A 57,671-nucleotide genomic window follows, 5' to 3' on the forward strand; every position below is an offset into this window, starting at 1 on the left:
ATTTATGGTATTTCTTAGTTTCAATTGCCATGCAGGCACTCATCAATGTCTCGTAAAGATCTGAACTGGAGGCTACGATATCCGCATTTTTATGCCATAATTTTTCATTGCGCTTATTGTCGCGGTAACGAGTATTGTTAGCCATGATACCCATCCGCTTTAGCGGTACGCCGTGCCATAATTGCACGTTGATCTGATGCTTGCGTACCTTAAACGGCTGGTGCGTCGTAATCACGTAGCGTGCTGCCCCAATTTTTTGCCAGGCCTCCCACTTCAAATGCGATGATGGCCAAGGTTCAACTAACGTAGCGTTATATTCGGGATGGTTAAGCAATAGCCATTTATAAAAAGCATAGCCATTAGAACCAGAGCGACCTGAACCATTTAGAATTACCACGTTATTGTTCTCCATCGTGGTAAAACGCGCTCTAAATTTCATGAATGCCAAATAAAGGCGAAATAAAAAACTTTTCATCAATTTACTTCCTCAAAATAATCTGAGTTAAGCATATAAAAAAAGCTTGAGTAAACCAAGCTTTTTTCTTTATTTTTGTTAAACTTTATTCTTTTTCAGCTTTTCTTTGGCAGAACTTGACGATTTCGACAATCAAAATCATGCAGATTCCAGCAATAAGAACGACTGCCCATTGACCGCCATCAAGCTCTGTCACATCGAAGAATCTGGTCATAAATGGCAGTTCAACTGCAGCCATCACTAAAGCTGAGATAATAATCGCACCGTTAAACCATTTATTCACAAAAGTACCCTTGCTGAAAATAGATTGCCGCAAGTGCTTCGAGTTAATCGCATGGAATAATTGAATTAGGCCCAAGGTCAGGAAAGCCATGGTTAAGGCATCCCCATGCTGCAAGGCTGGCTCATTAATATGCGGACCAACATGCAGACCTAATTGGTAAGCGCCTAATACCAAGACCCCTTCCAGGATCCCTTGATAAATAATTGAGCTAGCCACACCGCCACTGAAGAAGTTAGACTTCTTACCCCGCGGCTTGCGTTTCATAATTCCCTGCTCAACCGGTTCAACCCCTAAGGCAATCGCTGGCAAAGTATCCGTTACCAAGTTGATCCATAATAATTGCACTGGTTGCAAGATATCCCAACCTAACATCGTCATCATAAAGACGGTTAAAACCTCACCAACATTACAACTCATTAAGTACAAGATGGCTTTTTGAATATTGCTAAAGACCTTGCGCCCTTGCTTGACCGCTTCTACGATAGTTGCAAAATTATCATCGGCTAGGACCATATCACTGGCACCTTTTGAAACTTCAGTACCTGTGATCCCCATGCCAATACCGATGTTGGCTTGCTTCAGACTTGGGGCATCGTTAACACCGTCACCAGTCATGGCTACGATCTTATCATTGGCTTGCCAGGCCTTTACAATTCTCACCTTGTGCTCTGGTGAAACACGAGCGTAGACATTATAGTCTTGGACGTGCTTAACAAAGTAATCATCGCTTAATTCATCTAATTGTGCACCAGTTAAAACACGTTCGTCTTGACCTGGCTGTAAAATTCCTAATCTTTCCGCAATGGCTTGAGCCGTTGTTTGGTGGTCACCAGTAATCATGACAGTTCTAATCCCGGCACTATGTGCTTCCGCTACAGCAGCCTTAGCTTCAGGCCGTTCAGGGTCAATCATGCCCACTAGTCCAGCAAAAATCAAATCTTGTTCAACATTATCAGTTATTGGATTATCATACAGCTGGTCAACACGCTTATAAGCTAAGCCTAAGACACGTAGAGCTTTTTTAGCCATTGATCGGTTAGTAGCGAGAATTGCTTGTCGTTGCGTATCAGTAATTGGTGAAAGCTCTCCGTTTATTGCTACAGAGGTTACTCGCTTTAATAATTCATCAGGTGCACCCTTAACTGCAACGAAAAATCTATTTCCATCTTGATTAACGGTGGACATCAATTTTCTTTCTGAATCAAACGGTACTTCTTGAACCCGCTTATATTTGTTAAGCAATGCATCCACATCAATATCCTGATCGAAAGCATATTGAATCAACGAAGTTTCAGTTGGGTCACCTAATAAGTCACCGCCGTTTTCAATCTTCGTATCATTAGCCAAGATCATTGCCAGTAGCGCTGGGTTAGTATCCTCTATTTTTTCAGAATTATCATGAATATTTCCCTGGTAATAAAGTTTTTCCACGGTCATGCGGTTCTGTGTTAATGTCCCAGTTTTATCAGAACAAATGATATCCGTCGCACCCAACGTTTCTACGGCAGGCAATTTTCTAACTAAGGCTTTGTGCTTAGCCATGGTCTGTGTTCCCAGGGCCAAAATAATTGTGACAATTGCTGGCAAACCTTCTGGAATTGCAGCAACAGCCAAGGAAACGGCGACCAGAAACATTTCGATTACCAATTTATCCGTTGGCATCGTTCCTTGCTTGGTGAACATCCCTACGGCAAAGACAATCACACAGATTGCCAAGATCATAATAGTCAGAATCTTGCCTAAGTGGTTCAAATTCTGCTTAAGTGGCGTATCCGTTTCATCGGCATTGTTCAACATCGTCGCAATCTTACCGACTTCGGTGTTCATTCCAGTTTCAGTAACGATCCCTTCACCACGACCATAAGTAACATTGGTGTTGGAATATGCCATGTTGAGTCGATCAGCTAAAGCAATGTCGCCGTCTTGCAGAGTTTCATTGCTCTTTTCAACAGGAACCGATTCACCAGTTAAAGCTGATTCCTCAATCTTTAAACTGTGGGCTTTTACTAGTCGTAAATCAGCGGGGACAACGTCGCCGGCCTCAAGCAGTACAATATCGCCCGGTACCAATTCAGTACTTGGAACAGTGATAATTGCATCGCCGCGCCGAACATGCGCATCTGGCGTCGCCATCTCCTTCAATGCTTCAATTGCGGCTTCTGAACGTGACTCTTGAATCACTCCTAAGATTGCATTCAAGATAACCACGATCATAATAATTGCCGCATCGATCCACTCATGTGCGACCACGCCACTCAAAATTGCGGCAACGATCAGCACAATGATCATAAAATCTTTGAATTGATCGATAAAACGCATAAACATGCTCTCTTTTTTCTTGGATGTCAGCGCGTTTGGGCCATATTTAGCTAACCTATTTTTAGCTTCTTGGTCAGTTAAACCATTGGCAATAGAAGTAGTTAACTCTTTTTCCACATCGGGAATCGACTCAGTATAATATTTCTTAGCCATCATTTTCCCTCCTTAATTAAAAGAAAAAGAGACTTACATGCTTGTAGCACATAAGTCTCACAAATTAAGATAAATCCAGAAGTGTAAAATCTTCGGCTGTTGGATTTATCGCAAGCAAATTGCCGTTACTCCCTTATGAATAAGTTCATTATAAGAAAGTTTTCACCCATTAACAAGTTTTAGCGAATAATTACTTTTTGTAAAAATCGTCAAATACGGTTACAGGCAAGTGGCGCTTGTGTTTGCTCTTATTCCATAATTTTTCAATTTGTTCAGCTGCCTTGTCGGACACTTCTTTGCCTTCAAGGTAGTCGTCGATCTCTTGATAAGTTACACCCAATGCAACTTCATCTGGCAAATCTGGCTTTTCTTCTTCCAAGTCAGCAGTTGGAGCTTTTTCATAAAGGTGCTTAGGACAACCTAATTCTTTAAGCAAGGCTTTACCTTGACGCTTATCTAAGCGGAATAGTGGCGTCAGGTCAGCGGCACCATCGCCAAACTTAGTGTAAAAACCACTGAAGTTTTCGGCAGCGTGGTCAGTACCGACAACGGCACCCTTGTTAGCACCAGCAATAGCGTATTGAACCACCATTCTTTCACGGGCCTTGATGTTGCCCTTGTTAAAATCGGCAATCTTTTGACCAGTAGCTTCAACTGCCTTAACCATTGCGTCAACTGGTTCTTTGATGTTCACAATTAAATCTTGATCAGGATGTTGAAATTTAACTGCATCGGCCGCATCATCCGCATCGGCTTGGACGCCATACGGCAAACGAACAGCGATAAATTGGTAGGAATCATCGCTAGTTTCTTTGCGCATTTCTTCAATGGCCATTTGACATAATTTTCCAGTCAAAGTTGAATCTTGACCACCAGAAATACCCAAAACATAAGACTTCAAAAATGGGTTAGCCTTCAAATAATCCTTTAAGAAATCAATTGAACGTCTGATTTCCTTCTTAGGATCAATTTCTGGCAAAACATGTTCATAGGCAATAATTTCTCTTTGTAATTCTCTCATCGACCAATGCTTCTTTCTCTAATCTTACGACGAATATCTTGAATCAGATCCATCTTGCTTTCATACAAGTTTTGGGACAAATCAACCGGGTATTCTTGTGGATTCAAGCTACGCTTATATTCATCCCACAAGCCATCAAGATTTTGGACACAAAACTTTTTAATCTCGTCCAAACTTGGCTGTTGGTAAACCAATTTACCATCCTTAAAAATATCGTGTAAAAGCGGAATCGCAGTGTAATTCGTAACCACCTTATTAATATAGGTATATTGTGGGTGGAACATGAACAAGGCATCAAACTTACGTGGATCTTCATTATAGCGAGATACCCAATCGCCTTCATTCTTCTTAGCGGTGTTCGCGCTAATCCGCCATACTTGCTTCTTGCCTGGAGTTGAAACCTTAATGGCATTAGAAGAGATCTTCAAGGTATCACGCATGGCATGAACTTCATCTTCCATTGCGACTAGCTTGTAGACGGCTCCCAAAGCTGGCTGGTCATAAGCAGTAATATACTTGGTCCCAATGCCCCAGACATCAATCTTAGCACCCTGCATCTTCAAGTTAGTGATCGTGTTTTCATCCAAGTCATTAGAAGCAAAAATCTTAGCATTAGGATAACCAGCATCGTCTAGTTCTTTGCGAACCTGCTTAGACATATAGGCCATATCGCCAGAGTCGATCCGCACGCCTAAGAAATTAATCTTGTCGCCCATCTCATTAGCTACTCTGATTGCGTTAGGCACGCCGCTACGAACGGTATCATAGGTATCAACTAAAAAGACGCAGTCCTTGTGAGTTTCCGCATATGCCTTAAAGGCTTCATATTCGCTACCAAAAGCTTCAACTAGAGCATGCGCATGCGTACCAGAAATTGGAATGCCAAATAGCTTCCCAGCACGAACATTACTAGTCGAATCAAAGCCACCAATATAAGCACCCCGGGCACCCCAGATAGCAGCATCCGTTTCTTGTGCACGACGGGAGCCAAATTCCATTAGACTATCATCTTGAACGGCTAACTTGATTCGAGCAGCCTTAGTAGCCAGCAAAGTTTGGAAGTTAATAATGTTCAAAATTGCGGTTTCTACTAATTGACATTGAGCTAGTGGCCCTTCAACTTGCAGAATTGGTTCATTGGCAAAGACCAACTCCCCTTCCTTCATTGAGCAAATAGTTAATTTTAGTTTTAAATTGCGCAAATAGTCTATAAAGTCATCATCGTAGCCTTCCTGCTCTTTCAGATATTGCAGGTCGCTTTCTTTAAATTTTAAATTCTTTAAATATCTAATGACGTGCTCCAAGCCCGCATATACGGCATAACCATTGCCAAATGGCTCTTGGCGGTAAAACGTTTCAAACACAGCGTTGCGATCAGCAATCCCCTTCTTGAAATAGGTGTACATCATGTTGATTTCATATAAATCAGTGTGCAAAGCGAGTGAATCGTCTTTGTCTAATTCTGGGTAAAACATTGTTTCCCTTTCTGTAATTAAAAATTATCAATTTAGTTTTAATTATACAGCCATTATTATTGTATTGCTATTTTTGAAATCATCTTTATCAAACGATTTACACTAAAGTGTCATAAACTTTTTCAATTGAAGCTAGCTGATTTTTGACAGAAAAATGTTCCTCGGCATAGCGTTTCTCGCGTTCTGCCATAGCTCGCAAATCTTTAGGAGACTTATTCACAGCTGCCTTGATCGCCTCTGCGATTGAATCCACATCTCCTACCTTAGCAATAAAGCCATAGTCTAGACTAGGAATCATCTTACTGATATCGCCAATATTTGTGGATAAAATAGGGATTAAATTATCTGCTGCTTCCAGCAAAACCAGTGGGAAACTCTCCGAATAAGAAGTAAGCACGGCTAAATCAATTCTTTTGTATAAGCCGCTTAATTGATGATGCGTCATAAAACCATGAAAAGTTACTTGTGGGGCCATGTCCAGCTCGCGCATTAGGGCCTTTAGCGGCTCCAGCTGACTGCCATCACCCGCAATATGCAAACGAATATGTTGATCATCTAACTGCTTAACCGCCTTTAATAACAGATCTTGCCCTTTAACTTTCTCGGTACGTGCCACATTCACAATATTAAAGTATGTATGTTCATACTTGGCTGGGATTTCGCTATCGCTGTGGAAAAAAATGCCATTATAGATCACATGCACTTTAGTTTTATCCACATGTGCTTTATTTATTAATAAATTAGCAAAATGCTCAGTTACGGCAAAGATACAATCGGCCTTTCTTAGAGCACGAATATTTAATTTAGTAAAAATTTTGCCTAGTAAACCGCGCCCAGCAAAGTCTAAATAAGGATTAGAATGAACCGTGATGCACCATGTAGCGTGGATTTTTTTGTGAATCAAAGATAAAAACAAATTAGCCCGTGCTCCGTGAGTATGCACAATATCATAATGTCCATCATTAATAAACTTAGTCAGTCTCTTCAAACTGGCTAAGTCATAACGACTGCTTGCTCCCAAGACAGAAGTATTAATTCCCTCTCGCCGAGCTGCTTCAGCCACTGGTCCTTCGGCCAAAGTTAGCAAGTCAAAATCTTTATGTTCAATTTTTGCCTCTGTCAACAAGTTGACAATGTGCGACAAACCACCGCCATTTTCAAGACCAGCATTTACATGCAAAACCTTCATTAAATTATTTCTTCCCTCTCTTCGATTGCTCAACACGTACCACAAATTGTGGTAACACTAACATTCGTCTAAATCGTGATGGATTAGTTATCAACCGATAAAACCATTCCAAATGCGTCTTTTGAAAAGCCTCTGGTGCTCGCTTAACTATACCGGAAAAGACGTCAAAACTGCCACCGACGCCCATCATCAGAGCCGGCGTCTCATTTCTACGCAAAATTGCCAGTAATTTTTCCTGCTTGGGAAAACCTAAAGCCGCAAAAACCATATCTGGTTGAGCTTTCTGAATGCGTCTTGCTACCAGCTCTAGATCTGTCTTAAAGTAACCATCATCAGCACCAACTAGGTTGATATTCGGATATTCCTTAGCCACCTTAGCTTGAACGGCATGAATCACTTGCGGCTTGGCTCCAATTAAGTAAACGCGACTGCCGCGATCATTGGCTACGCTCATTAGCCAGGTAAACAGATCATAGCCTGTAACTCGCTCAGGAAGTGGCTTGCCTAGCATCTTAGCTGCCTTCACAATACCAATGCCATCAGCAGTAATATAGTCCGTATCCTGTTTAAGAATTTTCATAAATTCTGGATTTTCATTAGCAGCCATCACAATTTCCGGATTAGCCGTCACTACAAAAGTCGATAGATGATTGTTTAATCGTTCAATAAATTCATTTTGAAATTGATTAAAAGTCTTATTATCAAAATTAACGCCTAGCACATTAACCTTATCCATTTTTCCACACCTCATGCGTCTTCTAATCTAGTTTCTATTTTACCATTTCAAAAGGCAAGCATAAAAATGAAGCGTAAGTTTTAGCTTTTCTTCAAATATGGTAAGATTATTTGAAGAAAAAGGAGATATTATGAAAAAAGTAATTACTTATGGCACCTTTGACCTGCTTCATTACGGCCACGTGCGCCTGCTTAAGAGAGCTAAAGAATTAGGCGATTATCTAATCGTGGGGCTATCCACCGACGAATTCAACGAGTTCAAGAAGCACAAGGAAGCCTACAATACTTATCCTGAACGAAAATATATCCTAGAAGCTATTCGCTATGTCGACCAAGTGATTCCTGAAAAAGATTGGGATCAAAAAATCGACGACGTAAAAAAATACGACGTCGACACCTTCGTAATGGGAGATGATTGGAAAGGCAAGTTTGATTTTCTTAAACCATATTGCGATGTAATTTACCTGCCAAGAACGCCCGGCATTTCAACTACTAAGATCAAGGAAGATCTGAAATAATCAAAAAACTCCAACTTTTCATCATAGTTGGAGTCTTTTTATTTTGAAAAAGTAAATTCGAAGCGTTCAGCCACGTAGCGCGCACGCGTATATTCAAAAGGCTGACCATTAGCAAGTTCTGTTACCTGTCGTCTTGTAATAAGAGCTTCACCTTTTCTCGCCTTCAATAAGCGTGCATCCTGTTCATTGGCAATGGATGCTGAGATATGCTCGGTTACTCTACCGATATCAAAGCCGCCACGCTTTTCTAGCGTTTCATATAGATGAGTAGAAACATCTTCCTTGGTAAAATTCTTTACCAAACAATAGGGGACAGTAACCACTTCGTAACAGATTGGCGTGCTATCGGCATAACGGATTCTTTCCATCCGCAATACGTTTTCACCTTTTTTCAATGATAAGCGCTCTTTTTCAGATAAAGATGGATTGCCAATTTGATAAGAAATCAACTTGCTAGATGGGACCTGACCATTGGCCTTGGTAATCTCGGTAAAGGACATGATCCCCGACATTCTTTCTTGTACCTTCTGGCTGGCAACATAAGTACCGCTGCCTAGGCGTCGCTCTAATATTCCTTCTTCTTCCAATGTCTTAATTGCCTGGCGCAGAGTCATTCTCGACACGCCAAACTTTACAGACAGCTGCCGTTCAGCTGGAATACGATCTCCTACCCGATAAACGTGGTTTTCAATATCACGCTTAATTTGATTATGGATCTTGATATACATCGGTTCTTCCATGGTCCTACCTCCAAAGTCTAATGCTTAGTTTTATTATAAAATAAATTGGTCTAGATTGCATTTAATATGGAATTAGGATTTTAGCAGATTATTTTTTCTTAGCGGTCCAGTGCATCCCTAAAATATACACATTCGGTCTTTTATCGCATTCCACATTCAAATTATCATTCTTATGATCTGGCAAAATGTTGGCGTTCAACTTGGCATCGTCTTGAACAGCAAGTTCGGCGCCGTTGGGATGTAAAACAAGATCGTGCCCCTTTAACCTGACCGCACCATTTAAGGCTAAAAAGTACTCGTAATCCATGTTGCCCATGAAAGTTACACGAGTAGCCTCACAATCAGCCGTATCTTGAAAATCAGCGTGAGCAATCACTACGGAGTTATTCATTGTTACCTTAGCCTCATTAATCACGACCATGCGATTAATGACAGAATTTTGAATAATCGTATGCGTCTTTTTATCAATATAAATGCCACCATTAAATTTGCAATGAACAATATTGCTCCAGCTGTCATCACTGAGATAGAGGCAGGCGTCATCCTTGGCCTTCACTGTCGTATTAAGCATATTCATCCAAGTCTGACCATGCAATAAAACATAATCAACTTCAGAATTATTAAGATCTAACTCTGCATTGGTCTTGTCAAAAGTATTAATACTGCCATGAACGCGCGAATTATTAATAATTGCAGTGCCGTGACCTTCAAGTGCCAGGGCGCAAAACTTGTCTGAAGGATAATCAATCTCTGAATCATTCATCTCTAGCCGAAAATCGGCACTGGCATACATGGAAACTGAACCGCCAATTATCTTGGTTGAATACAGTTCAATCGTTGCCTTCCCATTAATGGCAATCGCGGCGGTGTCCGTATTGTATCCCTTAACCTGACAATTCCTCAAAGTTAAGTAACCATCGGTCTCAGCTGGCACCGAGAGACAGTTATTGTCTGTATTAGTATTAATACATAGATTTTCTAAAGTAACATAGCGACTATCTTCTGACACGCTAAGATAGCCATAGATTGTAGTTGCTTCTGGTACAGATCCTGTCCCCTTGATGGTAATATCTGTTAAAGTTAGACCTTGAGGCAGATAATAAAATCCGGGACCCAGCATCAAAACATCGTCAGCACGTAAGTCCTTCAAGACTTCATGCCAGCTAGTCTCGCTGCTTGAGCCACCAACTCTAATTATTCTAGGCATTCTATATCCCTTCCTATTGAAAAGTCAGGTACTATTGTACTTGTTTTTTAGTGTTTACGGGTAAAATTTGCATTAACACAAAAAAAGAAACGTCATAATGACGCTTCTTCTTCGGGTTGGGTGTTCTATTAGAACTATTGGGTTAGCTGGATTCGAACCAGCGCATGATAGTACCAAAAACTATTGCCTTACCACTTGGCTATAACCCAGTACCAGCTGAACTTTTTACTTGTCGTTCAACAATGGAGGAGGGTGGATTCGAACCGCCGAACTCAGAGAGAGCGGTTTTACAGACCGCCGCGTTTAGCCACTTCGCTACTCCTCCGTTAGCTGACTTAATTATAATAACGAAAAACACGAATAATTACAAGGGTATTTTTTCATTTTTTTGAATTAGTATGAAAAAAGTCGATGCTTCATGCATCAACTTCTTTATCTTTCAACAAATTATAATTCTTGTAAAACTTTACGTAATTCAGCTTCACTCAGCTCGTTGCCATAATCTTGTTGAACTCGGCTTAATGCTTCTTCATAAGTACCACCATAATCCAAAACAATTCGAGCTTCCTTCTTAGCTACTAACAAAGCATCTTCGTGTCTGGTTTCACGCCTAGTATCCTGCTCTCGCTCAAGCAATTTCGTTTCATAGTCCATGATTTGTTGCCTCAGTTCTTCATTATTGTTGATCTCAATGATCCGTTTTTGTGCATAAGCACAATGCTTATCGCCGGTAACCTTCTTACCTAACATCAGTTTAACTACGTTTTGCAATCTCTTATTTTCGCCTAATAAGTTGCCTTTTGCATTAATAATAACTTTAGTAGAATTTGTTGGCAATATTAATGACCTATCCTAAGAAGCATAAATTTCACTAGCTAATTAACTTAAAAATTATGATATTATTCATAAATCCGTTGACAAAGTTAAAAATAGCACTTACAATGAAGGCGAACAGATACAAGTGAAAAGAGGTTTTTTCTAATGGATGGTAAAGTAGCTGTTCTAAACAAATTAAAGAATATTGAAGTAAAAACATTACCAGTTCCAGAAATAACTGATGATGAAATGTTAGTTAAGGTTGAAGGCTGCGGCATTTGTGGTACTGACGTCTTCGAATATAAGGCTGACCCATTCAAATATATTCCAGTAAACTTAGGACACGAAGGTACTGGTGAAATCGTAAAGATGGGTAAGAACGTTAAAACCGATTGGACAGGAAAACCTCTTAAAGTCGGCGATAAAATCATATGTGGCCCGGCACCAAGTGGTGATATTTACGGCCTAATGGGTGGTGAAAAGCACTTCTTCAATGGTTGGTTAGCAAACTACATGGTAATCAATCCAAACAGTGTCGTATTCAATGTCAGCGACATGCCGCTTGATTTGAGAATCTTAATTGAACCTGCCGCTGTTTCATCACACGCTGTTGCTAAAGCTAAGGAGATCTACACTTTCAAGCATGGCTCAACTGTCTTAGTACAAGGTGTTGGCCCTATCGGTTTAATGGTTACCGCTCAAATGAAGACTTTAGGCATCCGTCATATCATTGCTGTCGACGGCAACCCAGATCGTTTGGCTTTGGCTAAAAAGATTGGTGCAACTGCCACAGTTAACATCCAAGATGGCGATCCTGTTGAAGCTGTCAAGAAGTTGACTAACGGCAAAGGCGTAAACTTCGCATTCCAGTGCACTGGTTCAACTAAGGGTGCAAGCACTATTTGGAACTTCTTAGGCGACCACGGTGGCATTTGTGAAGTTGGCTTCTTCGTTGACAACGGTAAAGCTAAATACAATCCACACTTCAACATTTGTATGCCAGAAACTAAGGTTACTGGTTCATGGGCTTATGTTCCAGAAGACTGGGTTGAAGCAACTGAATTCTTGCGTGAGACCCAAGCTGAAGGCATCGATATGACTCAATTAGTTACTAATGCATATCCTTTGGATCAATTGAACGAAGCTATGGTAAAATGCATGAGTGGCACTGGTGTCAAGGTTTGCTACAAGAACAATGAATAATGATTAAAGACATTCGAAGATTAAAAAAGGCCGATGCGCACAGCATCGACCTTTCTTTATTCTATTGTCATTGACTATCTTTCTTCTGTGACGCCCATTTGGAAGTTCACATTGGTTATGGCTTCTGCCATTACCCAATCATTTTTAGTACCTTTAATATGATAGAAAAGTGCGGGATCTGAAGTATCAAGTGACTTGATGTGTACTAACTTATCCACAATAAGTTTTTGATCACTCTTAAGCTTGATCTTAGTATCCTTGTACTTCTTACCATACAGATGTACTACATTATCATTGCCCATCATCTTAACGGTAATAGGAGCAGTAGTGTAAATATTTTGAGCGTTGGCACGATTTACGTTAACTGCCTTAACGTAACCGCCACCGCCTAAATTAAAGTAGACCTTACCCTTAATTGTTCTAGATGGAACAGTGTAGTTAGTGTCATTAACGGTGTAATAGAACTTACCCTTGCCTTCCTTATCGCTGACTGTCCGCTCCACAATATGATTCTTAAGCAACTTCTTTTGGCCACGGAAGTTTTTAATTCTCTTACCATTCTTATTGTAGATATAAGCATTGCTTGCCATCATCAAAGTATTGTTGCCATTCATGCGTGCAACAGTGTAAGAGTTGACATAGCCACCATAGCCGACACCTAAATATTGTCTACCTTGGAACATCATGGTCTCGCCGGTAAAGTTGATTGTCTTGCCTGGAATTGTAGTAACTACGCCAGCTTTGATTTCCCAGCCATCTTTATCAGGATTATCCCAAGAATATCTGATAAAATTGTGATCTTTGGTAATTACTTCATTAGCACGAGCAATGGTGATTGTACCCTTGCTATTCTTAGCTACTTGGCTAGAAGCTGCTTGTGCTGTTTGAGGTACAGTAGCAAGTACGGGACTTACTGCAAGCAAGGCTGTAGCAGCAACCGTAATAAATTTCATTTTTTTGTTCATAACCGTCTCTCCTTCGAACCATGTATAATGATCTTAATTATCATGATAGAACTTTAGGTAAAAAAGAGATAGTTATCTGACTTCGTATGTAAAGATTTAAGGTATTATTATAAAAATGATCTATAACTTACACTTTTTATAACGCTTATACAAAAAAAGCCGATGCTTTAGCATCGACTTTCTTCGGTTAAATTATTCTACTTTTTAATAGAAGTTTACAGCCTTGATGTAACGCTTATTGTTGTTTCTGCAGCCTTCAATTCTGTAGTATCTCTTACCATTCTTGAATCTGTATGAAGCACCATAAGTGGTTACAGTTTGGCCCTTGTACATCTTGCCAGTACCTGGGGTACGACGGTATGATGACCAGTAAATGTAAGCATTGTGACGCAACTTACGTTGAGTACCAGTAATATTGGTTACACGAACGTATTCGTCCTTGTTGGCTACCTTGTAGTAAGTCTTGCCGTTGATAGTTACAACAGTTGGAACGATGTCAATGTTAGTGTAAGTGTCATACATGTGACCCAAGAAGTTACCATTCTTGTCGTAAGCCTTTGAAGCTACCATTACAACGTGAGATTCACCTTTTTCAGTAGCAGCTGGTTTTACAAGTGATGACGTCTTTACCCAAATGTTGCTTGAGTTAGCATCTGACTTAGACTTGGTTGAAACCTGTGAATAAGATTCTTTATTATAAGTCTTAGTTTGATCAGCAACGTAAACTTGATCACCATCCTTGAAAGTAGTTGAACCACTCAAAGGATTATTACCATAGAAGTTATAGGTTGGAATTGAACTTGCTCCATTAGCATATAAAGTTTGCTTATGGCTGGAAGTAATCAATACAGTATAAGTAGCGGTAGTCTTCTTACCAGTATAACCGGTAGCGGTTATTGTTACATTATAATAACGCCCTGCTTCAGAAGTATTAACAGGATTTGACGTTGCTTCAACACTTGCAAACGTTGTATTAGCTGGACTTTGTTGAGCTGAAATAATAATACTTTCACCATTACTATTAGTAAAATTCAAAGGATTAAAGCTAGAGTTAACGGCCACTTGGAATACTTGTCCATTTAAAGACTGATCTTTTTGTGCTTGACCATTAAAGCTCCAATTGATCTGTGGATTTTGTGAGGTATCAACAGGAGTACTTACACCTTCAGGAACAATTGGAATTTGAACTGAAACTGTTTGATTATTAGCACTTGCACTTAAAGTAATATTGAATGAAGTATTTGGAACACTTTCAATCTCTTCGTATCTACTTTCTTTTTTATCAACTTTATTATTCTTAGTTGGCTTGCCATCCTTGTCAACATTAATAGTTTTTACAGATACATGGTTAGCCTTTAATTGAGTAATAAAGTTATCTTTGTTAATAGTGATTTTTTGACCAGCATCTTGATTTGCTTCATGGAACAAAACAGCTTTAGAAATTGTATCAATTAAAGATGATACTTTATCACCTTTTTTGATACTTACAGTTGTACGAGCCACGTTACCTAAAGGATTACTTTGACTAGCTTCACCAATAATTTCATTATTGTAAGTAAAGTAAGGTTTATTAACAGGTTTTTGAGTTGATGTATTAGTTGTATTTACAGCAGTACCAGCAGCAGAACCAATATTTACAGCAACATCAGCATTAACAGGCACAGTTGAAGCTACAACTGGAGCAAAAGCCAACAAAGCAGCGGCAGCCACGCCTAACATTTTTCTATTCTTTTTCATAAATGTGGTCTCCTTTTTTGTATAAAAATACATATAAGTAAGCAGTAATATCTCTTGTTCACTTGTGAATATATTATACCATCACGCCTTATCGATTCAAAAGAATCGGCTTTTAGACGAGTACACAATATAAAGATACATGCCTTTATATTGCATATAGTAGGTTAACTCTCTACTATTAAGCTGTAGTTACCGTACTGTTACAAAACAAAATCAAAGCTTTACAATTCTGTGAATTTTCCCACAAAGTGTTGACTTTCACCCAAAATCAGTCTACACATTTTACTTATCTTCAATAACAAGATCCTCTTCACGAACAAATTGTAACTTTTGAATGAAGATATATCTCATGGCAAATCCTAACAAAATTGGCATCCCCACAAATAACAACATAATGAATCCAATTGCAAGCGGTCCACCAGCCATCTCTTGATATGCTGCCATCGGACCAATCAATCCTGCAGAACCAAATCCTGCGGAATTAGCTGTACCGCTGATTTCAAAGATTGCACCAACTAATCCAGCAATACCCGCAGATGTAATCACCGGCAAGAACAAGCGCGGATTTTTCAACATATTAGCCATCTGAATCTTAGGAGTTCCAATGAAGTGAGCAATTGTCGTACCAAAGCCGTTCACCTTGCTGCTCATAATAGCCAAAGTGAATGCACATGCAGTAATACCCAAGTTGGCACTACCAGAAGCGATGCCTTCAACACCAATTGCCATGGCAATTCCTACTGAAGAAATTGGTGACACAATCAATGCTGCAAAGGCAATTCCCATGAGCATGCCCATCACGAGCGGTTGGAAGTTAGTCAAAGTGCCGATTGTTTGTCCTACAGCTCCAGTTACCATCTTTGTGTAAGGAAGCATGAATTGGCCCACGCCACCAGCAACTACTGCCACGATCAATGGCAACAAAAGCACAGTATAACTGCCCAATTTTGGTGTCAAAAACTTCACCAAGAATGCCGCAAAGAAAATAGTCAATGCAATATTAATTACATCTCCAGAACCCGACAAGATAATCTGACCATTTTTCACCTGAAATGCGCCACTTGCAATCATCGCAGCCGCTGTAATTGAACCTAACTGAATCAAGTTGAACTTAAGCAAATATGACACGCACAATCCCGCAAATACAGCTAGCAAGCTGCCCATCAACGATGTCATTGTCAAAATATTCTGTGCATCAGACCAAGAGTGTGCGATATTCTTCATCAATTCATTAACTAACGCACCAGGCACCAAGGCGATCACTACGCCAGTACTTACACCATTCAATATGTTCAAAAGGTTTTCTTTGAAATCTTTTCGCATATAACTTCCCTCAATTCATTTTAATGAAAAAAGCCCCAGGGACTTACGTCTCTGGAGCTTCACTTGTACTTGAAAAACTAGTCGAGAACGCAGACTCTCTCTGCAATAATATTAAATTCTCATCCTAATTTTTCCCCTGATAAATATTATACTGTACTTTTTATTTTTAATATAGTTAAGATTATTTTAAGGTTAGTTTTTATTTAGGCACAAAAAAAGATCAGGCTTACTACCTGATCTTACTTATTGGGTTAGCTGGATTCGAACCAGCGCATGATGGTACCAAAAACCATTGCCTTACCACTTGGCTATAACCCAATCTTCAAACCTTTTTACTTGATTGGTTCTATTTGAATAACCTCTCAATCACTCAACAGATATTAGTATAGGAGAATCAGGCAAAAAGGTCAAGGGAAAATTTAAATTTTTTCAGTCCTGAATTGTCAATTTACCACAACCTGAAGGACCGACAAAAACGATAAATTCCTTATCCTTGATGTGCAAATCAAAGTCATTTACAGAATACTTGTCATTGCCATCATATTTTTTATAAATATGGTTTAAATCTACTTCTGTCATTTTTCATTTCCTTGCTAATTTATCTCTTTAAGCATTGCTTGTTTTATTCCAGCAACAAAAGTAACAATACTTAAAGTCTTACTTTGACCAAAGAGTTCCAAGCTCGAATTATCAATGACTATTGTCAAATGATGATTATCTGGATGCCATGAAACAGTCTTAATAAATACAGGTGAATGAATTTCAATTACATATTGATCTTCTTTGATACGGTTAATATGAACTTCACCGTTATCACCTTTCAATATCAGGCTATCATCAACAGGGATTTCTTCTGTCAACTTATAACTGACCAAACCAATCTTTTCATTATCAGTCAATGATAAATCATTGATTGATCCAATTGGCTTTTGAATTAATTGACCATCATTTGTTGTTAATCTTCTTGGAATGCCCATCATTCCATTCCAAAGGTGACCTGATTCTTCAAGATAGTTAACATGATCAGCACTTCTCAACCAGGGAATAATAATTCGATTGTCTTTTTCATCTACAAAGCTTTGAGAAGCATAGAAGTCATCGCTATCATCTAAACGATGTTGTTCTTCTAACTTAAACTTAAAGTTTTGCCAATCCATATGCCCCTTAGCAAGATAAACAACACTATTTCTGCCATCACCTAAAATCACACTAAAGGCTAAATAATCTTGACCATTAAGATTAAAGTAATCAGGGCATTCAGTCATAATTCCATATTCTTCGCCTTGAAGCAGAACAGATTTAAATGACCAGTGAAGTAAATCATCTGATTCAAATAAAACTAAGCTACCATGCTTTTCCAGTGCAGCGGCAACTACACAATAGTACTTGTCGCCGTGCTTAAAGACCTTAGGATCACGGAAGTTGCTTTCGTCTGTTTCTTCAGGCAAATCTGCTACCGTCATTACTGGGTTATTTTCATACTTCTTAAAATCAACACCATCATCCGAAACAGCTACACATTGAGTTTCCGTGATTTGATCATTTTCATCCACATGTCCCGTGTAAAGGACATATAACTTACCGTCTTTTTCAATTGCGGAACCTGAAAATACGCCAGTCTTGTCATATTCGTGATCAGGCTTCATTGCAATTGGCATGTCTTCCCAATGAAGGCCATCTTTGCTACGAGCATGACCCCAATGCATGTTATCCCAATGAGGTGCATAAGGATTATATTGATAATATAGTTGATAGTAATTCTTATAATGAATCAATCCATTAGGATCATTGATCCAACCCACTGGAGCAGTGAAATGGAAAAGTGGTCGCAATTCATCATTATCAATTTTTCTTATTTTTTCATATAAGTAAGAATTTTCTTTCATTATTTATCACCATTACCTGCAGAACCCATTCCTTGAGTAAGGTACTTTTGGAAGAAGATATAAACTAAAACCAAAGGAACAGTAGAAATGGTCAAAATAGCCATAACTTGATTCATGTAAACTGGGTTCGTGCTGTTAATATTCGTAATAGCCACTTGTAGTGGGAATTGATCAGAATTGGTCAAAACCATTAATGGCCATACATAGTCGTTCCAACTACCTATGAATGATAACGTTCCAACTGTCGCAACTGTAGGAAGCGTCATTGGCAAAAGGATATTCCAGAAAATTCTTAGATTACTTGCCCCATCTAGTTCAGCAGCTTCTGTAATACTATCTGGAATTGCTGCGAAAGCATTTCTAAACATGTAAATATAGAATGGACTAGACATACCTGGCAAAATAACTGCCAAAGGCGTATTCAAAATACCAATAGTTTTAGCAATTTGGAATTGCTGAATCAAAAGCGTAGTACCTGGAATAACCAGTAAAGCAATCAATAAACCGAAAAGTAATTTACGTCCTGTAAAATTAAATTTAGCAAAACCATATCCAGCGAGCGCATTTATTACAATTGAACCTACCGTTACACTTGTTGCATAAAATACACTGTTCAAAATATATCTCATTACTGGGAATCTATGGAAGATGCTTACATAAGCTTTACCCCAATCAGAGATATTGCCTGAAGGTAAGAACGCCTTAAAGTTACTAATGTTGGCATAAATTTGAGATTCAGGTTTCATTGAAGAAACGATCATCCAAACCAATGGGAACAAGAAGAATAAAGCTAAAATTGTAATTAACACCGTGGTCCAAATTATATGAAACCTTCTACGTGTCATAAATTTATGCATTCTCGTCACCTCCGGCGTTTGTGATCTTTCTTTGAATAATAGTAAAGATAATAATGATAATGCCGTAGATTACACTCATAGCACTTGCATAACCTAATTGACGGTCAGTAAAACCAGTACGATAAATGTAGTAGATTGGTGTCATTGTGGCGTTTTGTGGTCCACCTTGCGTCATGATCATTGGCTGAATCATCAAGTTGAATGCACTGATGAAAGTAGTCGTTAAAATCATGATTGAAGTTGGTTTAAGCATTGGCAATGTGATGTGTAAAAATCTTTGCCAACCATTAGCGCCATCCAGTTCAGCTGCTTCATAAAGTGAATCTGGAATATTTTGTAATCCTGCTAAGAAGATTAGCATCTGATAACCAGCACCTTGCCAAGCAGATACCCCAATGATGGCAAACATAGCTTGTTTAGGTGAAGTCAAAAATGGTTGAGGTTTAATATGGAAAATACCTAAAATACCATTTAACAAACCTTGATCTGGATTAAGAATGTACATCCAAAGAATAGAAACAACAGTTAATGAAACAACTTGTGGTGCAAAGAATGAAATCTTAAAAAATGTATTTCCAGGTCTCTTTTTATTAACAATTAAAGCTAATCCTAAAGCTGCACCAACCTGAATTGGCATAATAAAGATGACGAATTGTGCAATGTTTTTTAAACTTTGTAGAAATACGGGATCTTTAAAAGTATTAATGTAATTTGTAAAACCTACATATTGTTTAGCCCATGGTGTCAAAATGTTGTAGTTCGTAAAAGAATAGCTAAATGACATCAGGAACGGAATGATTAAAAACGTTAACAGAATCAGAATTGCTGGGAAAACGTACAGCCATCCGATCTGTCTCTTTATACCTTTAGCTTACATAAAGATTCCCCTTTACTTCTCTATTTCTGAAGGTACTTTTGAATAACTTTAGCTTGTTCGTTCATTACCTTTTGAACATTAGGATTCTTCTTGTACAAAGTTACGTTTTGAACAGTATCAGCAAATGTTCTAGTTACTTGTGGATAGTTTACTAAGACTGGACGAGCGTGACCTGTAGTTTGGTTTTGCTTAATGAAGAATTTCATTTGAGCATTAACCTTAGGAATCATCATCTTTGATACACTCTTACGTGCTGGCAAAACAGTGTTAGCCATGTCACTGCGGTACATGCACTTCTTGCTCATTAAGAAGTTAATCAAAGCACCAGCTGCCTTCTTGTTCTTAGCTGCAGAAGACATTGCGTATTGCCATGAACCAGTTGGTGAAACTTCCTTATGAGTAGCTGGAGATACAGGATATGGCATTACACCCCATTGCAAATGCTTATATTGATTTTGCAAGGTTTGGACTTCCCAAGTACCAGTCATCATCATTGCGTACTTACCAGTTTCAAAGCCTTTATCCTTTGGTGAAATAGTAGTGTAACCATTCTTAACCATGTCTTGAATTAATTGGAATGCTGAAGTGGTTTGCTTTGAGTTAAAGTAACCAACTGCTTTAGTACCTGCGGGGTTAGTAATGCTACCGCCAGCTGACCAAACAAATGGTGCAAATGAGTAAAGAGCCATTTCTGAGTGATCGTTTAAGTTCATATTAATTGCTGGTTCATGGAAGTGATTCTTAAGTCTCTTACAAATACTTTCAAATTGAGTCCAAGTCCATGGATGCTTCAATGTAGCGACCTCTGAATCTTTAATGCCAGCTTCTCTAAACATCTTCTTATTGTAGTAGAAACCAATACTTGATTCTGAATAACCAGCTGCATATAACTTACCTTTATAAGTACCTTGCTTAATAATTGTTGGTAAAATATCACTCTTATTAGTAATGTACTTATCAATAGGTTGAATAATCTTTGAATGAGCATAAGCAGCAGTATTAGGACCATCCAAAGTCAAAACATCTGGTAAACTTCCGGAGTTCAAAGCGGCATTTACTTTATCTTCATAACCACCACCTGAACCGGAACGAGGAATAAATTGAACCTTGGCTTTATAACCATGTTTGTTTTCCTTGTTAAAGTCATTAATGTTTTTTTGAAGAGCCTTACCTTCAGGGTCAGTATTTGAAACGTGTACCCACATTGTCACGTTCTTAGTATTGCTGCTCCCTTGGTTATTGCTACATCCTGCTAAACCTAGTGCTGCAATAGCGGCAACTGTTGCAACTCCTAATTTCCACTTTTTCATAGTCTCTCTCCTTTGAAACGTTTCAATTCTATTCAAAAAAATAAAACGCTTCTTATCTCTAACACAACTCTAATTAATTGAAACGTTTCTATTTTGTCTTAAAAAAATAATTATTAGCACAAAACTATTTTCATTTCCTTTTGGAAGCGCTTCAATTTACACTTAAATAATAATACCGCTTTCATAACTTGTCAACAGTTATTTTGTGGTATTTCCATCAACATATTTTACCGGATACATTTTTGCTTCATTTTTCAAACTAGGATCAGCAATTTTACGCAAAACCAAATCAACTGCACCATTAGCTAGTTGTTCAACAGGTTGCGCAATTGTGGAAATTCCTAAAGGAAGATCAGAGGATAAATTCATGCCATCAAACCCTATCAATTGAATATCTTCTGGGACTTTATATCCATGTTGGGTAAGGATTTTTCTTAATTTCAATAATAGTGAATCTGTATGACAAAAAATCCCATCAATTTCCGGATGAGCTTTTAACATTTCTAAAATATAAGGTGTGAAATCATTAACAGGTTCCTGTAAAAAAATCTCTTTATAATCAATTCCCATATCCTCAAGATAATCTCTAAAACCATCTCTTCTTAACAGAGTCCCGTTAGGATATTTACTGTGACTACCAACATAGGCAAGGTTTCTGGCACCATGCTCTAACAATTTTTTAGCTGCTAGTTTTCCACCCTCATAATTATCTGAAGTAACGTAAGATACTTTTTTATCAAAATAACGATCTAAACTGATAAAAGGAATATTTGAATAAATATACTGTTCAATATCACTATAAGTAATCGCAATAATTGCATCAATTTTATTTTGCTTAAGCATCTTAATATATTTTGCTTCTTCTGCTGGAATACCATTAGAATTACATAATAATAGTTTATAGTCTTCTTTATCTAATCTTTTTTCTACGTAATAAGCAAATTCTGAGAAAAATGGATACCAAACTGAAGGCAAAATAAGAGCTATAGTTCTTGAGGAATTAGTTTTTAATCCTCGGGCATACTCATCCGGAATATAATTCAATTCCTTAATCGCTTGATTAACCTTAATTAAGGTACTTTCCTTAACTCCTGGAACACGATTAATCACACGAGAAACTGTACCAACTCCTACTCCTGCTCTTTGTGCAACATCTTTCATTGTTGCCATTTTTTATCACCTCTTCTGAGTCATCTTTTTCATTATACTTCTAGAATTAAGAATATTAAGCAAAAACATCTTTTAATAATCTATTATTCCATCTTCTTAACTAAAATAAGACCTGTGTATACGACGATTATTTTAGCAGGAAAATATTTTGGCTTTCATGCTATAATGACGCCGAACAAAAAAGCGTGTTGTGGAGACAACACGCCAGGGTATACCGACCATAATAAAGCGGAGAACCTAAATTATATTTTTGGTTTTTAAAATTATATCAAACATAAAATAGCAGGTCATTAACGTCCCGCTATTTTGTATTAACAAACATCTTTCTCTTCACTCTATTCATCAATTCAAAATTATTAGTAAAAATGCCCGCTACGCCCCGCTTAAAATATCGCTTAGCTAATTTAGGATTATCCACAGTCCAAATGCGCTGAGTAATTTTACTTGGCAAATACCAATGTGGATGAATCGCCGCAAAATGATTTTTTCTAACGAATCTTTGTGGAAAAAGAATCGGAATTTTGGTTAAAAAGCAATATTGCTGATGTGGATCAACACGCTGGCAATTTTTCAACGTCTGATAATTGAAAGACGAAAAGATAATAGGATGCGCGAAGTGATACTCTTTTGCCAGTGCCAAAACAATAGCTTCAATGCCCTTATCATGAACCTTATTAGTTTTGAATTCTAAGTTAATGTACAAGTCTTTATCTTGCAAAACTTCAAAAAGTTCTCTCAACATAGGCACAGGTTCGCCATTTTTTAAATGGAACTTTCTGATTTCACTCAACGTATAATCCTTGATATAGCCGCTGCCATCAGTAGTACGATCAATTTCTTCATCGTGCATTACCACAGGCACCTTGTCTTTAGTCAAATGCACATCAAATTCGACGCCTTCAGCCCCATGCGTTGCCGCATAGCGAAAGCCTTCTAATGAATTTTCAGCGAATTTCACCGGCAATCCCCGGTGAGCAAAAATAATTGTTTCTGTCATATTTTATCCCACAAAAAAATGCCGCCTCCCGGCAGCATCCCTTTTTCAAAATTAATCTAATACAATTGCACCTTGAGTTGCCAATGCATCGCGTACAAGAGTCTTAACGTCTCTTCTAATAACCATTCCGTCAGTTTCCTCAATGTATTCCTTATAGTGAGGAGTTTGAACATGGGAATCATATGCTTCATTGTTTGCATAAACTTCAACAAAGTACCATTCGTTAGGATCATCTTTGTTAGTACCCGACATCATAATTTCCATGCCTGGTTCAGATGCAATACTGGTAGTCATTTCCTTCTTAACTGAATGTGAGAACTTTTCAGCATCTTTCTCTTTAACTTCGACAGTTACCAGACGCATAACAAAATTATCTGCATAGCTGTTCAAAGCCTTTTGTGCATGAGTTGTGATTACTTCTGGCTTTAAGTTGACAATCTTCTTATCTGTGCTAATGCTATCCACAGTTTCTTCGAAATCTACTGCTGACATTGATGCAATATGCACATCTTCTGCTTCCTTATTGCGGAACAATTCAATCTTGTAATTATCTTCGCCCTTAGCATCATCATGAGCACTACCGATAACCAAAGTTCCTTCTTCGGCTGGAATAGAATCATGCATATATTTTTCAGCTTTGCGAATATATTCATCGCGATCATTTTCTGCAATATTTAATTTAGTAATTTTAAAAATTGGTGTTTCATCCATTTTTCTTGCCTCGTTTTTATATTATTTACATACTTAATTATAAGCTAACGCTGAAAAATGAACCCTTTATTTTTCAGTTAATTGTTCAATTTTCACTTTTTTTGCAGGCCAATAGCTTTTCACATATTCGACTTCATGACCATTGCTCTTCAGTTGAACGCATTCAGCATTACGAAAGCCATGGAATTTGCGATTACCCGCCTTTTCACGAATGTATTGTCCCATGCTATCGCCGTGACCGACTATTAAAATATTCTCGCCATCTTTAGCATCCCACAAAATCAAATTAATTCCGCGTTCCATCCGCTCAACTACTTCGCGATTATCTTCCATTGAACCTGATCTAAACTTCATTAGTGGCCACCAAAAGTTTTTCTTAGCCTCAAATGGCCCATAATTTTTCTCTTTTAAATCTTTCAAGCGCTCGTAATCCATTTCAGGACCAGCAATAATCTCTAACGTATCACTGGCACGCTCCTGCGTTGAACAATACGCCTTATCAAAGACTATTCGCTTTTTCTTAAAATAATCTCGCAAAGCCTCAGCCTGCTTAATACCTAACTTAGTTAAAGCAGAGTCACAGCTGCCTTGCATTCTTTGTTGAGCATTGAATAATGTCTGTCCATGTCGTACTAAATATAAATTTATCGCCATTTAAATTTGTTTCAAACCCTCCGCAGGCCATACATAAGTATCCAAATGAACATTTTTGCCATCAACTGACAACTTAACAATAGAAGCATTGGCAAAACCAGCAAAGTTAGGATCGGCAACATCTCTAACATATTTAGCTAAAATATCACCGTGACCAACAACTAATGCAGTTTCACCATCATTTACACCCTTCAAGATTTGCGTAATAGCGCGATGCATTCTACCCACAACATCTTCATCTTTTTCCATAGTTGGATCAACATTGGGATTATTGTAGTTCCAAGGAAGCAAAAATTCATCTCGACCTTCAAAAATGCCGTAACATTTTTCACGCAAGTCCTTTAGTCGCTTATATGGCATCTTATGATCTGTAATAATTTCTAAAGTGTCACAGGCACGTTCTTGGGTTGATGAAAAAGCCTTGTCAAAATGAACATCATGCTTTGGGAAATAGTCACGTGCCATCTCTACTTGACGAATTCCCATCTCATTTAATGGAGAATCACATCTTCCTTGCACCTTGTGATAATAATTAAAATATGTTTGTCCGTGCCGCACTAAATATAAAGTTTTTGTCATATCTCTCTCCGTAGTATTTTTTATCTATCATATCAAAAAAGCACGCCTATTACGTGCTTAATTTAATTTTTACGGCCTAAAATTTGTGTTATACTTCTCGCTTTCCACAATGAAATTCGGGACACTAATAAAGTGCATTGAGTAAATCTTGCCCGTCTTAGAAATACTAAAGCCATAATAATTATGATCGCCATCATGGCTTGATCCTTGAGTATTAAACAAATCGCCAGCATGTTCCCATTCACGGTACAAAGACTTGTTTTTACGCTCATCTTCACCAGATCCAGCGAAGCCAAAAATCATTTGTTTCAAGCCAAAGTAGACATTGCGCTTCATTTCACCCATTGGCATAGTGGTTTTATTAATAGTAAAACCAGCCATATCTTCAACATAATTATCATCTAATTCAAGGCCATGCTTTTGACAAGCTTTGACAATACCTTCTACATAATGTCCTTGATCTTTAATGCTACGTCCATGTTCTTCATATTCTTTGGCAATATCATCTGCCAATTCTTGCGTACCAGTACTATAAATCCAAGGTTCAAGTCCTAATTGTTCACGAGCACTATTAATTACTCTTAATGAAAAATCGGCTAATTCATGTTGTTCACTCGCAGAAAGCTTATCCGGATTAATTAGCTTTTTATCGCTTGCACTTTCACCAGTTGCAACCCGTGAGAAATTATTTTCTTCCATGCCTTTCATTGAAGCTGCAATAAATTCTTCACTTGGATGGCCCTTATATGCTTCTAAAAGTGCAGAACGCGTATAGCCACTTGGCAATTTAATGACAGCTTGACTATATCTATCCACTGTCTTCTTCACCAATTTAGCATTTTTAGCTAAAATCCAATGTGAATTATTACCAATTTTATAAGCCAAATGCTTTTTCTTGCCAATTTTTAGATATTTCTTAGCAGAATAGGAATATGTTCTGCTTGTATAAGCGTAATACTTAGATTTTTTACCGCGATTTGTATAAAGACGTACTTTTTTATTTCCTTTTACTCGCAGTTTACCTTTGCTGGCCGCTTGTACTACTTGAGGATGAGTTTGCGTAAGCATGCTAACAGGTCCCATTAAACAGACACTAGTGAGCAATGTCACCATCATTTTCTTTCTCATAATTGTCCTCACTTTCTAGCACTGTCATAGCTATAGTTTAATTATATCGTACTATTTTGAATTACAAAAAAGACACCTCTCCGAATTTGGAAAAAGTGCCCTTTCTTATTATTCAATTGTTATTTAGTTTTTAACTGATTAATACCAGCCGTTTGCTTGCCAGAATGACTTAGCAGCAGTCCATGAACCGTAACGGCTTTGTACGTATTGGTCAGCAACTCTTTCTTGGTTGGCAGCTGAGTAGTCACCGTTCAAGTATGATGCTGAAAGTTGGTACTTACCTACGTATTGACCATTTGAAGCACTGTATGAGCCACCTGATTCTTGACCAGCAATCCATGCCTTGGCACTAGCTTCTGAACCAGTTGCGTTTGAAGTGTATGAAGTACTCTTAGCAGCTGAAGCATAGTTAGTAGTTTGAGTTTGAGCCTTTGGTGCTACTGCAGCTGAAGCTTGTGAATGAGCTTGAGTGTTAGTAGTAGTCTTAGGAGCTGCTTGAGTGGTTGCATTTGTTGCAGCATGGTGACCGCTGGTTACGTACTTAGCACGAACCCATTGATTCTTGCCTAAGTCGTACCACTTGTGACCCTTTGAATCGTAAGCTGTCTTAATAACTTTCCATGAAGTGTTACTTGCTAAAGTTTGACCAGTTGCTACTGGGTTTTCGTAATTGTTGTAAACAGTAATTGAGTTATCTGAAACGTAGTTTACAGTTACTACGCTTGCATCGTTTTGAACTGTAGCAGCGTCTGCTGTTTGAGCAGTAGCTTCAGCTGCTACTAAACCTGTAACTGACAAAGCAGCTACTGCAATTGACTTAACTAAGATAGATTTGATTTTCAAAAAAATTCTCTCCTTAAAGTTTAGAAATGTTATTTGGGTAACGAATTTTCACTTATTCGTCTGTCTTGATTCAATTGACAGCTTATATATTACAAGGCTTTCGTTTCAGAATCATAACAGGAATATCACTCCCTGGTTAAGAAAGTATTACTGAATATGTCATTTTTGTAACATTTGTAACATTTATGTAAATTATTTTAGATAATACAAAACGTTGATAGATCAATGGTTTGCGCCATTTATTTATGATATTTGGTATGTACAAAAGCACGTTCGTATTTAACATCATGACATAAAAATGCAAAAAAATAGGAAGGTCGAAACCTTCCCATTACTGTTTAACGATTAATTGAACGCGCCATTCTCGCAATTGTATGTCTTAATCCGCGAATGGCATTACTTAATTCAAAGATTGTCTCGGTTGGCGGCACTACGCCCCAGCCAGCATCCCCAATATGTTGGATGTCTACACCACAGATCTTGTTTTTCAGTGCAATCTCACGAATAACGTCTCTGCCTGCACCTTCTTGACTGGTACCAATCGTACTCATTACCAAGCCATTGTGCGCATGAACTAACTTAACAATTTTGATTAATTCATCGCTAGTAAAACCTGGAACGGTCCCAACAGCTGGGGTCAAAATTACATCTGCACCAGCGTCAATCATGGCCTTAACTGATTCTTCATCAGTCACCGGTTCATCGACGCCAGCGCCATGCATCTTGCCAGCAATAATCATGCCAGAGAAGTTGGCCTTAGCTGTCTTCACGGCCTCGACAATCATCCTATTAGTCACGCCACTACCTGGATTGCCGGTAAAGCAGACAAAACTAAAACCTAATTCTTCCGCTTTTTTCATCGACTTAGCCGTCGCAATTCTGCCTTCAGGGAGTTTAAACTTAGTCGACTCCATCTTAGCATCGGAATCAACTGGCTCTAAATTGACGCCAATTGGTCGTCCAGTTAATTCTTGCAGTCGCTTAACTGTATCATCAGGATCGTTAACGTCCAAACCACATACTTGCGGATCGAAGACGTTAAATAAATTTAATAGTAGTAAATCAGCACCAAAAGCTGCTGCAATTTCAGACATTGTCAGTCCATCTGGTGCAGGCTGCACTACCACGTTTTCGCTTAAAACCGTCCGGCCTTCGCTAGCTTTGATACTTTGAGCTAATTCTTTCCCGTTCATTTTTAATAGTTCACTAGAACTAGCACTTAATAATCTTTTGACCATTTACTTTACCTTCTCTTCTTGGATCTTTTGTCTCTTATTCAATGCGGACATAAATGGTAAGTAAATTAATACGTCTAAAATAATATTGACTAATTGCAAGATTGACCCGGCAATGCTACCAGTAGCTAAAAAGCCTGAAATAATTGGCGGCATTGTCCAAGCAATAACTGTACCATTACACAATGGTACAATACCAGTCTTCATCGCAATGTAAGTAACAATGGCGTTAACCATTGGTGCCAAAATGAATGGAATAATCAAGCTAACGTTTAAAACAACCGGCAAACCAAACATAGTTGGTTCGTTAATGTTGAATAAACCTGGCACAATCGTAATTGGTGCTAAAACTTCATTTTGCTTACTTGCACGCTTGCGCCATACTAAATAACCGATACATAATACCAAACCGATAGTGGCACCACCACCACCCATGTAAACGAAGTTGTCGATGAATGGTTGCGTAATAATGTGGCCGCCGTGTTCTAAGTCTAGATTGCCTGCTTGGCTTAAGACACGGTTAGCATCAGTCTGCATTAACCAAATTGGTGACATCGCAGTGTTAACCTCGTTACCACCGTGGATACCAACGAACCAGAATAAACTTACCAATATAATTGAAACTAAAGTCCCAATTAAAGTATTACCTAAAGCACCTAATGGCTTAGCCAAAATATGCATAATTACGTCGTGGATATTGCCCCAGCCAGTCCAAGCAAAGAGCTAGTATACTAAACCAGCAATAGCAAGAATAACTGCACCTGGAATTAAAGCTGAGAAACTCTTGGAAACTGCAGGCGAAACTGTGGCTGGCATCTTAATTTGAATATTATGGTTAATGAACCATTGGAAGATCCAAGCTGACAAAAGGCCAAAGATAATGGCTACGAATAAACCTCTACTACCTAAGTAAGTGTAAGGGAAACCTTCTACGGGCACTTTGTCGCCACTCATAATACTTGGAGTTAAAATAAAGAATACTGATGCAGAAATAATCCCTGCAGAAACGCCATCTGTTTTGTGTTGGTTAGCATAACTCCAAGCGATTCCAAAAGCTGCAATTAAACCCATGATTCCGAATGAACCATTGGTAATTTTAGCCAAGATTTGTGCAATGCTGGTACCATTAACAGCAGTCTTAGCAAGCCAGTCGGACCAGCCATGAACCGGGAATGAGTTGATGATCATGAATAATGATCCAACGATAATTAATGGCATCGCCATTGCAATACCATCACGCACAGCAATTAATGGTTTAAAACCACCTATCTTGGCAGCGACAGGCATAACATGCTTGTTAACCCAAGCATTTAAGCCCCACCTGATTTTTTATTAGTCATAGTAATTCCCTCTTCAATCTACAAAAAATTAAGCCCTTTCATTTTGGTATATACCTTTATGACAATATAGTACCATGAAAGCGATTTAATAACTAGCATTTTTTCAAAATTTAATGAAAAATATTTCCCTAATAAATCAAAATAGTTTAACCTTTGCAGCTCCCCACTGAAGTGCTATAGTTAAACTGTATTTTTAAATAAAAGCGAGGAATAAAACTATGAGTAAATATGTTATTAAGTTGAGTGAAGAAGATTTACAAATGATTAAGGACTGCCATTCAAAGAACCCTTCAATCATGAAGGCCATGAACGAAGCTAAGAAAGTGGAAGACTAATTAAATTTTTGGATCTCTAAATCAAAAGGCATCCCGCGTGGGGATGTCTTTTTTACATTTGCTCAAAAGTAATCAGATGACAATTTACTTCCTGGGCCAGCTGTTTACATGAATCTGTAAAACTTACTTTAGAAAATAAGTAATAATATTTTTTAGGATAATTAAAGAGGTTGCTCCTACTAATCAATGTTTCTAAAATTGAACGACTAATTGGTTCATTCTTCCATTTACACTCGCCAAAAAAACCGGCGGAATCATCCATTGAAATTCCCACAACGTCCATTTCAACTTTCTGTTTTATTCTCTGATCCGTGCCCCACCAATAGCCTAAACGCCGAAAGTATTCAGGAACAATTTCCTTATCCATCATATGGTCCCAAAGATATTCTTGACTAAGTTCTTCAAAAGACGGACCTAAAAAGACCGATAGCTGCTGTTTAATTTGTTCAATTACCGGTTCAGAATAGCCCATCTCAATTAAACTAATATTTTTACTAATGAAAGTATACCAAAAACGGAACATCCCATCTTTAATGTAATAAAGTGTCTTTTTAGAATTAGGTTTGTCCTGCTCCGTTACCGGGATTTTTTTAGCAATAATTCCTAAAGAAATTAAATTTTGTAAATATGTCGAAATGGCACCAGAAGCTAAATGGGCTTTAGTTGCAATTTTACTTAATTTAGAAGCTCCAGCTGCAATAGCATTAATTATTGAATTATACGTAGCGGGATCGCGCAACTCTTGCTTTAATAAATTATTAGGCTCTTCAAACAGAATAGAATCAGTATTTAAGAAAGTATTCTTAACATTAGTCATCACATCAACTTGATCAGAAACTAAGCTTAAATATTTAGGAATACCGCCCATAATTGAGTTGATCTCAAAAGCGTCTATTTTACTGTAATTAGGCAAAAGTTCTTGCGTTTCTTTTAGAGTAAAGGGATGCAACTTATATTGCACAGTTCTTCTACCATAAAGAGGACTTTTATAGCCTAAAACTTGATATTCCATAAATGACATTGATGAACCACACAAAATCAAAAACATATTAGTCTCAGAATATACATGATCAATATAAGATTGAAGCATCGAACTAACTGCTGGATATGCTTGTGCCAAATAAGGATATTCATCAATGACTAAAACTACCCGTTCTTTTTTAGCTACCTCGCCAATTTCCTGAAAAGCTTGCTCAAATGAAGCAAAGGATGAATCATCGTTGATTTGTGGATTGATAAAATGTCGAATTGCTTTAGAAAAACGTTGCAAATTATCATTAGCATTTTCCTCAATTGCCGTAAAATAAATCACTTTTTTATCTTGGACAAATTTATTAATCAATGCTGTTTTTCCAATTCGACGTCTACCGTAAATAACTGCAAATTGAAACTTATTCGTTTGATAATGCTCTGTTAAACTTGTTAATTCTTTTTCTCTGCCCACAAACATCCAATCACCTCAAATTTACAAGATTATCATTTACAATATTATAATATTGTAGTTTATGATTTACAAGATTACGATATTGTAAATTAGCAACAAAAAATAATGCTCCTCCTCAGAAGCATTTTCATTATTTATTCTTAAATTCCGTGCCTTGTGGATTATCCCAATTATAAACCCGGACAATCTTTCCTTCACTATCTAATACCACTACATTGCCATCATTATGGGGATAAATCAGTGGATTCGAGTGTGAACCACCATCAGTAAAGATTCTCGCTGGTTCACCTGGATACTGCAGTGACCGCACGACACAATGATCAACAGACAAATTGTTGAGTATCCGGCCATCATCAAATTTACCCTCTAATCCAGCGGTTGGCGTATGTCCCGTCACAATTGTCTTTCCTGTTAAATTATGGGCGATTATTTCATGTTCTCGATTAGAGTACCAATACCGTTCGCGTGCCCAAATACGGAAGAAATCATAATCATACTTTAAGCCATAAGTTGTCTCAGTATAAGTTGCCGGATCATTATATTTTTTATCAGGTCGCACCCCAGCATGAACAAAAATCAAATGTGGCGTTTCATACATAATCGGACAGCCGTTTAAGAAGCGATAATACTTGCTATCATGCAAGTCAGTGGCAGAAGCTGTTGGTCCTAATAAATTGGCTAATGTTTTATTGCCACCGTTATAAAACCAAATCCCATCTTGGTGTTCATTTTGATCGGCATAATTAAGCAGCATCTGCTCATGATTGCCGCGTAAAATGATCGCCCCTTCAGCTTTTTGTTCAATTAGATAGTCCAAAACTTCCTTAACGTGACTACGACCATCAACGTAATCGCCACCTGCCACCAATTTAGCTTTAGGGTAATCTTTTTGAGCCTGCTCAATTAAAGTCAATGTCTCCAAATTACCATGAATATCTGAAATAAAGATATAACCATTTTGTTCACGGTCACTGATTAACGTATTATTGATAATTCTCTGGGTCAATTTTATGCCCCTTTCTCTTGACTGGAAAAGAAAATACTCTATTGCATGCGCGCTTCATTCCAAGCCTCCTGCAAAAATGAGGTGAAATGTTCTAACTCTTCTTTGTCAAACACAATTAGTAGCCCATTGCGAACAACGTCTAATTTTTCTTCGTTTTGTTTGCTAATTTCCAAACTAGAAACAAATAATTGCTCCTCATCTGGGGCCTTCATCATTACATATTTGGCTTCGTATTGAGCAGCAACATATTTCAAGGTCACCCGATCAAGTAATTGCTGTGAAAAATCAAATGCTTGCACATGCTCTACCTGTTCCTCCTGGGTAATCCAGCCTTGATACTTGTCTGGTGTGATTTCATCCGGCATTTGCACTACTATGAACTGGTTTTGCTCATGATTAATAAATAATTGGCAAAGTGGCATAATTATTCCTTTCTTACCTAACGTTTTTTCTCTTACCTATATTATAAGCTTCTTTGAAACTGCTAGATGACAAATTGATTACAATGTAAGTGTCAATATTTTTGCGGTAGGCTATTAACCATTAGTCTGACCTTAATTTCTTAAATATTTATTTGATTTATTTTTCTGCTAAAATCGTTTAAATAGCTATGTCCTGCTGTTAAGCTTTCAATGGCGCCGTGATGAATGCCCAGATGAGCTTCATGCGTCTTTCTTAGGCTGGCACGAACCACTCCTTTCAGGTCTTTTTGATCATCAATGTTCAGCTGCCCACCTGCAAATTCACTGCTAAGCCAGTATTCCAGCTCTTTGTTTTTAATGCAAGTCAGCACACGCAGAATTCCTTCGGCACCATCTTCTGACCAGTATTTTCCTTGTCCTTTAACGCGATAAGTATACTTGCGGTGATTGCTTTCACAGCAACCAATTGCTTTAATTACGGACAAATGACGCATTTTGAATGGCTTAATATCAACCCAGCGACGATGACGATGAAGATAGCTGCGCAGGCGCCTTAAATTCTCATGATTTTCTGGCGTATTCAGCTCATCAATCAGATTGCTTTCAATCGTGTCTAAAATCACATCAGTTAAGTGACGGTCATATTTAAACTCAACTGCACTGATCAATTTGCTTGGCATAGCCGGCATAAAGCCTAAACGGTCCTTGATCTTTTTATTCAAGTGGAAGACGTCTAAGAAGTGTTCTTGCTGCCGGCAATAGCCAACTATTTCATCAAAGTCTTTCTTGGCATAACCAGCACCGCCATCGGCATTACTGATGATTAAAGTATCGCTTAAGTCATAGGTATTGGCTAAATAAGCTTTAATTTCTTGTAAAGCATCCAAGCGACTTAAAGAAACAAACTCTTTTCCTGCGCGTTTTGCTTAAATTAATAATATCCTCGCAGACCTGATAGCGATGAAACTCTAGCCGCTTCTTGGTGCCCTTGATCACAACGCCATCGCCTTCAAGATAAAGCACTGGCACCTTTTTCTTTTGGGTAATGCCATCGTATCTTTCCTCAGACTGCTGCTGTACTTTAATCTGTTTGCCTGCTTGCACAATCAGCTTGCCAACTTGACTATGGCTAATCTTGAAACAGGAGAGAGTATTAACAGCTAAAGCAGTATTGCGGTAAGTTGCCACGGCGCTAACCTGCAAAATATCCTTCACTGCCAAAACACTGTAACGCTTATATTTGTCATAGCCCATCAGCTTATCCAGTGGATATTTAGCCTTTTTGCCAGGACAAGCATATCTTCTGCGCCAATAGCTGATTTCACCAAAGGCAGTCACAACTGAGCGCTTATTTTTCTTTTCAATCTGATAGCCTTGCTTTTTAGTTTCTTCAACTAAGCCGGCATCAACTTCTTCTAGTGCTAATTTCATTAATTCTCTAATCAAATCAAAGAAGTAGCACATTAATGCCTTTTCACGGGCAATAACATTATTTTCAGACTTAATAATTTTTACGATATCAGCTATAATAGATTCCATAAAAGACCAGCTTCTAATGTGTTTTTTGTTCTTAACATCAGACTACTGGTCTTTTTGTTTGAGCTCAAGTCCAAATTCACAGGACTTGAGCTTTTTTAATTATTTATTCAACTTACCGCAAAAAATTATACACTTAGATCATTTTTTTACTCAATTACTTCCTCAACTTCAACTGATTAGTCAATTCCTGCGTAGCCTTCATCTTCTTATTAAGTAGATTCAAATCCGGTGAAATCATACTCAAATATAGCAGACTGGAAACAAATATTTCTGAAAACAGTGAATTAGTTGCACCAAAGCGGAGCAATTTTTCATTGGCTGGCAATGAGATAATTACATCGGAAATATCCGTTAATGGAGAAGTTTCGCCTCTGGTAATCGCAATTATTTTTGCCTGCTTTTTATGAGCCTGTCTCGCAATAATCATTGGCTCTTGTGTGATGCCACTATAAGAAAAGACCACCAAAACATCACTAGCAGTGATATTTGAAGCTAATTCAAGGGCAATGTGTGAGCTTTCAACATAATTTGCTCGTTTACCGCTACGAATCAACTTGTAAAACAGGTCAGATGCTGCTAAGCCTGATGCACCTTCACCAGCGATATATATTTGTTCCGCTGTTCGAATCAACTTAACAGCTTGATTTAGCTGCTATTCATCAATTGACTTGCCTAAATCATCAATATCTTTCTTAAAACTCACCTGTAATTTATACAGTACGCTATCATTTTCAGTAATAATTGCGTCTACAGCATTAGTAGGCTTAGTTGGAGCTTCTTTAGCACAATTGATTTGAAAATCCTTGAAGCCTTGAAAGCCTAAATCTTTGCAAAAACGTAATACCGATGCACCACTGGTCTTGGTTATTGAGCCTAATTCCTTAAGATTTTTGTTTAAAAAAACAGCTGGATCTTTCAAATAAGCATCTGCAATTAACTTAGCCGTTTTATTAAAACTGGGATAAGCATTTGCAATCTTCGCCGCCAATTCAGCCATCAGATCACCCTCTAACTACATCATCTTTCTTAATCTTTCTTAAAATAATTTTAGTATCTGCATCTATATAATTTAACAGATCGACAAACTCTAGGGCAATAAAACCGATCACATTGCTTCTAGCTTCAAAAGGCAAATCTACTTTAGTTAAACTTAATTCACCACTATAACGCTGGGCTAATTTATTTTGCATCACAATCGTTCCTTTCTTGCGGGTCAATGTATGATCGATAGCAGTATCTGGCACACGTTTATGATTCAATCTGATAATCTTTTCAGGAATATCCTTTCTAACTTCAATTACCTGATCATAAAGATCTTGATAAGCTGGCAATAAATGACATTCCAGATTCATCGTCTTATCTTTTTGATAATCAACGATGTATTTAAGCTGCTTGATAGAAGCTTCGCTATCGCCAATAAAGACATCATCAACGTTCGCTTCATGGATTAATTCCACAGCCGCAACGTATGGCAATAACCCCCGATGTTGTTCAACGGTTGGCAAGCCTTCATATAATGGAAAACGTTTGAGCACATCCCCTGGAACAAAGGCCTGTGTCTTCAAACCTAAATCTTTAAACAACCAATTCTTGCGCTTAAAGGCATCCCAACCCATACCAGTATCAGTATGTGGATAGAAATTATAGGTCAAAACAATTTGATTAATATCTACCCCAGCTTCTCTAGCTTCATCCAAATATTTTGGCGTCACTACACTAGCATTAAGTAAAATTGTAAAATCTTGTTGTAATTTTTTAACTAAATCAAAATCATCAAAACCATCATCTAGTCTTAAAGCAGTGAATCCTTCCTCCTTTAACGCTTGGAAGTCACCTTCCTTTATTCCTAGCATTTGCCAAGTAACTGGCGAAATGTCAGGAATTAATTCTAGACCCAAGGTTTGACATTGATTAACTAATTTAGGTAATTTTTGCTTAAACTGTGAGTGATCCTCTTCTGGAATCTGTAAGGAAGTGAAAACATATTTAGCTCCCGCTTTGGCAGCATTAGTTAAATAATCTTCATTTAGATCTCTAAAATAAACTAAAATTCCTAGCATAGCTTTCCCTCTTTCAAATAATAAAAGCCATTCACTATGAATGGCCTTTATGTTTTATCTATTCAAATTCTTTCAATACATCACTTACATTGTTTTGATGTTTCTTTAGCAAATCGCTAGCTTGATCTCTATTTAAATTAGCCTTAGCCATCACGATTGCTAAACCAACATTTTTATCTGCTTTTTCCAAAACAGCTTTTGCTTGTTCTGGTGAAACATCAGTAACCGTACTAATAATTCTAATCGCTCTCGCAACTAGCTTTTCATTAGTAGGCAAAACATCAATCATCACGTTTTGATAAACTTTCCCTTGCCTAATCATGATTCCAGTAGAGATAGTATTCAAAATCATCTTCTGAGCCGTACCAGCCTTCATTCGCGTTGAACCAGTAATTACTTCTGGACCAGTTACAGCTTCAATTGCAACTTCAGCATGTTGGCCAATCAAGCTATTCTTAACGCAAGCAATTGCGATGGTGGCAGCACCAACTTTTTTAGCATAGTCAAGCCCGCCGATTACATACGGGGTACGTCCACTAGCTGCTAGACCTAAAACAGTATCTTTTTCAGTTAAATTCAAGTTTTTTAAATCTTTAGCAGCTAATTCAGGATCATCTTCTGCTCCTTCAACGGCTAAATACATTGCGCCTTTACCGCCGGCAATTAAACCAACAGCTCTTTCTGGCTTGATTCCATAGGTTGGTACTAGTTCTACCGCATCTAAGACGCCGAGGCGACCACTCGTACCAGCACCAATATAAATTAATCTTCCGCCATCATGATAGCGCTTGGAACCAATATCAATTGCTCTCGCAATCGCTTCATTCTGGGATTCGACCGCAGCGGCAATTCTTTCGTTTTCCTCATTAATGGTCTTCACCATCTCAAGAGTGGACATCGTATCAATGTGCATCGAATTGTGATTGCGCTGTTCTGTCGTCAGATTTTCCAATGACATTTATATCATTCTTTCCAATTTACTTAGTTATTGCCTTAAATACGACCTGTCCAGCTTCAACTGCCGTATCATCGCTCTTAGATACATGATCAACCCGATCCATATTAGCAATAATCGTCAAAACTACTGGATCTTTGCCAGCTTTTTTAATAGCGTCAAGATCCATTGTGCCAATTACTGAACCAGCTTTTACTTCATCGCCTGGTTTAACGTTAATGGTAAATGGAGCACCTTTTAATTCAACAGTATCAAGACCAAGGTGCATTAAGATATCTAAATGACCTTTTTTAGTTTTCAAAGTAAGGGCATGTTTAGTATCCATTATTAATTCGACTTTAGCATTAACTGGAGCAACAATCTTGCCATCAATTGGTTCAATTGCAAAACCGTCACCTAACATCTTTTGCGAAAAAACATCATCCTTAACTTCTTCAATCTTTTGTAAATTACCTGATACAGGAGCAGCAAAATCAACTTCAATATTTTCACTAGGCATCTTCAACTTCGCCGTGAACAGCAGTCTTAGGAACACCCCAGAAGTAGGTAGCAATGAAACCACCAGCATAGGCGGAAAGCAAACCGATAACATAAGCCCACCACATGTTGTTAGCAATTAATGGGATCAAAGCAATACCAGAAGGACCGATCGCAATGGCACCAACATGGCCAAAGGAAGCAACTACGGCACCACCGATACCACCACCAACACAGGCAGTGATGAATGGACGACCTAATGGAAGAGTAACACCATAAATTAATGGCTCACCAACACCTAAGATACCTACAGGTAAGGCACCTTTAATCAATCTAACTAACTTTTTATTCTTACGACATTTTACCCAAAGGGCAATTGCGGCACCAACTTGACCAGCACCGGCCATGGCTAAGATTGGTAGTAATGGAGTGTAACCCATCTTTTGGATCATTTCCAAGTGAATTGGCGTAAGGATTTGGTGTAAACCAAGCATAACCATTGGTAGGAAGAATAGACCGAGAATGAAACCAGCAACCGGTCCACCAACGTTTAACACCCAGTTGATTCCACCAACTAATGAGTTAGAAATCCAACCAGCGATTGGCATAACTACAAAGACAGTGAACAGACCCATAATTAAAATGGTTAAGAATGGGGTAAAGATAATGTCCACTGAATCGGCAATATGTTCATGGAACCACTTTTCTACATATGATAGAACCCAGACAGCCAGCAAGACACCGATAATACCACCTTGTCCAGCAGCTAATGGCTTACCATCCAAGAAGTTAGGAATGGTTACTGGTGCAACGACACCTGGTAGTAAAACAACACCACCGATGATCCCACCTAAAGCTGGCGTAGCACCGAACTCTTTAGCAGTGTTAGTACCAACATAGATATTCAGGTAGGCAAATAAAGCACTGGCAATCATGCTTAAAATAGTAACGCCTAAGTTCCAGTTAGCTGGAAGCATTTTAGCCGTTAACATGTTTCTTAAAATACCAGCAACACCAGAAATTAAACCGGCACCAATGAATGCTGGAATAAGTGGAATGAAGATTGCTGAAATGTGACCTAAAGCTTTACGCCACCATGTTTGCTTCAATTGTGCTTTATGTTGAGCATGAACTTCAGCAGCTTTTGCTTGGACTTCAGATTTTTCTGCTTGATAGTTGCTTACATTAGTTGGAAATTCTTCATTTTCTTTAACTCCAACTTGGCTGACCATGCTTTGGGCTACCTTAGCATTTACACCTGAACCTAAAACGATTTCTAAAGTATCGGCACTAACTACGCCTAATACTCCATCAATTGCCTTTAAGCCAGCAATGTCGACCTTAGAATCATCACGAATCTTAATTCGTAAACGGGTCATACAGTGATACAACGATTCAACATTATTAGGTCCACCGATATTAGCGTAAATATCCTGACCTAATCTAGAATACTTATCATTCATCATTATTCCCCCTCAATGCTTTGAATAATGCGAAGCTTATAATTGTGTAAGCCCTTACATCTCTTATAGTATACTGTTTGAATTTAAAATTCAATATCTATTTAAAATAAGTGATTTTTACTATTTTATGAATTTTTATATCATTTTTGAATAAAGAAAAGACCTGCATGAATACTCAATCTTTACAATTGGGCTTCATTACAGGTCTTTTTAGTAAATACTCTGATGCCGAATGGCAGAATCGAACTGCCGACCTCTTCTTTACGAGGGAAGCGCTCTACCAACTGAGCTAATTCGGCAACGTTTATAACACTTGAATTATACCAAAACTCAGAATCACATGCAATCAGAATGGAAAAATGAATCAAAAAATAGCAACGATCTAAAAAGAATGTTGCTACTCATTTGTACAAATTATGCTTGTTTCATGAAATCTTTTAGTTCTTTTTTAGTGAATTGATCACCATAATCTTGTTCTAAACGCTTTAAAATTTGAGCATTAGTAGCCCCAAAATCTCTTAAGGCTGCAATTAATTTTTGGATTCCTTGCCTAATTCCCTCTTCTTTTCCGTCCTGCTCACGTTCAAGCAACTTTGTTTCATAGTCCATAATTTCATCCCTCCGCTTTGGATCATTGTTAATGTCCACAATTTTCTTTTGAATCTTGTCAAAAATTCTATTCAAATGAACCTGTTTATTATTTGCTAAATTAACTAGGGCTGCTAATTCAGGCCCAATGCCATCCTGTTTCCCTTTTGTGTTAATTATAATTTTTTTGATCCCATCGTTCAATTGATCAGACTTATCAACTTTTTCAAAGCTTTCATACTCATAGCGAACTTTCCCTTTCTTTTGTGGATCAAAAGTACATATGAAGATGATCGTTACTTTTCTTAGATCTCGATAGGTCTTACCAACCGGTAAAGTATATCTTTGATCAATCTTAGATGCATAATATCGCATGCGCCAACCAAGATCGCCCTTATCACTTGTCTGCACTTCTAAATCATACAAGTTATGCTTTTCATCTTCGACAAGTACATCCAGCCTGACATCCTTTTGCTTACGATATCCAGGGTCTTTTACTTCCCGTTGCTTGTTTGGCGGATAAATATGCTTTATCTTCGCCTCTGGAGCAATGATTCGTAAAATATATTTACAAATTTCCGGATCAGACATAATTTCACCGAAAATTTGATCTTCCGTAAACCCATACCAAGGTTGCTTATTAGGTGTAATATTCCAATTCACACCAACTTTCTTTAGAGTAGGGCATTAATTGCCCTCTACTATTTATTACGCAAAAAAAGGCAATTATTTTTTTACAAAATCATTTTTATCAAATCCAATTTTTCATATCTTTACTGTTATTACGTTTTAATTAAATAAAACATAATTTTTAATAGGGTGTAAAAGATAATGCAAAATAATCTAACAGCCCAGGCTTATAGTATTTTGCTGAAAAAGATTATCACAGCTGAATTAAAGCCTGGCGAAAAAATATCTGAAAAACAAGTAGAGCAAGATTTAGGAATTGGAAGAACGCCAGTAAGAGAGGCTCTTCTTCACTTAAGACAAGAACATTTAATTTACGTAGTTCCGCAATCGGGAACTTATATTGCCCAAATTGATTTAGCTAGTGTTATCAATGCACGCTTTGTCAGAATCAGTGTTGAACAACAGATTATGCAAGAAGCTGCTCAGCATCCGCTAACCGAATTACAAAGAGCTCAGTTAAAAGACATTATTCAGCAGCAAAAATTATACTGCAGTGAAAAAGACTTCCATCAATTCTTTAAGTACGATGATCTCTTTCACCAGCTTTTTTATGAAATTACTGGTCACGATATTGTCTGGAACTGGTTAAAAAAATCAACATTCAATTCGACCGTTTTCGTTTCTTAAGTTTGAATTTGGGTAATGCTTCTTGGAACAATTTGATTCAAGATCACCAAACACTTTTAGACACGGTACTTGCAGGTAAAAGTGATGAAGTTAAATCGATAGTTACTAAGCATTTACAACTAGTAATTGATGAAAAAAATACATTAGTTAACAAATATCCAGATTATTTTAAGAATACGAATATTTATTAACTAAAACATCAAAAACTTGAGTCCAAATTAAATGGAATCAAGCTTTTTTATTAGAAAAAATTCGCATTACTGATAATTTTTACTCACCCACTTGTTCGCGCAAACAAATGTTTTATAATGGCATTAATAGCTCATTTGTTCGGCTAACTAAAAAAGGTGGTTGATAATTATGTATGATTTCAAATATGAACCGCATCGCATTGTCTTGATGATTGATAATAAGAGTTTTTTTGCTTCCTGTGAGGCCCTCCGGCTAGGACTAAATCCGATGAAAGCTTGTCTAGCGGTAATTTCTCGCCAGCAAGGAGCCAATTGGGGCTCTGGTTTAATTATGGCAGCATCTCCACTAGCTAAGAAAAAATATGGCCTACACAACGTCATGCGAGCGCGCGACTTACCCTCAAAAAAAGAGGCACCCGATTTGATGCTAGTCGATCCGCACATGAATCTTTATATCAAACGCAGTATGCAAGTTTTAGACATTTTTAGAAAATATGCCGCTGATGAAGATATTCAGATGTATTGATCGACATGACTGACTCCTGGAAGCTTTTCGGTGATGATCTCTACTATGTTGCCCACAAAATACAAAAAGATATTCATGATACTTTAGGTTTATACACCACCTGCGGCATTGGTGAAAATCCAATTTTAGCCAAATTAGCAATGGATATTGAAGCCAAGCACAACAAATCGATGATCGCCTTTTGGCACTATCTTGATGTTCCTGATACAATTTGGCGCATCCCCAAACTAGAAGATGTCTGGGGTATCAATACCAGAACCGCTAATCATTTGCGCAGGATCGGCATTAACAATATGTATCAATTGGCTCACACCGATCCCGCTGTGCTCAAAAAGGAGTTTGGTATTATTGGCGAACAGCTTTTTGCCGAGAGCTGGGGCGTCGACCGCAGCATCATCCGTAAAAAATATCATCCCCGTGCTAAAAGTTATGGCAACTCGCAAGTTTTACAACGCGATTATTATAACCAGCGTCAAATTGAAATCGTCATTCGCGAGATCGGTGAACAAGTTGCAGCTAGAATTAGGGCCCATAACTTGCAAATGACAAAAGTTAGCTTATACATTGGCTTTTCTCTAACTGAACTGACCTGCGCTGATGCTAGGGCTGGCTTCAATGTTCAACGATCAATTACGGCCACTAATGTTAGCCATGATTTAGTGCAAACACTGCTTGTTTTATTTAGAGAAAATTGGCAAGGCGAAGCGGTTCGCTGTATCGGCGTTAGCTATGGGCGGTTAATTCCTGATTGCAGCCTGCAGCTCAATATCTTGGAAGATCCCGAATTGCAAATTAAGCGTTACAAATTAGACCACGTGATTGATGCGGTCCGCAAAAAATATGGCTTTTCTGCTTTAGTTAAAGCATCTAGTTTAGCTAGGGGTGCAACCGCAATTCAGCGTAGCAAGCTAGTTGGCGGCCATAATGGTGGTAATGCTTATGAGTAAAAGCCCTTTTGATCAAAGGATTGAAGAGTTTTTTAGAAATTATCAAGATCGCGGGATGAAAAAATGGGTCGGTTTCTTTTTAAGTGATCACACAGCTAAGATTAATCAGAGTACGATGCAGAGAAAAATGGTTTATGCAAAAAACCGGAAATGTCGCAAATTGACATTAGTCAGACTTTGCTCACAGCTTTTTGTAAACATCAATTAGTCAACTTGCAATTAAAAGAACGCGATCAAGATGGCAACCTGCCCGCAGACATTGAAGACTTCGTTGAAGGATATACTGAACAAGAGATAATTATTATTTCAGGCATCCCTGTGCCATTTACTGAGATTAATCATGTTGAAATTAAGAGGATGTAACGAAAAATGGTAAAATTTAATTATCTGAAGAGATTAGAAAGCAAGTGATCAGATGAGTAAAAACTTAGGACTCGCAAACTTTATCGTTTCTTTTGGCAGTATGAATGACTATGGCAGTTCTGTCTTACAAACCAAACGTGCTTTAGACCTGCACGATTTATCTAAATTAGCTCATCAACACCATGACGGTGAAATATTGCAAGATGCTTTAGATGGGATAGCTGCCGCAGAAAAATTCGGCTTTTCTAGAGAAGGAATTATTGCGATCAACAAAAGCTTCATTCATAGTAAAGAAGAAGATCCTAATTTACCAGGGCATTTAAGACAAGCTAGCAGCAATCCTGATGATGCTGTCGTCATTATTACAAATTCTCGTGGCACTGCCGAAGGCGCATATTTTGCCCCTGAAAATGTCTATCCTGAAGATTTAGATACAATAGTAAATGAATATAATTCATCTAAACAGACTATCAGGGATGCTTGGCGCGTATTTGCACAGTTATCTAAATTGCAACCTTTTCAAGACGGCAATAAGCGGACAGCTTTAATTGCCGCAAATTTGGCTTACAATACTTGGAAAAGTGAAAATTATTTAACTTTACCTTTCGATGACATTGATCATGCCGAATTCATGCTTGGCTTAATGAGATTCTATCGTGCTCATACAAAAGAACAGGAAGAACAAGCTTTAAATCGAATGGTAGCAGTCTTGCCTAGTCCTAATGAAGTTGAATATCATCTAAGTCACTCGCTTGAACAAAGAGATGTAGATATTAATGATTTAAAAACCAAACGAATAAAGTCTTTTTATAAGAATAATTTTGACAATAAAAACGATTGATCTCTGTTGGATCAATCGTTTTCGTTTCTATTGCATAACAGTTTTTTACTGCTTATTTTCCAACTTAGTCATTGCCGTTTCAGCTAAAGCATAAGCTTGTTGAGCTTGGTTCTTGGCTTGAACATATTCATTCAAATTGTCATCGCCATTAGTCAAAACGCGGGCAAAAGAAATTTGTTCAGCCATCAAGAAGTTGAACAATGAATCCCATTCTTTGTTGGCGAACTTAATCTTCTTAGCAGAAATTCTGGGCATCAATTCACGAGTAGCGTTAAAAGCTCTTTCCAAAATTTGTTCATCCGCATCAGTCAAGTCACGCACGTTGTAAGCTTGATGAATTTGGTGAACTTTGATCAATTCTTTAAGTAGAGTTCTTGCTTGGGCATCTTTAGATGCAGTTTGATTTATTTTTAACATCATTATTCTCTTTTCTATCGTTTTTATTTATTATAACAAAAAATTATCTGCCATTTCTTTGACGCAACGCTTCATTTCTTTAATATCCAGAACGCTATAAGCAAACTCTTTTCTAAGCAATTCTTTAGGCAAATATTGATCATACTTATCAATTCCCGGAACCTCTTTGGAATAAACCAAATCTAGCGGATCGAATTCCTTTTCTGCCTCTTCTTTTAAGATACGCCAAAAATCTTGTTCATCCCCATCCATGGCGAAATACATGAAATATGGTCTGGATGAATTAAAACCACGCAGATTGAGCTGCTTACCACATTTAATTTTGATAAAACGCTCCAGTGCTAAAAAGGCATAAGTCCCCGTCCATGGGAATAAACACCACATGTTGCTGCCTAATTTAATTAAATTCTTTTTGGGTACATTAGCTAAAGCAGCAGTATCTCGCGCTTGGGTTAAACGCGCCTTCCCATTTTGCATCAAGTATGGATACATGGTCTTTTCAGTTAAAACCTTTTTCATCCGTTGTAAAATCTTCGGCTGGATATCACCAGGTACATCCCCAAAGAAGGCCGGAATTCTCCCCTTTACTTCATGACAATAAACCTGGTGACGCTTACGGTCGACATCTTCGACCACCCAGACCCGGCCAGCAATAGCGATTTTATCACCGACTGGTGGCGGCTTAACGATCGTACCTAATTCTTCGCTACCGGCATGAACACTGAATTCCTCATTTTCGGCAAAAACAGCATAAAACTTAAAGTTATTCACAACTTTTTCACCAGCTAAGCCAACAATCAAACCACCATTTTCGGTCCATTCAATGTGGTCAGTTTTAAGCAAATATTTTAATAAAACGCGAAAATCTTCCTGGCTCACATTACGGAAATACGACAAAGTCAGCACTCTGGAAGCCAGCTCTGCTGGTGTCATCTCGCCGCTAGAGGCTAGGATACTCATCGTCTGATGATAGAGCAAACTATAAGGTAAACGATTAGGTTCTGGTGGCTCGACCCATTTTTCTTCTGCATACAGCTGCACTAGAGCAATTCCCTGAAGTAGTGGCCATGGGATGAGTTCCGGCAGCATTACCCGGGACTCGGGATGCTCCTCGCGCATAACAAAATGCATCTCTGGCGGATTGCCACGTCGACCTGTCCGCCCCATTCTTTGTAAAAAGCCAGACACAGTAAACGGGGCATCAATTTGAAAAGCTGCTTCTAGTTGTCCAATATCAATCCCCAGCTCTAGGGTCGCCGTCGCACAGGTTGTCATGTAGACATCCTCATCCTTCATTGCAGCTTCTGCTGTCTCACGCAAAGCTGGTGACAAATTGCCATGGTGAATCATAAAGCGATCAGGCTCATGATTGTAGGCGCAATAAGCTCTAAGTTCCTGGCAGACCGCTTCACACTCTTCTCGACTATTGATGAAAACTAGACATTTTCTACCCCGCGTATGTTCAAAAATATAACCGATGCCAGGATCCGCTAATTCTGGTGCTTTGTCAGTCTTAGGTTCAATTTGACTAGGATCAAAGTCTTTGCTACTGGCTTGGGGATCAGTTTTATAAAAGTGCTCCATTGAAAGATGCCAGATTTGCGGCTGATTTTGCACTTTAGGTGCAACTGTTTTTCTGTTAGAACCGGCACCTAAAAATTTGCTGGCTGCTTCCAAGTTGCCAATAGTTGCTGACAGGCCAATGCACCGCGGATTAACATTAGCCAATTTAGACAAACGCTCAATCAAGCAAAAGGTCTGTCCACCGCGATCACTTCTTAAAAAAGAGTGCAATTCATCGACCACAATATACTTCAAACCGCCAAAAAGGTGCGGAATGTCCATATGTTTGTTGATCATAAAGCTTTCAAGCGATTCGGGTGTAATTTGCAAAATCCCTGAGGGATGCTTAAGCATTTTTCGCTTCTGCGTTTGAGCAACATCTCCATGCCAACGCCAAACTGGAATATCCACATCTGTGCATAAATCAGTTAAGCGATCATATTGGTCATTAATCAGTGCTTTCAGTGGCGCAATATACAGCACTTTAACCGAATCTTCCGGTTCATTATAAATATCTGACAAGATCGGAAAAAATGCGGCTTCAGTTTTACCTGAGGCAGTTGAAGCAGAAAGCAAAACATTATCTTCTGTTTCAAAAATCTCTTCCGCAGCAGCTACCTGAATAGGCCGCAGAGTTTGCCAACCATGTTCATAAATATAATCTTGGATGAATGGCGCATAATGTGAAAAAACGTCCATCTTTTTCTTCCTTAAATCTTAAATTCAGTGTAATCTTTTGTTTTATTATCTGAAACGGCTTCCGACTTGGTGTAATTAAACTTATCCGAATTAAGCAAATCTGTAATCTTAGTCTTAGGGTTTTGCCAAACAATATCAAGCAATTCGATAAAGTCACGAATAATCTCTCGCGGCGTGATATTCGTATCTGCACCTACACGAGCATACTCAATCTTGATAAACTGAGCTAAATCTGCATCAGTAATCGTCCGTTCATAACCATACAGATTGGCATGCATATCAGCCAGCTTTTCGGTTAAAACCAGCATCTCCTCAGCAGTCAATGGTTCCAATTTAATTACCGGTGCATACATGTCACGTGCTCCCGCTTGGGCAAATTTTCCTGTTGCCAATCGACTACGCAAGGCTTCGTATGAATAAACACCACGCCGTCGGTCTTCAATTGCTTGTGGCGTACCACACATGATGATGCCCAAGTACTTGGCCTTGCCTTGCAAAGTATCATTATACATAGTCAAAATCTTTTCATAGTTATATTGCCGACTGATGGCATTCGGGATTTTAAAAATATTGACCAGCTCATCAATCATGATCATTAAGCCAGCATAACCGGCTTGTCTAAAGAAACTAGCAAACAGCTTCAAATATTCATACCAGTCACTATCCGAAATAATGATATCTACGCCCAAGTCTTTTTTAGCTTCGGTTTTGTGACTATATTCGCCCCTAAACCATTTAAGAACTTTAGCCTTAGTTTCGTCATCGCCGCTCATATAAGCGTGATAATACATATTAAGCAATTTTGCAAAATCAAAACCATGAACTAGTTCGTTTAGTGAAGAAATCACGGCATAAATCTTTTTATCCACTGCTGCTTCAAATTGTGGACTATTACTGTCAACGCCGCTTTGTACTACCTGGTTTTGCACAGAATTTATCCACCGATCCAAAATCAAAGTCAAAGCACCACCTTCTGGCCGCGTTTTGGTGGATAAGTTCTGAATTAATTCGCGGTAGGTAGCTAAGCCTTGGCCTTTTGATCCTTGCAACCGTCTTTCCGGCGATAAATCGCCATCAACTACAACAAAGTTTTTATCCATGACATAATTGCGAATCGTCTGCAATAAAAAACTCTTACCAGAGCCATACCGACCAACAATAAACCGGAAACTGGCTCCACCTGCTTGAATAATTTCTACATCATGAAGCAGCGCCTGAATCTCTTCTTTTCTACCTACCGTGATATAGGGCAGACCGATTCGCGGCACTACCCCGCCTTTTAATGAATTGAGGACGGTTTGGGCAATTCTTTTAGGTACTCTTCTTTTTTCTGGCATCTTTTCTCATCCTTTTAAAAAAATTTCTTTTAGATCTTCTACATAATCAGTAATAATCTGCGGCTGATCATTTTCATCGAACTCGATTACGCTATCACCAATCTTGTCAAATAACTTTTCATTAATGCTATCAGCTAAGATCGAAGTCATCAAATGATGCTGCTTAACATAGGTTTGCCAAGACTGCTTTTTTAACAAAGATATCAACAGGAACATTTCGTCTGGGGATAAATCATAGTCATTTTGTGTAAGAACTTCCGCTGAATTTTGTTTTTCCACAGCCTTTTGCTCTTCTTGCTGCTCTAATTCTTTTTCTTCATCTGTTAACAAACTATCCCGCGTCACTGAAGCATTCGCTCGAATTTGTTTTAAATTAGCGAAATCAATTTTGACTTGATCAATTTTAGCTTGTTCTGCCTGTTCTTGATATGCTCTAATGCCTTGCTCAATCGCCTTTAAAACAGCTTGATCAATAACTCGTGGCTTAATAGCTCTACCCAATTTAAATTTCTCTCGAACTAAACGATCTAATTCATGTAAAAAAGTATTTAAGTTGGTCTTTTGCCTTTTAACTGGTTCTTCCAAATGGATAAACCACCGGCCTTTTTGATAATGATACTTTCTAATCGCATCAATTTGAATCGTGATTGGAGTCTTGCTTTTAGGGTAAAAAACAGCACTCTTAAAAACCGACTGTTCGATCACCTTCGGCCGAGCAACAAAGGTACTATAATATGCTAACTGATATTTTTTAGCATTTAATAATTCCAACCAAGCACATTTCAAAACCGCCGCAAACAATTCGGAATGTGTTTGAATTACTTTAGAAGCCTTCCAGTAAGAAGTCTTTTTAGCAAAAACCTCAGCTAATTCAGTTGCCGAATACTTTTGTGGCGAATGCAAAATTTCATTATCACGATCTTGCTCAAGTTCATTTTGAAAATAGGTCTTGATCTTTTCTTTACCTAAATCATAGTAAAGCACATAATCTTTTAACCAATCAGCAAGATACGGCTGCATCCCTGAATCAAATTTTTCAATATAATTTTGTTCAAATTCAACTAAACGCTGATAACCTTCTTCCGGACTATTTACTCCAATGTTATTAAGCAGTTCATAAACATAGACATAAGCATAGGAAGTACTCGTTCGATGGTAGTCGCCCCTGCGCCATTTAGTCCGCCAAGTAAAGTAACTTCTTAATTGCCCCACCGACATATCGTGATAACTAGGAAAGAAGCGCTTAAAAGCAAAGAACTTATCATAATGGTCTTCATAATCAGCCATAAATCTGCCTTGAATAAAAAAGTTCTTAGCTCGACCACGAATAGGCAAAATACTGTAATCATACAGCTTAATCATTTGCCTAATTTTATCGGGAACTAAGCTTTTTTCTTTGTGAATAATTTTCTTATCTCGCGGTTTAATCGGTTGTGTCTGATATTTTTGCTCCTCTTTTTCCGGTGGGATATAAAAATATTGGTCTTGAGCAACGTTAACTTTTTGGTCATTCATTGCCAATTTAAAAGCAAAATCCAGCGCTTTTTTGATTGCTTCATCATAATGATTATTGGTCAACGCAGCTCCTACCCAACCAGCACTTTTAATTCGAACAGGCTCCATAAAGCCAGGTAAATCGCGGATCGTACTGGCAAAATCGCCACATTTTAAATTCAAGACAGCCATACTGTTATTATTTCTATTTTTGATTCTTGAAAGCATAGCGAAATATTTATTTGTAACAGGTGATGTTAAAATATAAGTATCCGTGTTATTTGCGACAATTGGTTTAAACTTCAAACCATATTTAGCATAAACGTATTTAAATAATTGATTAGAGTCCATTTTTTATCCTTTATTTCGTACGTATGTTCAAATTATATCATATTCCGCTTAACTTGCTAAATCGCTGTATACAGCTCAAAATGTATATTTTTTCATTCTATAAAGCTTATATTTTTATATTTGTGTGGTCATGCACAAAGAAGTATGGTACTATAGTTACTGTAAAGTTATGAAAGCGTTTTAATCAATAGCTTCCTAGAGAGGACAAAATCTTATATGAGTACAAAAGAACGTTATTCAGATGATGAACTTAGAAAAGACAACCCAATGTTTAGCCGCACTCGTGCTACTATTGAGAGTGCATTTTACGGCAATAATGTACACGAAGTAACTAGTGTTGCTGAAGCCTACAATTTAGCCAAGAAACAATCAGGTGTGATTGTTACTGGCTTACCAATCCTTCACACCAAGGACTTAGGCTTACCACAAGGTGCAACCCAATTAGTTTACAACCACGGTAAGATTTTAGGTAGAACTGCTAGTGCTCGTCACTTTGTTGACAATCCTAATGAAGATCCAGAAGCCTTAGACGGCAATTTACGTGAAGATATTTATAAGGGCCACAACCAAAAGTATTTAAAGGCTACTGTTTTAGTAGGTCTTGACCCATCATTTACAATTAAGGCTCACATTATGATGCCTGAAGATCAAGCCTTCAACCTTCTTTCATACATCCTGAACTTCCACTTCTTTGATGAAGAAGCTGAAGCAATGTACAAGAAGTCTAAATTCTATGACGAACCTGACATTTACTTCTACTTCGATCCAAATGTTCAAGACGATGACTATCCAAAGGGCTTAGGCGTATTTGACGCTCCACATAACTGTGCCGCTGTCTTCAACCTTCGTTACTTCGGTGAACTTAAGAAGGGTACTTTAACTCTTGCTTGGGCTATTGCTCACCGTCACGGCTACACCGCATGTCACGGTGGTGAAAAGTCATTCCACTTTGATGACAAGGACGATAAGACATTCGCATTCTATGGTTTGTCAGGTTCAGGTAAGTCAACTTTGACTCACGAAATGTACGATGGCAAATATGATATCACTGTTTTGCACGATGATGCCTTCATCATTTCACGTGAAGATGGTTCTTCTGTTGCTCTTGAGCCTTCATACTTCGACAAGACTCACGACTACCCAGCAGGCCACCACGAGACTAAGTACTACACCACTATTATGAACTGTGACGTAACCTTAGATAAAGATGGCAAGAAAGTTATCGTTACTGAAGACTTACGTAACAACAACGGTCGTGTCATCAAGACCCGTTACACTAGCCCTCACCGGGTAGACTTTGAAAAGTCACCAATCACTGCTTTGTTCTGGATCATGAAAGATGGTTCATTACCTCCAATCATTAAGATTGATGACCCAGTCTTAGCAACTACTATGGGCTGTACTTTAGCAACCAAGAGAACCTCTGCTGAAAACTTACCAAAGGGCTTCGATATGAATACTTTGGTTATCGAACCATTCGCAGACCCATTCCGTGCTTACCCAGTATCTGGTGACTACACCGACTTTAAGGAATTGTTCACCAAGCGTGGAGCAAGTTGCTACAGCTTGAATACTGACGCCTTCATGGGCAAGGATATTCCTAAAGAAGTTACTAAGAAGTTAATCGAAGACTTGGCTAACGGCAACATCAAGGACAGCGACTTCAAGCCATTCGGTAACTTCAAGGGCGTATCATACTTACCAATTGATGGTTACGAAGTTCACCTTGAAGACCCAGAATATCAAAAGACTTTGGCTAAGAGAATGCAAGATCGTTTGAACTGGCTCAACAAGTACGATGAAGAACACCCAGAAACACCAATCCAAGATGAAGCTAAGAAGACCTTGGAAGCTATTATCAAGGAATTGAGCTAATTGAGAAAAACAAAATAAAATTTCTTAATGACTAAAAGACGAGAGTTGATTAAACTCCCGTCTTTTTTAGTCTTCAATATAGTCACGTGCAGCAGTCAAGACACCCATCTTGCCATGCACGGTCAGATATTTTTTAGCTTCAGCAAAAGTTACCCATTTTTTATCTAAAATTTCTTCTTTTTGAGTAACCACTTTTTGACCAGGTACATATTTTGCTAAATAAAAAGTTACGGTTTTTGACCTGGTTTTTGTTAACGCGTAGTGCGTCTTGCGCACAAAGTCAAAATCAAATTCAGGTTTTAGGCCAACTTCTTCAAATACTTCACGCTTAGCCGCTTCTTTTGCATCTTCATTGCCTTCAAGATGTCCCTTAGGAAAGCCCCAATTGTGATTAACCACGCTTTGTACAATCAAATATTCTAGTTCACCATTCATGCTTCGTCTATAAATAACTGCTCCGGCAGAATGTTCCATCAGCATAATCGTCACCCAACCTTTGTAATTGAAACAATTATTAAATATTTATTAATTAAAGTCAAGTGAAACGAAAAACTGGTCAGATCCATCACAGATCTGACCAGCCTTATGTGCAGACGAAATTGTAAAGTTTTTATAGAATATTTTAGTTACTTCTTTAAGTTCTTTTCGCAGTAATCCTTAATCTTGTCATCATCGGCCTTAAGGATCCATTCAACTGCAGCTTCGGTCTTCATCGTGTCGTGGTTATTAGCTTCCATTTCGTGATCCCAAATAGCGTCACGAATAGGCATTGAGTTACCCTTTGCCCAATCAAAAACTTGATCCATTTCACGATCAATCATAGCTGTTTGTTCAATTTCTTTTGCATCTGCCATAATAAAAGCTTCCTTTCTGATAACAAGTATATTGTAGTTCTATTAGAGGTATCTGTTAACAGAAAGCGCTTATTTTATTAATATTCTAATTTTCTTTAGCTAAAGCTGAGCATTTCGTCAAACGAACGACCTCACGCGCAATCATCAATTCTTCATTAGTTGGTACAACCAAGAATTTCATTGTCGAATCTGGCTTAGTAATTACATGCTGTCCATTATGTTCATTAGCTTCATAGTCTGGCTTAACGCCCATATATTTAAAGGCATCCATAATTGCTTTACGCATCCCTACATCGGCTTCACCTACACCCGCAGTCAACACAATGACGTCGGTTCCGCCCATCTCTGCAATAAATGAACCAATATAACGGACGATCCGGTTTAAAAAGATCTGCCGTGCTAAAACTGCACGGGGAGCTTTATTATATTTCAGATCCCGCATATCAGAAGAAATGCCAGAAATACCAAGTAAACCAGATTTTTTATTTAACACATCAATCATTTCATCAATTGACATCCCTGTCTTATGCATCAAGTGCTGCAATAAGGATGGGTCAATATCGCCTGAACGCGTCCCCATTGTGATACCTGACAAAGGACTAAAACCCATTGAAGTATCAAACGACTTACCATTCTTTACCGCGGTAATAGAAGAGCCTGAGCCTAAATGGCAAATAATCATCTTCAATTCACTAGGATCTTTGTGTAGCATTTTGGCTGCTTCCAAAGTTACATAATGAACCGAGGTACCATGCGCACCATATTTTCTTGCACGATATTTTTCATAATATTCATAAGGGATAGAATACAAATAATGAACTGGATCTAGTGTTTCGTGAAATGAAGTATCAAACACGGCAACTTGAGGCACATCAGGCAAAACATTCATAAATGCTTCGATGCCCCGTGCTTCTGCCGGATTATGCAATGGTGCAAAGTCTGACAAATCACGAATCTTTTGTAATTTTTCTTGATCAATTACAGTTGAGTCTTTAAAGTATTCTCCTCCGTTAACTACACGGTGGCCTACACCAACAATTTCATCTAAGCTCTCCACTGCATGGTATTTTTTCAAATCAGCAATCAAAATACTTACTGCAGTTTCTTGATCCGGAATTGCAACCTTTTTTAGATGCTTACTGCCATCTGCTAAAGTGATAGAAAAGGTAGGACCATCGAGTCCTATGCGATCCCCCATCCCCTTGGCGATCACCTTTTCATCTGGAAGTGAAAACAACTTGAATTTATATGACGAACTCCCTGAATTTACTGCCAAAACTTTTTTCATAAACTAAAATCCCCCGATTACTTTAGTTATATTTTTCACAAGTGAATTTTTATTTACTAGTATAGCTCTTTAAGCCTTCTATTAAAATAGTTTCTCCATTCTATTTTTAGATTACTGCTTTAAATATTTCCAAATTTAAGCTTATTTTGTTCATTTTTTAACAATAAGCTAAAAAAGAATACTCCAAAAGCAAAGTTACCTTTGGAGCATTCTAATCGATTACTTAGACTTTCTTAAAAACCATTATTTTATTCCAGCTTCTCGATATTCCTCTGGATACTTTTGCTGGAAGTACAAAGTGGCAGAAGAAATCAATTTACCGTATTTCAGTTCATTATGGTATAGATCCAAGAAATACTCAGGTCCTTCTTCAACAAATGGATCATCTGAACATAAATATGAATAAGTTTTTGAAGATTCAAAATCTTCTTTAGCTTTTACTAACGGTATTTTCTTTTCCTTAGCGACTTCACGTTCAATAATTTCCGCGATTTCTCTTACAAAACACTTATCTAGCTCCTCATCAGTAAATTTCATACCTCTATCACCTCACAAAAGTTTAGAAAACTTAATGCACGAATTCCAGTAAATGCCCATTGATCACTTAACACATGAGTGTTAAGCCTATCTAGTGTCTCTTCATATGTTAATTTATGCTGACTATAAAGTCTTAAACTAATCCAAGATTTTCTACTATCCATCACAGGTCCTATAATCAAATCGCCATTAGGTTGATACTTGTTCTGTCTACATTTTACAACTAAATCTAGCCATTTTTTACTTGGTTGATTAAAATACAATGTTCGTATATATCTCAAAACCTCTTTATCCATAGTATAACAACTAACGTACGCTTTACCTGAATACTTTGCCTTATGTAATGCCCATTTTTTTGCTTGTCTAAAATCAGAAGTTACATAAAAAGCATTACCAAAATCGTGCGGATATGTAACACGAATCTCTGGTACATACACGGGAACATTACTTCCATGATACAATCTTACTTTATTCATCTCTTTTCCACTCCTCAATAAACACAGAGATTTTTCTCTCTATTATTTATTACGCAAAAAAAGATGATTTTTTCGTAAGAAATTAAATTTTTTATAAAAATAGCGGTGGCACATTTACCATCGCTATCTCTAGATTCACATTTTAATTATTCAACAGTAACACTCTTAGCCAAGTTACGTGGCTTATCAACGTCTAAACCCTTATTCTTAGATGCATAGTAAGCCAATAATTGTGCTGGCACAATAGTCAATAATGGTGATAAGTAGTAATCAATTTCTGGTAAAACAACATCATCGCCCACTTGAGCAAATTCTTTAGCTGCAAAGACCATCACGTTGGCACCACGAGATTCTACTTCACGAATATTACCACGAGTTAAGTCAGCTGTAGCAGGGTCATTGATTAAGGCAATGACTGGTGTACCCTTTTCAATCAAGGCAATCGTTCCGTGCTTTAACTCAGCTGCAGCAAATCCTTCGGTTTGAATATAGGAAACTTCCTTCAACTTCAATGCTCCTTCGAGAGCAACAGCATAATCGATCCCGCGGCCGATGTAGAATGCATTGCGTGTATTAGCCAAATATTTCTTAGCTAATTCATCAATCTTTTCTTTACCGTCAACTAATTGTTGCATCCCTACGGCTGCCAAAGCTAATTGGTGCTTCAAATCAAAGTCCTTAGCAATTTGAATATTCTTCTTTTCACCAACTGCCTTAGCCAAAACTGCTTGAACGGCAATTTGAGCAGTATAAGCCTTAGTTGAGGCAACTGCAATTTCAGGACCAGCCTTCAAAAGCATAGTGTAAGTGGCTTCTCTTGATAAAGTTGAACCTTCAACGTTAGTCATTGTTAAACTTGGCAAGTGACGTTCATTAACTTGTTTCAAAACAACTCTAGAATCTGCGGTTTCACCTGATTGAGTTAAGAAAATAAAGAATGGCTTCTTAGATAATTTAGGGAAGTGGTAGCCGAATTCAGAAGCCAAACCAACTTCAACCGGAATATCAGCATACTTTTCAAATAAGTGCTTACCTACTAAGCCGGCATGATAACTAGTACCAGCAGCTAAAATATAAATCCGGTCGCTTTCAGCAACAGCAGCAGCGATTTTTGGATCTACCTTAGTACTATTATTGTCATCCAAGTAATCTTGAGAAATATGACGCATGACGCCAGGTTGCTCATCAATTTCCTTAAGCATGTAAAATTCATAAGTACCCTTAGAAGCTGCATTTGGATCAATGTTCAAAACATGTGGTTCACGATCAACTTTCTTACCGTCAATAGTTTCAATAACGTAAGAATTCTTAGTAATGTCACCAACATCACCGTCTTGCAAGTCAACGAATGTCTTAGTTTGATCCAAAACTGAGATTGCATCTGAAGCAATGATGTTAAAGCCATCGCCAATACCGAGCATCATTGGCGACTTATTCTTAGCGATGAAGACGTGATCTGGTTCAGTGTTATCAACCAATAAGAAGGCATATGAACCCTTAACCAACTTCAATGCTTCCTTGAATGCTGAGAAGCCATCTAAGTTCTTGCCCCGAGCAATCTTGCCAATTAATTGAACCACAACTTCAGTATCAGTGTCTGAATGGAACTTAACACCTTGTAAGTACTTTTCCTTTAATTCAGCGTAATTTTCAATCACACCATTATGAACTAAGTAAAAACGTTTGGTTTCATCAAAGTGAGGGTGAGCATTGTCAACAGTTGGCTTGCCGTGAGTGGCCCAACGAGTATGACCAATACCTACTAAACCTTCTTCATCTGGGGTCAACTTTTCTTTCAAGTTAGAAATACGACCAACAGCCTTAGTCAAGTATTCATGACCATTCAAGTCATTTAAATAAATACCAGCTGAATCATAACCACGGTATTCCAAATTAGTTAATCCGCTTAAAATAATATCTTTTGCAGGTTTACCTACAACTCCGACAATTCCGCACATATAATTTTCCCCTTTGGTCTAGTTCAATATTTGATTAGTGGACTAGTTTGAATTCATTGTTACAGTAGCAATAATATTCTTTTTTGCTAAAGTGGTCAAGTACAAATTATCGAAATTGGTATAATTTTTTAAAGGAACAAAAATAGCGATCAGTTTCTTGGCTGATCGCTACTTTTATTTTACTATTGCTTACTTATTAGCTGGAATGTTTTTGCCTGCATAGCAGTCTTTCATTAATTGAACAATTTGACTAATCAGTGGAGCTGTTGGGTTAGTAACAGTGTTTTGATCACCGTAAGCTTCAACTGCTAACTTGTCAACTTTATTATCGAATTCAGTTTGATCAACGCCATAGTCTTTGAAAGCCATCTTAATATCAACTGATTCTGCTAAGTCAATGATCTTTTGAACTAACTTTTCAACTAATTCAGCATCACTTGAACCAGTTAAACCAATGGCTCTGGCAATGTCAGCATAGTCACTTTCAGCACGATAAACTGAGTAGTGAGGCCACATAGCCAATTTTTCTGGACGCTTAGCGTTAAAGCGAATAACTTGTGGCAAAGCAATCGCATCGCTTATACCACTTGGAATATCAAAGG

50 protein-coding genes, 4 tRNA genes and 5 pseudogenes (2 of these 59 cut by a window edge) are annotated in these 57,671 nt (G+C 38.0%); 8 read left to right on the top strand and 51 right to left on the bottom strand.

Annotated features, from left to right (window positions below; genetic code table 11):
• The 6 genes from ICI50_RS08200 to ICI50_RS08225 form a co-directional block, all read right to left on the bottom strand.
• Positions 1–475: the 5' portion of a CDP-glycerol--glycerophosphate glycerophosphotransferase gene (locus ICI50_RS08200; protein WP_013854615.1), read on the bottom strand. 680 nt of this gene lie to the left of the window's left edge; the window shows 475 of its 1,155 coding nt (coding positions 1–475); its start codon is at positions 473–475; the stop codon falls past the left edge of the window.
• Positions 476–560: 85 nt separating this feature from the next.
• The gene (locus ICI50_RS08205) at positions 561–3,230 is read right to left on the bottom strand and encodes a calcium-translocating P-type ATPase, PMCA-type (protein ID WP_188891487.1); all 2,670 of its coding nucleotides are present in this window, start codon (positions 3,228–3,230) and stop codon (positions 561–563) included.
• Between the two features lie 190 nt (positions 3,231–3,420).
• Positions 3,421–4,251 (bottom strand): ammonia-dependent NAD(+) synthetase, encoded by an 831-nt coding sequence (gene nadE, locus ICI50_RS08210; RefSeq protein WP_013854617.1) that lies wholly within the window; start codon positions 4,249–4,251, stop codon positions 3,421–3,423.
• Complete coding sequence (locus tag ICI50_RS08215) at positions 4,248–5,726, bottom strand: nicotinate phosphoribosyltransferase (RefSeq protein ID WP_188891489.1); 1,479 nt, start codon at positions 5,724–5,726, stop codon at positions 4,248–4,250. Before ICI50_RS08215 ends, nadE begins: the two co-directional genes overlap by 4 nt.
• 97 nt (positions 5,727–5,823) lie before the next feature.
• Positions 5,824–6,915 (bottom strand): glycosyltransferase family 4 protein, encoded by a 1,092-nt coding sequence (locus ICI50_RS08220; RefSeq protein ID WP_013854618.1) that lies wholly within the window; start codon positions 6,913–6,915, stop codon positions 5,824–5,826.
• A 4-nt stretch (positions 6,916–6,919) separates the two neighbouring features.
• A complete protein-coding gene (locus tag ICI50_RS08225) occupies positions 6,920–7,651 on the bottom strand; it encodes a WecB/TagA/CpsF family glycosyltransferase (protein WP_013854619.1) in 732 nt (243 codons plus the stop codon).
• Between the two features lie 130 nt (positions 7,652–7,781).
• Here ICI50_RS08225 and tagD point away from each other — a divergent pair, with 130 nt between their 5' ends.
• Entirely contained in the window at positions 7,782–8,168 is a 387-nt protein-coding gene (gene tagD, locus ICI50_RS08230) for a glycerol-3-phosphate cytidylyltransferase (protein WP_013854620.1), read from the top strand.
• 38 nt (positions 8,169–8,206) lie between these two features.
• Here tagD and ICI50_RS08235 read toward each other — a convergent pair whose 3' ends face one another.
• From ICI50_RS08235 to ICI50_RS08255, 5 genes are all read right to left on the bottom strand, one after another.
• Positions 8,207–8,908: a GntR family transcriptional regulator gene (locus ICI50_RS08235; RefSeq protein ID WP_188891491.1), complete on the bottom strand. Its 702-nt coding sequence runs from the start codon at positions 8,906–8,908 to the stop codon at positions 8,207–8,209.
• 88 nt (positions 8,909–8,996) lie between these two features.
• A complete protein-coding gene (locus ICI50_RS08240; protein WP_013854622.1) occupies positions 8,997–10,115 on the bottom strand; it encodes a hypothetical protein in 1,119 nt (372 codons plus the stop codon).
• Between the two features lie 137 nt (positions 10,116–10,252).
• A tRNA-Gln gene (locus ICI50_RS08245) sits at positions 10,253–10,324 on the bottom strand.
• 34 nt (positions 10,325–10,358) lie between these two features.
• A tRNA-Tyr gene (locus tag ICI50_RS08250) sits at positions 10,359–10,440 on the bottom strand.
• Between the two features lie 122 nt (positions 10,441–10,562).
• Positions 10,563–10,952: a hypothetical protein gene (locus ICI50_RS08255; protein WP_095342128.1), complete on the bottom strand. Its 390-nt coding sequence runs from the start codon at positions 10,950–10,952 to the stop codon at positions 10,563–10,565.
• Between the two features lie 144 nt (positions 10,953–11,096).
• On the opposite strand from ICI50_RS08255, the gene ICI50_RS08260 reads away from it, so the two are divergent.
• The gene (locus tag ICI50_RS08260) at positions 11,097–12,134 is read left to right on the top strand and encodes a zinc-dependent alcohol dehydrogenase (protein ID WP_188891493.1); all 1,038 of its coding nucleotides are present in this window, start codon (positions 11,097–11,099) and stop codon (positions 12,132–12,134) included.
• Between the two features lie 74 nt (positions 12,135–12,208).
• Here ICI50_RS08260 and ICI50_RS08265 read toward each other — a convergent pair whose 3' ends face one another.
• From ICI50_RS08265 to ICI50_RS08395, 29 genes and pseudogenes are all read right to left on the bottom strand, one after another.
• Complete coding sequence (locus ICI50_RS08265; RefSeq protein ID WP_188891495.1) at positions 12,209–13,099, bottom strand: SLAP domain-containing protein; 891 nt, start codon at positions 13,097–13,099, stop codon at positions 12,209–12,211.
• A 204-nt stretch (positions 13,100–13,303) separates the two neighbouring features.
• The gene (locus tag ICI50_RS08270) at positions 13,304–14,836 is read right to left on the bottom strand and encodes an SLAP domain-containing protein (RefSeq protein ID WP_095342130.1); all 1,533 of its coding nucleotides are present in this window, start codon (positions 14,834–14,836) and stop codon (positions 13,304–13,306) included.
• A 282-nt stretch (positions 14,837–15,118) separates the two neighbouring features.
• Positions 15,119–16,159 carry a PTS sugar transporter subunit IIC gene (locus ICI50_RS08275; protein WP_188891497.1) on the bottom strand — a complete coding sequence of 347 codons (1,041 nt, stop codon included), beginning with the start codon at positions 16,157–16,159 and terminating at the stop codon, positions 15,119–15,121.
• A gap of 246 nt (positions 16,160–16,405) precedes the next feature.
• Positions 16,406–16,477 (bottom strand) — tRNA-Gln (locus ICI50_RS08280).
• 123 nt (positions 16,478–16,600) lie between these two features.
• A pseudogene (locus tag ICI50_RS08285) lies at positions 16,601–16,738 on the bottom strand (sugar ABC transporter ATP-binding protein); the annotation flags it as partial.
• A 14-nt stretch (positions 16,739–16,752) separates the two neighbouring features.
• Positions 16,753–18,045 carry a glycoside hydrolase family 32 protein gene (locus ICI50_RS08290; RefSeq protein ID WP_188891499.1) on the bottom strand — a complete coding sequence of 431 codons (1,293 nt, stop codon included), beginning with the start codon at positions 18,043–18,045 and terminating at the stop codon, positions 16,753–16,755.
• Entirely contained in the window at positions 18,045–18,902 is an 858-nt protein-coding gene (locus ICI50_RS08295) for a carbohydrate ABC transporter permease (RefSeq protein WP_013085936.1), read from the bottom strand. Before ICI50_RS08295 ends, ICI50_RS08290 begins: the two co-directional genes overlap by 1 nt.
• Positions 18,895–19,650, bottom strand: coding sequence for a carbohydrate ABC transporter permease (locus ICI50_RS08300; RefSeq protein WP_425324907.1), 756 nt, complete (start codon positions 19,648–19,650; stop codon positions 18,895–18,897). The genes ICI50_RS08295 and ICI50_RS08300 overlap by 8 nt, the downstream gene beginning before the upstream one ends.
• Positions 19,651–19,799: 149 nt before the next feature.
• Positions 19,800–21,089: an ABC transporter substrate-binding protein gene (locus tag ICI50_RS08305; protein WP_188891501.1), complete on the bottom strand. Its 1,290-nt coding sequence runs from the start codon at positions 21,087–21,089 to the stop codon at positions 19,800–19,802.
• Between the two features lie 198 nt (positions 21,090–21,287).
• Complete coding sequence (locus tag ICI50_RS08310; protein WP_013854627.1) at positions 21,288–22,259, bottom strand: LacI family DNA-binding transcriptional regulator; 972 nt, start codon at positions 22,257–22,259, stop codon at positions 21,288–21,290.
• 301 nt (positions 22,260–22,560) lie between these two features.
• Entirely contained in the window at positions 22,561–23,256 is a 696-nt protein-coding gene (locus ICI50_RS08315; RefSeq protein WP_013854628.1) for a glycerophosphodiester phosphodiesterase family protein, read from the bottom strand.
• 51 nt (positions 23,257–23,307) lie between these two features.
• Entirely contained in the window at positions 23,308–23,967 is a 660-nt protein-coding gene (locus tag ICI50_RS10855) for a putative quinol monooxygenase (protein ID WP_013854629.1), read from the bottom strand.
• A 66-nt stretch (positions 23,968–24,033) separates the two neighbouring features.
• The gene (locus ICI50_RS10860; protein WP_025084122.1) at positions 24,034–24,621 is read right to left on the bottom strand and encodes a histidine phosphatase family protein; all 588 of its coding nucleotides are present in this window, start codon (positions 24,619–24,621) and stop codon (positions 24,034–24,036) included.
• Entirely contained in the window at positions 24,622–25,200 is a 579-nt protein-coding gene (locus tag ICI50_RS08325; RefSeq protein WP_054640370.1) for a histidine phosphatase family protein, read from the bottom strand.
• A 69-nt stretch (positions 25,201–25,269) separates the two neighbouring features.
• Positions 25,270–26,328 (bottom strand): SEC10/PgrA surface exclusion domain-containing protein, encoded by a 1,059-nt coding sequence (locus tag ICI50_RS08330; RefSeq protein WP_013854632.1) that lies wholly within the window; start codon positions 26,326–26,328, stop codon positions 25,270–25,272.
• Between the two features lie 138 nt (positions 26,329–26,466).
• Positions 26,467–27,171: an aggregation-promoting factor gene (gene apf / locus ICI50_RS08335; RefSeq protein WP_013854633.1), complete on the bottom strand. Its 705-nt coding sequence runs from the start codon at positions 27,169–27,171 to the stop codon at positions 26,467–26,469.
• A 338-nt stretch (positions 27,172–27,509) separates the two neighbouring features.
• Positions 27,510–28,409, bottom strand: a complete 900-nt coding sequence (locus ICI50_RS08340; protein ID WP_188891503.1) for a DUF7916 family protein — start codon at positions 28,407–28,409, stop codon at positions 27,510–27,512.
• Positions 28,410–29,693 (bottom strand): annotated as a pseudogene (locus ICI50_RS08345) (PTS sugar transporter subunit IIC).
• Positions 29,694–30,133: 440 nt separating this feature from the next.
• Positions 30,134–31,531, bottom strand: a complete 1,398-nt coding sequence (locus tag ICI50_RS08350) for an ATP-binding protein (protein WP_095342136.1) — start codon at positions 31,529–31,531, stop codon at positions 30,134–30,136.
• 124 nt (positions 31,532–31,655) lie between these two features.
• Positions 31,656–32,531 (bottom strand): metallophosphoesterase family protein, encoded by an 876-nt coding sequence (locus tag ICI50_RS08355; protein WP_095342137.1) that lies wholly within the window; start codon positions 32,529–32,531, stop codon positions 31,656–31,658.
• 38 nt (positions 32,532–32,569) lie between these two features.
• Positions 32,570–32,953 carry a hypothetical protein gene (locus ICI50_RS08360; protein ID WP_054640375.1) on the bottom strand — a complete coding sequence of 128 codons (384 nt, stop codon included), beginning with the start codon at positions 32,951–32,953 and terminating at the stop codon, positions 32,570–32,572.
• Positions 32,954–33,093: 140 nt separating this feature from the next.
• Positions 33,094–34,492 (bottom strand): annotated as a pseudogene (locus tag ICI50_RS08365) (ISLre2 family transposase).
• A 154-nt stretch (positions 34,493–34,646) separates the two neighbouring features.
• Complete coding sequence (locus tag ICI50_RS10865) at positions 34,647–35,123, bottom strand: SIS domain-containing protein (RefSeq protein ID WP_244040328.1); 477 nt, start codon at positions 35,121–35,123, stop codon at positions 34,647–34,649.
• 21 nt (positions 35,124–35,144) lie between these two features.
• Positions 35,145–35,489: a MurR/RpiR family transcriptional regulator gene (locus ICI50_RS10870; protein WP_244040329.1), complete on the bottom strand. Its 345-nt coding sequence runs from the start codon at positions 35,487–35,489 to the stop codon at positions 35,145–35,147.
• Between the two features lie 4 nt (positions 35,490–35,493).
• A complete protein-coding gene (locus ICI50_RS08375; RefSeq protein WP_188891505.1) occupies positions 35,494–36,552 on the bottom strand; it encodes a MupG family TIM beta-alpha barrel fold protein in 1,059 nt (352 codons plus the stop codon).
• A gap of 58 nt (positions 36,553–36,610) precedes the next feature.
• Positions 36,611–37,510 (bottom strand): N-acetylmuramic acid 6-phosphate etherase, encoded by a 900-nt coding sequence (gene murQ, locus ICI50_RS08380; RefSeq protein ID WP_013854650.1) that lies wholly within the window; start codon positions 37,508–37,510, stop codon positions 36,611–36,613.
• Between the two features lie 19 nt (positions 37,511–37,529).
• Positions 37,530–39,450, bottom strand: a pseudogene (locus ICI50_RS08385) (glucose PTS transporter subunit IIA).
• 223 nt (positions 39,451–39,673) lie between these two features.
• Positions 39,674–39,746 (bottom strand) — tRNA-Thr (locus tag ICI50_RS08390).
• 115 nt (positions 39,747–39,861) lie between these two features.
• Positions 39,862–40,698: an Rpn family recombination-promoting nuclease/putative transposase gene (locus ICI50_RS08395; protein ID WP_188891507.1), complete on the bottom strand. Its 837-nt coding sequence runs from the start codon at positions 40,696–40,698 to the stop codon at positions 39,862–39,864.
• Between the two features lie 168 nt (positions 40,699–40,866).
• Here ICI50_RS08395 and ICI50_RS08400 point away from each other — a divergent pair, with 168 nt between their 5' ends.
• From ICI50_RS08400 to ICI50_RS08420, 5 genes and pseudogenes are all read left to right on the top strand, one after another.
• Positions 40,867–41,352, top strand: coding sequence for a GntR family transcriptional regulator (locus tag ICI50_RS08400; protein ID WP_188891509.1), 486 nt, complete (start codon positions 40,867–40,869; stop codon positions 41,350–41,352).
• An 8-nt stretch (positions 41,353–41,360) separates the two neighbouring features.
• The gene (locus ICI50_RS08405; protein WP_188891510.1) at positions 41,361–41,543 is read left to right on the top strand and encodes a hypothetical protein; all 183 of its coding nucleotides are present in this window, start codon (positions 41,361–41,363) and stop codon (positions 41,541–41,543) included.
• A 169-nt stretch (positions 41,544–41,712) separates the two neighbouring features.
• A pseudogene (locus tag ICI50_RS10970) lies at positions 41,713–43,016 on the top strand (Y-family DNA polymerase).
• A gap of 150 nt (positions 43,017–43,166) precedes the next feature.
• Positions 43,167–43,379: a hypothetical protein gene (locus tag ICI50_RS11015; RefSeq protein WP_341783211.1), complete on the top strand. Its 213-nt coding sequence runs from the start codon at positions 43,167–43,169 to the stop codon at positions 43,377–43,379.
• 52 nt (positions 43,380–43,431) lie between these two features.
• Entirely contained in the window at positions 43,432–44,220 is a 789-nt protein-coding gene (locus tag ICI50_RS08420) for a Fic family protein (protein ID WP_013854656.1), read from the top strand.
• Positions 44,221–44,265: 45 nt separating this feature from the next.
• On the opposite strand, the gene ICI50_RS08425 is transcribed toward ICI50_RS08420, so the two are convergent.
• The 4 genes from ICI50_RS08425 to ICI50_RS08440 are packed head-to-tail and all read right to left on the bottom strand — an operon-like array spanning position 44,266 to position 50,081.
• The gene (locus ICI50_RS08425; protein WP_054640490.1) at positions 44,266–44,640 is read right to left on the bottom strand and encodes a hypothetical protein; all 375 of its coding nucleotides are present in this window, start codon (positions 44,638–44,640) and stop codon (positions 44,266–44,268) included.
• 27 nt (positions 44,641–44,667) lie between these two features.
• Positions 44,668–46,899: a DEAD/DEAH box helicase gene (locus ICI50_RS08430; protein ID WP_188891512.1), complete on the bottom strand. Its 2,232-nt coding sequence runs from the start codon at positions 46,897–46,899 to the stop codon at positions 44,668–44,670.
• Positions 46,900–46,910: 11 nt separating this feature from the next.
• Positions 46,911–48,236 carry an ATP-binding protein gene (locus tag ICI50_RS08435; RefSeq protein WP_013854659.1) on the bottom strand — a complete coding sequence of 442 codons (1,326 nt, stop codon included), beginning with the start codon at positions 48,234–48,236 and terminating at the stop codon, positions 46,911–46,913.
• Positions 48,237–48,242: 6 nt separating this feature from the next.
• Positions 48,243–50,081: a TerB N- and C- terminal domain-containing protein gene (locus ICI50_RS08440; RefSeq protein WP_188891514.1), complete on the bottom strand. Its 1,839-nt coding sequence runs from the start codon at positions 50,079–50,081 to the stop codon at positions 48,243–48,245.
• Positions 50,082–50,297: 216 nt separating this feature from the next.
• On the opposite strand from ICI50_RS08440, the gene ICI50_RS08445 reads away from it, so the two are divergent.
• Complete coding sequence (locus ICI50_RS08445; protein ID WP_188891516.1) at positions 50,298–51,956, top strand: phosphoenolpyruvate carboxykinase (ATP); 1,659 nt, start codon at positions 50,298–50,300, stop codon at positions 51,954–51,956.
• Between the two features lie 66 nt (positions 51,957–52,022).
• Here ICI50_RS08445 and ICI50_RS08450 read toward each other — a convergent pair whose 3' ends face one another.
• The 7 genes from ICI50_RS08450 to adhE all read right to left on the bottom strand — a co-directional run.
• Complete coding sequence (locus ICI50_RS08450; RefSeq protein WP_013854662.1) at positions 52,023–52,436, bottom strand: bis(5'-nucleosyl)-tetraphosphatase; 414 nt, start codon at positions 52,434–52,436, stop codon at positions 52,023–52,025.
• A 146-nt stretch (positions 52,437–52,582) separates the two neighbouring features.
• On the bottom strand, positions 52,583–52,810 hold the full coding sequence (locus ICI50_RS08455) for a P8 family protein (protein ID WP_013854663.1): 228 nt from the start codon (positions 52,808–52,810) through the stop codon (positions 52,583–52,585).
• A gap of 85 nt (positions 52,811–52,895) precedes the next feature.
• Complete coding sequence (locus ICI50_RS08460; protein ID WP_056940777.1) at positions 52,896–54,098, bottom strand: acetate/propionate family kinase; 1,203 nt, start codon at positions 54,096–54,098, stop codon at positions 52,896–52,898.
• Positions 54,099–54,341: 243 nt separating this feature from the next.
• Entirely contained in the window at positions 54,342–54,635 is a 294-nt protein-coding gene (locus tag ICI50_RS08465; RefSeq protein ID WP_013854665.1) for a hypothetical protein, read from the bottom strand.
• Positions 54,632–55,111: a DUF3990 domain-containing protein gene (locus ICI50_RS08470; RefSeq protein WP_056940778.1), complete on the bottom strand. Its 480-nt coding sequence runs from the start codon at positions 55,109–55,111 to the stop codon at positions 54,632–54,634. The genes ICI50_RS08465 and ICI50_RS08470 overlap by 4 nt, the downstream gene beginning before the upstream one ends.
• A 146-nt stretch (positions 55,112–55,257) precedes the next feature.
• Entirely contained in the window at positions 55,258–57,069 is a 1,812-nt protein-coding gene (gene glmS, locus ICI50_RS08475; protein WP_054640492.1) for a glutamine--fructose-6-phosphate transaminase (isomerizing), read from the bottom strand.
• 189 nt (positions 57,070–57,258) lie between these two features.
• Positions 57,259–57,671 carry the final stretch of a bifunctional acetaldehyde-CoA/alcohol dehydrogenase gene (gene adhE, locus ICI50_RS08480; protein WP_056940779.1) on the bottom strand. Its footprint extends 2,215 nt past the window's final position, so the window shows 413 of its 2,628 coding nt (coding positions 2,216–2,628); its start codon lies off the right edge, out of view; the stop codon is at positions 57,259–57,261.

Origin of the sequence: Lactobacillus kefiranofaciens (assembly GCF_014656585.1) — a bacterium.
GTDB classification, from domain to species: Bacteria; Bacillota; Bacilli; order Lactobacillales; family Lactobacillaceae; genus Lactobacillus; species Lactobacillus kefiranofaciens.

What these genes read in the sequence shown, in the direction of transcription:
- ICI50_RS08220 (WP_013854618.1), bottom strand. Translation starts at nt 6,915, where the DNA reads ATGAAGGTTTTGCATGTAAATGCTGGTCTTGAAAATGGCGGTGGTTTG.
- ICI50_RS08315 (WP_013854628.1), bottom strand. Translation starts at nt 23,256, where the DNA reads ATGACAGAAACAATTATTTTTGCTCACCGGGGATTGCCGGTGAAATTC.
- ICI50_RS08215 (WP_188891489.1), bottom strand. Translation starts at nt 5,726, where the DNA reads ATGTTTTACCCAGAATTAGACAAAGACGATTCACTCGCTTTGCACACT.
- ICI50_RS08425 (WP_054640490.1), bottom strand. Translation starts at nt 44,640, where the DNA reads ATGATGTTAAAAATAAATCAAACTGCATCTAAAGATGCCCAAGCAAGA.
- ICI50_RS08305 (WP_188891501.1), bottom strand. Translation starts at nt 21,089, where the DNA reads ATGAAAAAGTGGAAATTAGGAGTTGCAACAGTTGCCGCTATTGCAGCA.
- ICI50_RS08445 (WP_188891516.1), top strand. Translation starts at nt 50,298, where the DNA reads ATGAGTACAAAAGAACGTTATTCAGATGATGAACTTAGAAAAGACAAC.
- ICI50_RS11015 (WP_341783211.1), top strand. Translation starts at nt 43,167, where the DNA reads ATGTCGCAAATTGACATTAGTCAGACTTTGCTCACAGCTTTTTGTAAA.
- ICI50_RS08435 (WP_013854659.1), bottom strand. Translation starts at nt 48,236, where the DNA reads ATGCCAGAAAAAAGAAGAGTACCTAAAAGAATTGCCCAAACCGTCCTC.
- ICI50_RS08340 (WP_188891503.1), bottom strand. Translation starts at nt 28,409, where the DNA reads ATGGTCAAAAGATTATTAAGTGCTAGTTCTAGTGAACTATTAAAAATG.
- ICI50_RS08290 (WP_188891499.1), bottom strand. Translation starts at nt 18,045, where the DNA reads ATGAAAGAAAATTCTTACTTATATGAAAAAATAAGAAAAATTGATAAT.
- ICI50_RS08270 (WP_095342130.1), bottom strand. Translation starts at nt 14,836, where the DNA reads ATGAAAAAGAATAGAAAAATGTTAGGCGTGGCTGCCGCTGCTTTGTTG.
- ICI50_RS08310 (WP_013854627.1), bottom strand. Translation starts at nt 22,259, where the DNA reads ATGGCAACAATGAAAGATGTTGCACAAAGAGCAGGAGTAGGAGTTGGT.
- ICI50_RS08330 (WP_013854632.1), bottom strand. Translation starts at nt 26,328, where the DNA reads ATGAGAAAGAAAATGATGGTGACATTGCTCACTAGTGTCTGTTTAATG.
- ICI50_RS08470 (WP_056940778.1), bottom strand. Translation starts at nt 55,111, where the DNA reads ATGAATAAAGTAAGATTGTATCATGGAAGTAATGTTCCCGTGTATGTA.
- ICI50_RS08455 (WP_013854663.1), bottom strand. Translation starts at nt 52,810, where the DNA reads ATGGCAGATGCAAAAGAAATTGAACAAACAGCTATGATTGATCGTGAA.
- ICI50_RS08375 (WP_188891505.1), bottom strand. Translation starts at nt 36,552, where the DNA reads ATGCTAGGAATTTTAGTTTATTTTAGAGATCTAAATGAAGATTATTTA.
- ICI50_RS08460 (WP_056940777.1), bottom strand. Translation starts at nt 54,098, where the DNA reads ATGAAAAAAGTTTTGGCAGTAAATTCAGGGAGTTCGTCATATAAATTC.
- ICI50_RS08225 (WP_013854619.1), bottom strand. Translation starts at nt 7,651, where the DNA reads ATGGATAAGGTTAATGTGCTAGGCGTTAATTTTGATAATAAGACTTTT.
- glmS (WP_054640492.1), bottom strand. Translation starts at nt 57,069, where the DNA reads ATGTGCGGAATTGTCGGAGTTGTAGGTAAACCTGCAAAAGATATTATT.
- ICI50_RS08450 (WP_013854662.1), bottom strand. Translation starts at nt 52,436, where the DNA reads ATGCTGATGGAACATTCTGCCGGAGCAGTTATTTATAGACGAAGCATG.
- ICI50_RS08465 (WP_013854665.1), bottom strand. Translation starts at nt 54,635, where the DNA reads ATGAAATTTACTGATGAGGAGCTAGATAAGTGTTTTGTAAGAGAAATC.
- ICI50_RS08400 (WP_188891509.1), top strand. Translation starts at nt 40,867, where the DNA reads ATGCAAAATAATCTAACAGCCCAGGCTTATAGTATTTTGCTGAAAAAG.
- murQ (WP_013854650.1), bottom strand. Translation starts at nt 37,510, where the DNA reads ATGTCATTGGAAAATCTGACGACAGAACAGCGCAATCACAATTCGATG.
- ICI50_RS08295 (WP_013085936.1), bottom strand. Translation starts at nt 18,902, where the DNA reads ATGCATAAATTTATGACACGTAGAAGGTTTCATATAATTTGGACCACG.
- ICI50_RS08205 (WP_188891487.1), bottom strand. Translation starts at nt 3,230, where the DNA reads ATGGCTAAGAAATATTATACTGAGTCGATTCCCGATGTGGAAAAAGAG.
- ICI50_RS08350 (WP_095342136.1), bottom strand. Translation starts at nt 31,531, where the DNA reads ATGTTTGTGGGCAGAGAAAAAGAATTAACAAGTTTAACAGAGCATTAT.
- ICI50_RS10870 (WP_244040329.1), bottom strand. Translation starts at nt 35,489, where the DNA reads ATGGCTGAATTGGCGGCGAAGATTGCAAATGCTTATCCCAGTTTTAAT.
- tagD (WP_013854620.1), top strand. Translation starts at nt 7,782, where the DNA reads ATGAAAAAAGTAATTACTTATGGCACCTTTGACCTGCTTCATTACGGC.
- ICI50_RS08430 (WP_188891512.1), bottom strand. Translation starts at nt 46,899, where the DNA reads ATGGACGTTTTTTCACATTATGCGCCATTCATCCAAGATTATATTTAT.
- ICI50_RS08420 (WP_013854656.1), top strand. Translation starts at nt 43,432, where the DNA reads ATGAGTAAAAACTTAGGACTCGCAAACTTTATCGTTTCTTTTGGCAGT.
- ICI50_RS08265 (WP_188891495.1), bottom strand. Translation starts at nt 13,099, where the DNA reads ATGAACAAAAAAATGAAATTTATTACGGTTGCTGCTACAGCCTTGCTT.
- nadE (WP_013854617.1), bottom strand. Translation starts at nt 4,251, where the DNA reads ATGAGAGAATTACAAAGAGAAATTATTGCCTATGAACATGTTTTGCCA.
- ICI50_RS08440 (WP_188891514.1), bottom strand. Translation starts at nt 50,081, where the DNA reads ATGGACTCTAATCAATTATTTAAATACGTTTATGCTAAATATGGTTTG.
- ICI50_RS10855 (WP_013854629.1), bottom strand. Translation starts at nt 23,967, where the DNA reads ATGGATGAAACACCAATTTTTAAAATTACTAAATTAAATATTGCAGAA.
- ICI50_RS08260 (WP_188891493.1), top strand. Translation starts at nt 11,097, where the DNA reads ATGGATGGTAAAGTAGCTGTTCTAAACAAATTAAAGAATATTGAAGTA.
- ICI50_RS08235 (WP_188891491.1), bottom strand. Translation starts at nt 8,908, where the DNA reads ATGGAAGAACCGATGTATATCAAGATCCATAATCAAATTAAGCGTGAT.
- ICI50_RS08240 (WP_013854622.1), bottom strand. Translation starts at nt 10,115, where the DNA reads ATGCCTAGAATAATTAGAGTTGGTGGCTCAAGCAGCGAGACTAGCTGG.
- ICI50_RS08325 (WP_054640370.1), bottom strand. Translation starts at nt 25,200, where the DNA reads ATGACAAAAACTTTATATTTAGTGCGGCACGGACAAACATATTTTAAT.
- ICI50_RS10860 (WP_025084122.1), bottom strand. Translation starts at nt 24,621, where the DNA reads ATGGCGATAAATTTATATTTAGTACGACATGGACAGACATTATTCAAT.
- ICI50_RS08360 (WP_054640375.1), bottom strand. Translation starts at nt 32,953, where the DNA reads ATGCCACTTTGCCAATTATTTATTAATCATGAGCAAAACCAGTTCATA.
- ICI50_RS08275 (WP_188891497.1), bottom strand. Translation starts at nt 16,159, where the DNA reads ATGCGAAAAGATTTCAAAGAAAACCTTTTGAACATATTGAATGGTGTA.